The sequence below is a fragment of the Streptomyces sp. NPDC030840 genome, assembly GCF_055572015.1.
On the sequence record NZ_JBVIEE010000037.1, the window covers coordinates 1 to 57,259 of the forward strand.

The 57,259-nt window shown below is 69.9% G+C and carries 49 protein-coding genes and 1 pseudogene (1 of these 50 cut by a window edge); 25 read left to right on the plus strand and 25 right to left on the minus strand.

What is annotated here, in order from left to right; genetic code table 11:
• Positions 1-380: 380 nt before the first annotated feature.
• Entirely contained in the window at positions 381-548 is a 168-nt protein-coding gene (locus tag ACZ49J_RS43180; RefSeq protein WP_467456840.1) for a polymorphic toxin type 17 domain-containing protein, read from the plus strand.
• Positions 545-814 carry a hypothetical protein gene (locus ACZ49J_RS43185; RefSeq protein ID WP_467456835.1) on the plus strand — a complete coding sequence of 90 codons (270 nt, stop codon included), beginning with the start codon at positions 545-547 and terminating at the stop codon, positions 812-814. The genes ACZ49J_RS43180 and ACZ49J_RS43185 overlap by 4 nt, the downstream gene beginning before the upstream one ends.
• Positions 815-1,053: 239 nt before the next feature.
• On the opposite strand, the gene ACZ49J_RS43190 is transcribed toward ACZ49J_RS43185, so the two are convergent.
• Together ACZ49J_RS43190 and ACZ49J_RS43195 are read right to left on the minus strand one after the other, a co-directional pair.
• On the minus strand, positions 1,054-1,248 hold the full coding sequence (locus ACZ49J_RS43190; protein WP_467456834.1) for a DUF397 domain-containing protein: 195 nt from the start codon (positions 1,246-1,248) through the stop codon (positions 1,054-1,056).
• A 15-nt stretch (positions 1,249-1,263) separates the two neighbouring features.
• Positions 1,264-2,115 carry a helix-turn-helix domain-containing protein gene (locus ACZ49J_RS43195; protein ID WP_467456833.1) on the minus strand — a complete coding sequence of 284 codons (852 nt, stop codon included), beginning with the start codon at positions 2,113-2,115 and terminating at the stop codon, positions 1,264-1,266.
• Positions 2,116-2,352: 237 nt separating this feature from the next.
• Between ACZ49J_RS43195 and ACZ49J_RS43200 the strand changes: the two genes are divergently transcribed.
• Together ACZ49J_RS43200 and ACZ49J_RS43205 are read left to right on the plus strand one after the other, a co-directional pair.
• Complete coding sequence (locus ACZ49J_RS43200; protein ID WP_467456831.1) at positions 2,353-2,805, plus strand: ATP-binding protein; 453 nt, start codon at positions 2,353-2,355, stop codon at positions 2,803-2,805.
• Between the two features lie 92 nt (positions 2,806-2,897).
• Positions 2,898-3,281: a hypothetical protein gene (locus tag ACZ49J_RS43205; protein ID WP_467456829.1), complete on the plus strand. Its 384-nt coding sequence runs from the start codon at positions 2,898-2,900 to the stop codon at positions 3,279-3,281.
• 40 nt (positions 3,282-3,321) lie between these two features.
• On the opposite strand, the gene qcrB is transcribed toward ACZ49J_RS43205, so the two are convergent.
• The 8 genes from qcrB to ACZ49J_RS43245 all read right to left on the minus strand — a co-directional run bounded on the left by qcrB (position 3,322) and on the right by ACZ49J_RS43245 (position 11,563).
• Positions 3,322-4,959: a cytochrome bc1 complex cytochrome b subunit gene (gene qcrB / locus ACZ49J_RS43210; protein WP_467456827.1), complete on the minus strand. Its 1,638-nt coding sequence runs from the start codon at positions 4,957-4,959 to the stop codon at positions 3,322-3,324.
• Positions 4,956-6,014, minus strand: a complete 1,059-nt coding sequence (gene qcrA, locus ACZ49J_RS43215; protein ID WP_467456826.1) for a cytochrome bc1 complex Rieske iron-sulfur subunit — start codon at positions 6,012-6,014, stop codon at positions 4,956-4,958. The genes qcrB and qcrA overlap by 4 nt, the downstream gene beginning before the upstream one ends.
• A complete protein-coding gene (gene qcrC, locus ACZ49J_RS43220) occupies positions 6,011-6,820 on the minus strand; it encodes a cytochrome bc1 complex diheme cytochrome c subunit (RefSeq protein ID WP_467456825.1) in 810 nt (269 codons plus the stop codon). Before qcrC ends, qcrA begins: the two co-directional genes overlap by 4 nt.
• A gap of 368 nt (positions 6,821-7,188) precedes the next feature.
• Positions 7,189-7,965 (minus strand): succinate dehydrogenase iron-sulfur subunit, encoded by a 777-nt coding sequence (locus ACZ49J_RS43225; RefSeq protein ID WP_467456823.1) that lies wholly within the window; start codon positions 7,963-7,965, stop codon positions 7,189-7,191.
• Positions 7,965-9,719: a succinate dehydrogenase flavoprotein subunit gene (sdhA, locus tag ACZ49J_RS43230; protein ID WP_467456821.1), complete on the minus strand. Its 1,755-nt coding sequence runs from the start codon at positions 9,717-9,719 to the stop codon at positions 7,965-7,967. The genes ACZ49J_RS43225 and sdhA overlap by 1 nt, the downstream gene beginning before the upstream one ends.
• A 23-nt stretch (positions 9,720-9,742) precedes the next feature.
• Positions 9,743-10,234, minus strand: a complete 492-nt coding sequence (locus tag ACZ49J_RS43235) for a succinate dehydrogenase hydrophobic membrane anchor subunit (protein ID WP_467456819.1) — start codon at positions 10,232-10,234, stop codon at positions 9,743-9,745.
• A 5-nt stretch (positions 10,235-10,239) separates the two neighbouring features.
• Positions 10,240-10,620: a succinate dehydrogenase, cytochrome b556 subunit gene (sdhC, locus tag ACZ49J_RS43240; protein WP_467456818.1), complete on the minus strand. Its 381-nt coding sequence runs from the start codon at positions 10,618-10,620 to the stop codon at positions 10,240-10,242.
• Positions 10,621-10,927: 307 nt separating this feature from the next.
• Entirely contained in the window at positions 10,928-11,563 is a 636-nt protein-coding gene (locus ACZ49J_RS43245) for a 2-oxo-4-hydroxy-4-carboxy-5-ureidoimidazoline decarboxylase (protein WP_467456817.1), read from the minus strand.
• 182 nt (positions 11,564-11,745) lie between these two features.
• Between ACZ49J_RS43245 and ACZ49J_RS43250 the strand changes: the two genes are divergently transcribed.
• The 4 genes from ACZ49J_RS43250 (at position 11,746) to ACZ49J_RS43265 (ending at position 15,412) form a co-directional block, all read left to right on the plus strand.
• Positions 11,746-13,401: a beta-N-acetylhexosaminidase gene (locus tag ACZ49J_RS43250; RefSeq protein ID WP_467456816.1), complete on the plus strand. Its 1,656-nt coding sequence runs from the start codon at positions 11,746-11,748 to the stop codon at positions 13,399-13,401.
• Between the two features lie 110 nt (positions 13,402-13,511).
• Entirely contained in the window at positions 13,512-14,030 is a 519-nt protein-coding gene (locus ACZ49J_RS43255; protein WP_467456814.1) for a hypothetical protein, read from the plus strand.
• A gap of 209 nt (positions 14,031-14,239) precedes the next feature.
• The gene (locus tag ACZ49J_RS43260; RefSeq protein ID WP_467456812.1) at positions 14,240-14,845 is read left to right on the plus strand and encodes a hypothetical protein; all 606 of its coding nucleotides are present in this window, start codon (positions 14,240-14,242) and stop codon (positions 14,843-14,845) included.
• Positions 14,846-14,995: 150 nt separating this feature from the next.
• Complete coding sequence (locus ACZ49J_RS43265; RefSeq protein WP_467456811.1) at positions 14,996-15,412, plus strand: hypothetical protein; 417 nt, start codon at positions 14,996-14,998, stop codon at positions 15,410-15,412.
• A gap of 146 nt (positions 15,413-15,558) precedes the next feature.
• Here ACZ49J_RS43265 and ACZ49J_RS43270 read toward each other — a convergent pair whose 3' ends face one another.
• The gene (locus ACZ49J_RS43270) at positions 15,559-18,210 is read right to left on the minus strand and encodes an FG-GAP-like repeat-containing protein (protein ID WP_467456809.1); all 2,652 of its coding nucleotides are present in this window, start codon (positions 18,208-18,210) and stop codon (positions 15,559-15,561) included.
• A gap of 412 nt (positions 18,211-18,622) precedes the next feature.
• On the opposite strand from ACZ49J_RS43270, the gene ACZ49J_RS43275 reads away from it, so the two are divergent.
• The 4 genes from ACZ49J_RS43275 to ACZ49J_RS43290 all read left to right on the plus strand — a co-directional run bounded on the left by ACZ49J_RS43275 (position 18,623) and on the right by ACZ49J_RS43290 (position 22,296).
• Entirely contained in the window at positions 18,623-19,240 is a 618-nt protein-coding gene (locus tag ACZ49J_RS43275; RefSeq protein ID WP_467456808.1) for an RNA polymerase sigma factor, read from the plus strand.
• Positions 19,237-20,130: a hypothetical protein gene (locus ACZ49J_RS43280; RefSeq protein WP_467456807.1), complete on the plus strand. Its 894-nt coding sequence runs from the start codon at positions 19,237-19,239 to the stop codon at positions 20,128-20,130. Before ACZ49J_RS43275 ends, ACZ49J_RS43280 begins: the two co-directional genes overlap by 4 nt.
• Before the next feature lie 448 nt (positions 20,131-20,578).
• Entirely contained in the window at positions 20,579-21,241 is a 663-nt protein-coding gene (locus tag ACZ49J_RS43285; protein ID WP_467456806.1) for an RNA polymerase sigma factor, read from the plus strand.
• Positions 21,241-22,296 (plus strand): hypothetical protein, encoded by a 1,056-nt coding sequence (locus ACZ49J_RS43290; RefSeq protein WP_467456804.1) that lies wholly within the window; start codon positions 21,241-21,243, stop codon positions 22,294-22,296. Before ACZ49J_RS43285 ends, ACZ49J_RS43290 begins: the two co-directional genes overlap by 1 nt.
• Before the next feature lie 355 nt (positions 22,297-22,651).
• Here ACZ49J_RS43290 and ACZ49J_RS43295 read toward each other — a convergent pair whose 3' ends face one another.
• Positions 22,652-23,548 (minus strand): L,D-transpeptidase family protein, encoded by an 897-nt coding sequence (locus ACZ49J_RS43295; protein ID WP_467456803.1) that lies wholly within the window; start codon positions 23,546-23,548, stop codon positions 22,652-22,654.
• Positions 23,549-23,807: 259 nt separating this feature from the next.
• On the opposite strand from ACZ49J_RS43295, the gene ACZ49J_RS43300 reads away from it, so the two are divergent.
• Complete coding sequence (locus tag ACZ49J_RS43300; protein WP_467456802.1) at positions 23,808-25,388, plus strand: acyl-CoA mutase large subunit family protein; 1,581 nt, start codon at positions 23,808-23,810, stop codon at positions 25,386-25,388.
• Between the two features lie 195 nt (positions 25,389-25,583).
• Here the strand turns inward: ACZ49J_RS43300 and ACZ49J_RS43305 are convergent, their stop codons facing one another.
• The 11 genes from ACZ49J_RS43305 to ACZ49J_RS43355 form a co-directional block, all read right to left on the minus strand.
• The gene (locus ACZ49J_RS43305; protein WP_467456801.1) at positions 25,584-26,510 is read right to left on the minus strand and encodes a class I SAM-dependent methyltransferase; all 927 of its coding nucleotides are present in this window, start codon (positions 26,508-26,510) and stop codon (positions 25,584-25,586) included.
• A 228-nt stretch (positions 26,511-26,738) separates the two neighbouring features.
• Positions 26,739-27,893 carry an acyltransferase family protein gene (locus ACZ49J_RS43310; RefSeq protein WP_467456800.1) on the minus strand — a complete coding sequence of 385 codons (1,155 nt, stop codon included), beginning with the start codon at positions 27,891-27,893 and terminating at the stop codon, positions 26,739-26,741.
• Positions 27,894-28,237: 344 nt separating this feature from the next.
• Positions 28,238-29,977: an alkaline phosphatase family protein gene (locus ACZ49J_RS43315; protein ID WP_467456798.1), complete on the minus strand. Its 1,740-nt coding sequence runs from the start codon at positions 29,975-29,977 to the stop codon at positions 28,238-28,240.
• 320 nt (positions 29,978-30,297) lie between these two features.
• On the minus strand, positions 30,298-31,224 hold the full coding sequence (locus ACZ49J_RS43320) for a class I SAM-dependent methyltransferase (protein WP_467456796.1): 927 nt from the start codon (positions 31,222-31,224) through the stop codon (positions 30,298-30,300).
• A 189-nt stretch (positions 31,225-31,413) separates the two neighbouring features.
• Positions 31,414-32,496 carry an acyltransferase gene (locus ACZ49J_RS43325; protein WP_467456794.1) on the minus strand — a complete coding sequence of 361 codons (1,083 nt, stop codon included), beginning with the start codon at positions 32,494-32,496 and terminating at the stop codon, positions 31,414-31,416.
• A 113-nt stretch (positions 32,497-32,609) separates the two neighbouring features.
• A complete protein-coding gene (locus ACZ49J_RS43330) occupies positions 32,610-33,962 on the minus strand; it encodes a polysialyltransferase family glycosyltransferase (RefSeq protein WP_467456792.1) in 1,353 nt (450 codons plus the stop codon).
• Positions 33,963-33,965: 3 nt separating this feature from the next.
• Positions 33,966-34,931 carry a glycosyltransferase family 2 protein gene (locus ACZ49J_RS43335; protein ID WP_467456791.1) on the minus strand — a complete coding sequence of 322 codons (966 nt, stop codon included), beginning with the start codon at positions 34,929-34,931 and terminating at the stop codon, positions 33,966-33,968.
• Positions 34,932-35,056: 125 nt separating this feature from the next.
• Entirely contained in the window at positions 35,057-37,282 is a 2,226-nt protein-coding gene (locus ACZ49J_RS43340) for a polysaccharide pyruvyl transferase family protein (protein ID WP_467456789.1), read from the minus strand.
• Positions 37,279-38,544 carry a hypothetical protein gene (locus ACZ49J_RS43345; protein WP_467456787.1) on the minus strand — a complete coding sequence of 422 codons (1,266 nt, stop codon included), beginning with the start codon at positions 38,542-38,544 and terminating at the stop codon, positions 37,279-37,281. Before ACZ49J_RS43345 ends, ACZ49J_RS43340 begins: the two co-directional genes overlap by 4 nt.
• A gap of 171 nt (positions 38,545-38,715) precedes the next feature.
• Positions 38,716-40,050, minus strand: a complete 1,335-nt coding sequence (locus tag ACZ49J_RS43350; RefSeq protein WP_467456786.1) for a polysialyltransferase family glycosyltransferase — start codon at positions 40,048-40,050, stop codon at positions 38,716-38,718.
• Complete coding sequence (locus ACZ49J_RS43355; protein ID WP_467456784.1) at positions 40,050-41,036, minus strand: glycosyltransferase family 2 protein; 987 nt, start codon at positions 41,034-41,036, stop codon at positions 40,050-40,052. The genes ACZ49J_RS43350 and ACZ49J_RS43355 overlap by 1 nt, the downstream gene beginning before the upstream one ends.
• A gap of 198 nt (positions 41,037-41,234) precedes the next feature.
• On the opposite strand from ACZ49J_RS43355, the gene ACZ49J_RS43360 reads away from it, so the two are divergent.
• The 4 genes from ACZ49J_RS43360 to ACZ49J_RS43375 are packed head-to-tail and all read left to right on the plus strand — an operon-like array spanning position 41,235 to position 45,978.
• A complete protein-coding gene (locus tag ACZ49J_RS43360) occupies positions 41,235-42,605 on the plus strand; it encodes a DUF6716 putative glycosyltransferase (protein WP_467456782.1) in 1,371 nt (456 codons plus the stop codon).
• Between the two features lie 32 nt (positions 42,606-42,637).
• A complete protein-coding gene (locus ACZ49J_RS43365; RefSeq protein ID WP_467456780.1) occupies positions 42,638-43,897 on the plus strand; it encodes a cytidylyltransferase domain-containing protein in 1,260 nt (419 codons plus the stop codon).
• Positions 43,898-43,910: 13 nt separating this feature from the next.
• Positions 43,911-44,849, plus strand: a complete 939-nt coding sequence (locus tag ACZ49J_RS43370; RefSeq protein WP_467456778.1) for an N-acetylneuraminate synthase family protein — start codon at positions 43,911-43,913, stop codon at positions 44,847-44,849.
• A 43-nt stretch (positions 44,850-44,892) separates the two neighbouring features.
• Positions 44,893-45,978, plus strand: coding sequence for a hypothetical protein (locus ACZ49J_RS43375; RefSeq protein WP_467456777.1), 1,086 nt, complete (start codon positions 44,893-44,895; stop codon positions 45,976-45,978).
• Here ACZ49J_RS43375 and ACZ49J_RS43380 read toward each other — a convergent pair.
• Entirely contained in the window at positions 45,881-46,210 is a 330-nt protein-coding gene (locus tag ACZ49J_RS43380) for a DUF397 domain-containing protein (RefSeq protein WP_467456776.1), read from the minus strand. The two genes, ACZ49J_RS43375 and ACZ49J_RS43380, sit on opposite strands and share 98 nt — an antisense overlap.
• A gap of 8 nt (positions 46,211-46,218) precedes the next feature.
• Positions 46,219-47,070 (minus strand): helix-turn-helix domain-containing protein, encoded by an 852-nt coding sequence (locus tag ACZ49J_RS43385; protein ID WP_467456775.1) that lies wholly within the window; start codon positions 47,068-47,070, stop codon positions 46,219-46,221.
• A gap of 187 nt (positions 47,071-47,257) precedes the next feature.
• Here ACZ49J_RS43385 and ACZ49J_RS43390 point away from each other — a divergent pair, with 187 nt between their 5' ends.
• From ACZ49J_RS43390 to ACZ49J_RS43425, 8 genes and pseudogenes are all read left to right on the plus strand, one after another.
• Positions 47,258-47,770, plus strand: a complete 513-nt coding sequence (locus ACZ49J_RS43390) for an ATP-binding protein (protein ID WP_467456774.1) — start codon at positions 47,258-47,260, stop codon at positions 47,768-47,770.
• Between the two features lie 142 nt (positions 47,771-47,912).
• Positions 47,913-48,539, plus strand: a complete 627-nt coding sequence (locus tag ACZ49J_RS43395; RefSeq protein ID WP_467456839.1) for a Uma2 family endonuclease — start codon at positions 47,913-47,915, stop codon at positions 48,537-48,539.
• Between the two features lie 152 nt (positions 48,540-48,691).
• Positions 48,692-49,912 (plus strand): amidohydrolase, encoded by a 1,221-nt coding sequence (locus tag ACZ49J_RS43400; protein ID WP_467456772.1) that lies wholly within the window; start codon positions 48,692-48,694, stop codon positions 49,910-49,912.
• Between the two features lie 645 nt (positions 49,913-50,557).
• Entirely contained in the window at positions 50,558-51,616 is a 1,059-nt protein-coding gene (locus ACZ49J_RS43405) for a BMP family lipoprotein (protein ID WP_467456771.1), read from the plus strand.
• Positions 51,617-51,932: 316 nt separating this feature from the next.
• A complete protein-coding gene (locus ACZ49J_RS43410) occupies positions 51,933-52,982 on the plus strand; it encodes a BMP family lipoprotein (protein ID WP_467456770.1) in 1,050 nt (349 codons plus the stop codon).
• 209 nt (positions 52,983-53,191) lie between these two features.
• Positions 53,192-54,760: pseudogene (locus ACZ49J_RS43415) on the plus strand (ABC transporter ATP-binding protein); the annotation flags it as partial.
• A 320-nt stretch (positions 54,761-55,080) separates the two neighbouring features.
• Complete coding sequence (locus ACZ49J_RS43420; RefSeq protein WP_467456769.1) at positions 55,081-56,217, plus strand: ABC transporter permease; 1,137 nt, start codon at positions 55,081-55,083, stop codon at positions 56,215-56,217.
• A protein-coding gene (locus ACZ49J_RS43425; protein ID WP_467456768.1) for an ABC transporter permease crosses the window boundary here: on the plus strand, positions 56,214-57,259 show its 5' portion. The gene runs 229 nt beyond the window's last position; only the first 1,046 of its 1,275 coding nucleotides appear in the window; its start codon is at positions 56,214-56,216; its stop codon lies off the right edge, out of view. Before ACZ49J_RS43420 ends, ACZ49J_RS43425 begins: the two co-directional genes overlap by 4 nt.

Consider the following 57,259-nt stretch of genomic DNA (forward strand, 5'->3'; position numbering starts at 1 on the left):
AACACTCGACTGGGAAACCCCAGCCGAGCGCCTGCATAAACTGCTCGCGGCCTGATCAACCAACCACGTGTTGCAACGACCCCTGGAATCCGCCGCGTCCTGGCGGGGCTTCTGCGTGGGGTGACGGCAGTAGTTGACTGGACGCAGCAGGCGGGAGAGAGCGATGCGGCGTACCATGGACCGGCCTGAATTCGCTGACCAACGAAAATGCAGGTGACGACTGCTCGGCGAGCACATGTTCTATGTACTGGCGGGCGAGACGCCGCTTCTCGTTCACAGGGAGTGAATTTGGCCTGCAGAACCGAGGGTGCATTCGGTACATACCTCCGAAGCGCTGCAATCCTGCGAACCCTCTGCCTCGGGGCCGTAATGGTGGATAGATCGATCGCTTCGGTAACGAATGGACGGTGGACCCATCGCGCACCGAGGGGCATCCTCTCGAGTGGGATGTCCAATTGTTGCGTCAAGGGCGAGAAAAGATCAGTTGGCTCTTTCACGGTAATCGCCATGTCAACATAGATCTCTTTGGTGAGGTGACCCACGGATGAGGGAGTTTGATTTCGATGAAATTGTCACAGTGCTAGAAGCCGCCCATGCCATAGAGCTCGGAGTTGGTGGCGCCAGCGGGGTGATTCTGGGCAAGAGTCAGGGTGCGGACGGAAAGGGCTATGCTGTTCTCGTCGGCAATGAAACCTTCATGCTTCCAGAGAGTGACCTTGTGTCGACCGGGCGTCTCATTGATCGCAAAGATGTTTATAGCGGCGAATCCGTCAAGGTTCAGGCGGAACGGTATTCAGAAGAAGAGGTGGAGTAGGTCAAATCTCTCGGTTGCCTCATCGTCCGTCACGCGACCAGGTGCGTCGACATGAGGATTCGGTGTCCGGCCAGTGTTGATCGGTAGGGCTCCAGTGCTGTCTGCCGGCAGTAGTTGACGGGAACGTCAGTGGTCGCCTGCTGTGTCCGGTGGGTCGTCTCAGCCTTCTCTCGCGCTGAAGTGGCACATCCTCGCCGGCCGCGCGCCCACATGAGGGCATCGACAACGGACCGCACCGCTCAACCTTGAAAACCCCGTATTTCTCGGCGAGCTGCGCGCAGCAGGGAGTCGAGGCCTGGCGCTTGCAAGGTGAGGCTGATCGTTGGTTCGTCGGACTCGCGAAGGCGGATCGTTCCGTCGGGGGCGGCGGCCAGTTCGAGGCAGTTGTTTCCCTCGCTGCTGTAGGACGACTTCTGCCAGTGGAGGGTGGACACTTCGGGCGGGCCCTTTCACAGGTCGTTGACGATCTCGCGGATCAGGTCTCGTGAGGCGGACTCCTTGAGTGCGACCGCCTCGAAGCGCGTCATGAACGTGCGGTACTTCTCCAGTTGGAGGTCCGCGTGGAGGAATACGGACCCATGTTCGGCGTCGAGTTGGACCGTGTCCAGTGGGGGGACGGGGCCCTCGGCGTACAGCACGGTCTGTCCGGCGCCGGGGAAGATGCCGGCGTCGTACGGGATCGCCAGGACGGTCACGTGGTCGAGCTTGCTCATCTCGATGACGTGCTCCAACTGTTCGCGCGTCACGTCTCGCCCGCCGAACCGCATGCGCAGGGCGGCCTCATGAATGATCGCCGTGTACGGGGTCGGATTGGCCGCGAAGAGGATGCCCTGACGCTTGATGCGGTGGGTGACGCGGTGCTCGATCTCCGGGGGTGACAGCTTCGGAATGGACTGGCGGAAGATCAGGCGCGCGTAGTCCACCGTCTGGAACAGGCCGGGAATGTGAGCGATCTGCGCCGTACGGATCGCGGTCGCGTGGTGCTCCAGCTCGGCCAGGTCGAGGAGGCCTGAGGGTAGGTTCTCTCGATACTCGTCCCACCAGTTGCGGCCGCGTCCCACGGTCATTGCCGCCAAGGCCTCGATGTACGGCTCGTCCGAGCAGCCGTAGCTGTGGGCGAAGACGCGGACCCGGTCGGCGCTGACGCCGAAGCGGCCGGCCTCGATGGAGCTGATGCGCGCCGCGTTGACGTTCAGTAGCTCCCCCGCCTCACGGGCGGTCAGACCTGCTCGTTCCCTCAGTTTGCGCAGCTCAGCGCCGAGGCGTTGCTGTCGTACGGTCGCTGATGCCCTTGGCGGCATGCTGCCGTTCCTCTCACTCTTAGGGGTAGTGGTTTGACGTAGTGGGTAGTAACCCTACTCCGAATGCTCTACTTTCAGTGTCACGCCAACTACTCAACGTGGTGTCGGGATTCCCGGAAGCGCACCGCCCTGCCCCAGCGCAGCACCCGGCAGCGGCGGCGGAGCCACCGCCCTCCTGTCACCCCGACTGACTGGTTCGCCAAACCAACCCCCCTGACCCGAAGAGGAGTTACGGCCGTGACCGAACTCGCCCAGACGCAGACCGCGACCCCCTCCCTGCTCGACACGGACTGGGAGTACGCCCTCCGCATCCCTCACTCACCCCTCGGACCCGGCATCGTTCGCGCCCATGTCCGGACCGTGCTCACCCGGTACCAGACCGCGCCCGCCGTCCTCGACAACGCCCAGCTCGTCGCCTCGGAGCTCGTCACCAACTCCCTGGCCTGTACGAGGGACCCCGTCGCCGTGCGGCTCGGGCGAGTGGACGGGCGGCTGCGGCTCAGTGTGTGGGACAGCAGCTCCTGCCCTCCGCGTGAGAGTCCGCAGCCGGGGCTCGATGACGAGAGCGGGCGCGGGCTGTGGCTGACGCGGGCGTGTGCCGATGAGTGGGGGCACTTCCTTGTCGTCAACGGGCGTCGCGGCTCAGGTGGGAAGGAGGTGTGGGCCGAGTGGCGGGCTCCCCGCCTCTGATCGGAAGGTTTGGGCCCGCTCCGACGGTCGCGACCAAGGGGTGAAGTGCTCGGCGCACTGGCGCACGGCGTCCAGGGCGGCAGGATGGACTCATGACCAAGCTGCCTGAAACACCGCTCCCGCCGGCGCGCCCCACCTGCTCCGGTTCCGCGCTCTCCCTGTGGTCCCAGGACTCCGTGCTCTCGATCGGCTCTGTCGGGTCGGTGCTGTCCATCGGGTCCGTCGGGTCGGCCCTGTCCGTCGGGTCCGTCGGGAGTGTGCTGTCGGCCGGGTCCATCGGGTCCGCCCTGTCGCTGGTCTCCGCCGGGTCGTGGCTGAGTACGGGGTCGGTCCTGTCCGCGCAGTCGACGTGGTCGGTGCTGTCGTGGCGTTCCTCCCGGGGCTTCCTCTCGTTCGGGGCCGCGGGGGTCGTGGCCGGGGCCGCCGGGTTGCTGTTGGCCCGGACGTCGAAGTCGGCGCAGGCCGGGCGGACCTAGGGAAAGCCAGGAGGTCCCGCAGCGCCCACCCGTTGGGTGGTCAGTGGTGCTCCGGACCGCTCGTGACCTCCTTGAACTCCTCGACCGTCGGCTTCGGGACCTGGTTCTCCTCGCCGAAGTACGCCTTGCTCAGTTTGGCGCGGAGCTTCTCCGAGCTCTTCACCTTGCGCCGGACGCCCTGCTCGTCGACGGCCGGGCCGACCCCGACCGGGCGGTACTGCTCGTGCGCGGTGAGCGTGTGCAACTGCTCCTGGCTGAGCGGCTCGTGGACCTCGATGAACTCGCCGTGCGGGAGGCGCTTGATGATGCCCGTCTCACGGCCGTGCAGCACCTTGTCCTTGTCCCGGTGCTGGAGGCCTAGGCAGATGCGCTTGGTGATGACGAACGCGATGAGGGGACCGGCGAAGAACGCGATGCGGACGAACCAGGTGACCGCGTTGATCGACAGATTGAAGCGGAGGGCGATGATGTCGTTGCCGCCGCCGATGAGCATGATCATGTATCCGGTGACCCAGGCGACACCGAGGGCCGTTCGGGTGGGGGTGTTGCGCGACCGGTCCAGGATGTGGTGCTCGCGTCTGTCCCCGGTGATCCAGGCCTCGATGAACGGGTAGAGCGCCATCAGGCTGAGGAAGAGGCCGAAGAGCACCAGCGGGACGAACACGCCCAGGACGAGCGTGTGGCCCCAGAAATTGACCTCCCAGCCGGGCATGGCCCGGACCATGCCTTCGGCGAAGCCCATGTACCAGTCGGGCTGGGCGCCCGTGGTCACCTGGTCCGGGCGGTACGGGCCCAGGAGCCAGATCGGGTTGATGGACGCGATGCCGGCCAGCAGGGCCGTGAAACCGAAGACCAGGAAGAAGAACCCTCCCGCCTTGGCCATGTAGACGGGCAGCAGCGGCATGCCGACGACGTTCTTGTTGGTCCGTCCGGGGCCCGGGAACTGGGTGTGCTTGTGGTAGAAGACCAGGATCAGGTGCGCCGCCACGAGACCCAGCATGATGCCCGGCAGCAGCAGGATGTGGACCGAGTAGAACCGGGCGACGAAGTCGTCGCCGGGGAACTCGCCGCCGAAGATGAAGAACGACAGGTACGTGCCGACGATCGGGGTCGACAGGATCGCGCCCTGGGTGAAGCGGACACCGGTGCCGGAGAGCAGGTCGTCCGGGAGCGAGTAGCCGGTGAAGCCGGTGAACATGCCCAGGACGAACAGCAGGAAGCCGAACACCCAGTTGATCTCGCGCGGCTTGCGGAACGCGCCGGTGAAGAAGATCCGCATCATGTGCACGAACATGGCGGCGAGGAAGATGACCGCCGCCCAGTGGTGGATCTGCCGGATGAGCAGACCGCCGCGCACGTCGAAGCTGATGTCCAGCGTCGACTTGAAGGCCTCGCTCATCAGCCGGCCCTGCAGCGGGACGTAACTGCCGTGGTACTCCACCTCGTTCATCGACGGGTGGAAGAACAGCGTGAGATACACGCCCGTGAGGATGATGACGAGGAAGCTGTAGAGCGCGACCTCGCCCAGCATGAAGGACCAGTGGTCCGGGAAGATCTTGCGCATGTTCGCCTTGGCCAGGGCGTAGATCCCCAGGCGGCCGTCGGCCCAGTCGGCAAGCCGCTCGCCGGCCGGTGCCTGTCCGCGAGAGCGGGACCCGGAGTTGTTCGGAGTGCTCATCCGCGCTCCCAGAAGGAAGGACCGACCGGTTCGTCGAAGTCGCCGAGCGCTTCGAGGTAGCCCTCGTCGTTCACGCCGATGCGCAGCTGCGGCAGGGCGTGACCCGCGGGGCCGAAGATCACCCGGCCCCCGTCCGCGAGGTCGAAGGTGGACTGGTGGCAGGGGCAGAGGACGTGGTGCGTCTGCTGCTCGTACAGGGAAACCGGGCAGCCCACGTGGGTGCAGATCTTCGAGTACGCCACGATGCCCTCGTGGGACCACTCCAGCTCGCGCTTGTCCTTGATGTCACCCGGCTGGATCCGGACGACCATCAGCGCGGCCTTGGCGATCTGGGTCTGGAAGTCCTCGTCCGTTTCCTCCAGCCCCTCGGGCTTGGCGAACGTCAGCGACCCGACCGTGAGGTCGGACGGCCGCAAGGGCTCGTCCGTGTTCATGTTGACGAGCAGCTTGCCCTTGGACCACAGCGTGTGGCGCAGCTTCTCCTCGGGCAGCGGACCGAGGTCGCGCAGCAGGACGATGCCGGAGAGCGGGACCAGTGTGAGCGCGCCGAGCATCGAGTTGCGGATCAGCCTGCGGCGGCCCAGCTGCGACTCCGCGGCACCCTGCCTGAAGTCGGCGTGGACCCTCTCACGCACCGAGGTGGGGGCCTCGATGGGGTGACGGTCGTCGGCGAGTTCCACGTCGGACATCAGGGTGCGGGCCCAGTGGACCGCGCCCGCGCCGATGCAGAACAGCGCGGTGCCGAGTGTGAGGCCCAGCGCGAAGTTCAGCGCGCTGACGTGTCCGATCGGCCAGACGTAGATGGCCTTCTCGATGGGGATCGCCACGTACGAGGCGATGAAACCGATGGTGGCCAGGACGGACACCGTGAAGAGCAGGGCGACCGTGCGCTCGGAGCGCTTGGCCGCCCGCGCGTCGGCGTCCTGGATCCGCTTCTCGTGGGGCGGCAGTCCCGGGTCGGCGAACGGGTTCATCGTGTCCGCGACGGCTGCCGCGCGATCCGCGGCGTCCCGCTGAGCCGGCAGATTCTCCTCGGGGAGGTCCTCGCTGCTCATGACTTCCTGGCCTTCGCGGTCCGAGCGGCGACCCACACCGCGACGGCGATCAGCCCACCGAGACCGAAGATCCAGCCGAACAGACCTTCGGTGACCGGGCCGAGTCCACCCAGCTCCAGGCCGCCGGGGCTCACGGTGTCCTCGCTGTTGACCGCGTGCAGGTACGCGATGATGTCCTTCTTGTTCTGCTCGGTCAGCGTGGTGTCGGGGAAGTTGGGCATGTTCTGCGGGCCGGTCTGCATGGCCTCGTAGACGTACTTCGGGTCGACGTCCTTGAGGCTGGGCGCCCACTTGCCCCTGGACAGCGCACCGCCCGCGCCGATGAAGTTGTGGCACTGCGCACAGTTGGTACGGAAGAGCTCACCGCCCTTGGCGATGTCCGCTCCCTCGGGGCTGTACTGGTCCCGCGTCGGAATGGTGGGGCCGGCGCCGAGCGAGGCGACGTACGCAGCCAGCTGGTCGATCTCCGCCTGCGAGTAGATCCTCCTCTTGTCCGGGACCTGCACGCCCGGCTGCTGGGCCGGCATACGGCCGGTGCCGACCTGGAAGTCGACGGCAGCGGCGCCCACGCCGACCAGGCTCGGCCCGTCGGTGGTGCCCTGTCCGCCGGTGCCGTGGCAGCTGGCGCAGCCCACGTCGTAGAGCTTCTTGCCCTCCTCGACGGCGAGGGACTGGGCGGGTACCCCGGCCCGCGCCTTGACCACGGGTGAGAACGCGGCGTACAGCGCCCCGCTGCACACCAGCGCGAGGAGGAGGACGACGGACGCCGCTGACGGGTGACGTCGTCGCCTGGAGAGCTTTTCCACGGATTACCCCGATATCAATGCATTGGCGTCGATATCTACAGGATGTCGATGGAAGCGTCCGCGGCTACTTGAATTCGTAGCGGCCGCCGCGCCCGCCGGGACGCCGGGGCCCGCGTCCGGGGGCGTGTCCCCCGTCTCTCATGCGCCATGACCGCTCACGGGCAGGCGAAGGGGCGCCCATTCGTGTGAGCTTGCATGCCTGGCCCTCGGATAGCCCGGGACGGTGACGGAGTCGTCCGAACGGGAAGATGACGGAGCCGTCAGAACGGGAAAAGGCCCCGCTTCCGTGTTCCGCGACACGGAAGCGGGGCCCTTTTTTCAGCTGCTGTCGAAGAAAGCGGCTGTGGCGAAAGGCGCCGGAGAGGGGATCAGAAGCGGCGCGTGATGAGCGCGCGCTTCACCTCCTGGATGGCCTTGGTGACCTCGATACCGCGCGGGCAGGCGTCCGTGCAGTTGAAGGTCGTGCGGCAGCGCCACACGCCGTCCTTGTCGTTGAGGATCTCCAGACGCTGCTCGCCGGCCTCGTCACGCGAGTCGAAGATGAAGCGGTGCGCGTTGACGATCGCGGCCGGACCGAAGTACTGGCCGTCGTTCCAGAAGACCGGGCACGAGGACGTGCAGGCGGCGCAGAGGATGCACTTCGTCGTGTCGTCGAAGCGCTCGCGGTCCTCGGCGGACTGCAGGCGCTCGCGCGTCGGCTCGTTGGTGTCCTTCGTGATCAGGAAGGGCATCACGTCCCGGTACGCCTGGAAGAACGGCTCCATGTCCACGACCAGGTCCTTCAGGACCGTGAGGCCCTTTATGGGCTCGATCGTGATCGGCTTCTCGGGGTTGATGTCCTTGATCAGCGTCTTGCACGCGAGGCGGTTCTTGCCGTTGATCCGCATGGCGTCGGAGCCGCAGATGCCGTGGGCGCAGGAACGGCGGAAGGTGAGGGTGCCGTCGACGTCCCACTTGATCTTGTGCAGGCCGTCGAGGACGCGCTCCTTCGGGTCGATCTCCAGCTGGAAGTCTTCCCAGGTCGCCTCCGCCGAGACCTCCGGGTTGAACCGGCGCACGCGGAACGTGACGGTGATGTACGGGGAGTCGGCGAAACCGGGCTCCGGCTGCGCGGCGTCCGCCTTGTCCAGGGTCGGGGTTGCCATCAGTACTTACGCTCCATCGGCTGGTAGCGGGTCTGGACGACCGGCTTGTAGTCGAGGCGGACGGTCTCGGTGCCGTCGTCGCCGACCTCGCGGTACGCCATGGTGTGGCGCATGAAGTTGACGTCGTCGCGGTTCGGGTAGTCCTCGCGGTAGTGACCGCCGCGGGACTCCTTGCGGGCGAGGGCGGAGACCGCCATGACCTCGGCCAGGTCGAGCAGGTTGCCCAGCTCGATGGCCTCCAGCAGGTCGGTGTTGAACCGCTTGCCCTTGTCCTGGATCGCCACGTTCCGGTAGCGCTCGCGCAGCTCGCCGATCTTCTCGACGGCCGTCTTGATGGTCTGCTCGGTGCGGAACACCATGACGTTCGCGTCCATGGTCTCCTGCAGCTCGCGCCGCAGCTCCGCCACGCGCTCGGTCCCGGTCGAGTCCCGCAGCCGCTCGACCTGGTCGATCACGAGCTGGGCCGGGTTCTCCGGGAGCTCCACGAAGTCGGCCTTCTGAGAGTACTCCGCCGCCGCGATACCGGCCCGCTTGCCGAACACGTTGATGTCCAGCAGCGAGTTCGTGCCCAGGCGGTTGGCACCGTGCACGGACACGCAGGCGACCTCACCGGCCGCGTACAGGCCGGGGACGACCGTGGTGTTGTCCGCCAGGACCTCACCCTCGACGTTCGTCGGGATGCCGCCCATCGCGTAGTGCGCGGTCGGCTGGATCGGGATCGGGTCCGTGTAGGGCTCGATGCCGAGGTAGGTCCGCGCGAACTCCGTGATGTCGGGCAGCTTGGCGTCCAGCTGCTCCGGCGGGAGGTGGGTCAGGTCGAGGTACACGTGGTCGCCCTCGGGGCCGCAGCCACGGCCCTCGCGGATCTCCGTGTAGATGGAGCGCGAGACCACGTCGCGGGAGGCGAGGTCCTTCATGACCGGCGCGTACTTCTCCATGAAGCGCTCGCCGTCCTTGTTGCGGAGGATGCCGCCCTCACCACGGGCGCCCTCCGTCAGCAGGATGCCCATGCGCCAGATGCCGGTCGGGTGGAACTGGAAGAACTCCATGTCCTCCAGCGGCAGACCCCGGCGGTAGACGGCGGCCTGGCCGTCACCGGTCAGCGTGTGCGCGTTGGACGACACCTTGAAGAACTTGCCGCAGCCGCCGGACGCGTAGATCACGGCCTTCGCCTGGAAGACGTGGATCTCGCCGGTCGCCAGCTCGTACGCCACGACACCGGCCGACTTCTTGACGCCGTCGACCTCGGTGATCAGCTGGTCCAGGACGTAGAACTCGTTGTAGAACTCCACGCCCTCTTTCACGCAGTTCTGGTACAGCGTCTGGAGGATCATGTGGCCGGTGCGGTCGGCCGCGTAGCAGGAGCGGCGGACCGGGGCCTCGCCGTGGTTGCGGCTGTGACCGCCGAAGCGGCGCTGGTCGATCGTGCCGTTCGGGGTGCGGTTGAACGGCAGGCCCATCTTCTCCAGGTCGAGGACGGAGTCGATGGCCTCCTTCGCCAGGATCTCGGCGGCGTCCTGGTCGACCAGGTAGTCACCGCCCTTGACCGTGTCGAAGGTGTGCCACTCCCAGTTGTCCTCCTCCACGTTGGCCAGCGCGGCGGCCATGCCGCCCTGCGCGGCGCCCGTGTGGGAGCGGGTGGGGTACAGCTTGGTCAGCACGGCGGTGCGGCTGCGCTTCGTCGACTCGATGGCGGCGCGCATGCCGGCGCCGCCGGCGCCGACGATGACGGTGTCGTACTTGTGGATCTTCATGAGTGGATACCTCAGCCCCGTGCCTAGCGGATGTTCGGGTCGAAGGTGAAGATCACCAGCGTGCCCAGCAGGATGGTGAACACCGTGGCGGTGTACAGCAGGCCCTTCAGCCACAGGCGCGTGTTCGGGCGCTCGGCGTAGTCATTGATAACGGTACGCAGACCGTTCGCGCCGTGCAGCATGGCCAGCCACAGCATCAGCAGGTCCCAGGTCTGCCACCAGGGCGAGGCCCAGCGGCCCGCGACGAAGGCGAAGCCGATCTTGGAGACGCCGCCGTCGAGGACGAGCTGGATGAGCAGGTGGCCGATGACCAGGACGACCAGCACGATGCCGGACAGGCGCATGAACAGCCAGCCGTACATCTCGAAGTTGCCGCGGGTCGACTTCGGGGTCTTCTTGGTGCGCTTGCGGGGCGGCTCGATGACGGGAGCCGGGTTCTCGGGGCTGTAGCCCGACAGCTCGCCATTGCCCTCTACCGGGCCGATTCCGGATGCGGTGGTCTCAGTGGTGGACATGTGCCTCAGCTCCCGAAGACTTCACGAGCGGCGTGGCCGAGCACGGGGTAGATCGCCCCGAGCATCAGCACGAGCCAGACGCCAACGACGGTCCAGAGCATGTGCTTCTGGTAGCGCGTGCCCTTCGACCAGAAGTCGACGGCGATGACGCGCAGGCCGTTGAGCGCGTGGAAGAGGATGGCGGCGACGAGGCCGTACTCCAGCACAGCGACGAGGGGCGTCTTGTACGTGGCCACGACCTTGTCGTAGGCCTCGGGGGAGACACGGACGAGAGCGGTGTCCAGCACGTGTACGAACAGGAAGAAGAAGATGAGGACGCCGGTGACTCGGTGAGCCACCCAGGACCACATTCCTTCCCGGCCGCGGTACAGCGTTCCAGCCGGCACGGAAGTTCCTCCGGGAGCGGGGATTGGGGCCGCGCCGGCTTGTGCTGTCGGTCGGGCCCGGCCGGGTACGGTCCACCGGCCCTGGCCATCGTAGCGAGCGGTGCCTGCGGCGCTTACGGGGGGCCTGCCGGTGTGATCAAACTGGCACTCAAACGTGCACGGACGGGGTGCTGGCCCTGCGGCTACGGGGGTGGCTGGCTGATCTGTTCGGCCGGGTTCGGGGTGGTATATGGCTTGTCGCGCCCACGCGGCGGAGCCGCATATCAGATACAGCCCCGCGCCCCTTCGGGGCGCTCCGCGCCCTCCGCTATTGCACAGCCTGGGTGGAGAAGTTCCCTACCACCCTCGTCAGCCTTCCCCGTGCCAGGCGGCGGAGTTCCTCCGCTGCCAGGAGGCGTTCCTCTTCCGGGTCGTTGGTCAGGCGGGAACGGATGCCGGTGAGGACCCGGTCGAGGGCCTCGTCGGCGGGGGCGTCGTCCAGGCAGATCACGAAGACATGGCCGAAGCGGCTCTCGTACGCGGCGTGGGCGGCGCTCAGCGCGGTGTGGGCGACGGGGTACGAGCCGTCCGGGAGCACGGTGAGTGTCTCGCCGGCCAGGGCTTCGGCGACGTCGGTGGGCGACAGGTCGTAGGCCGCCTCGTCGGCCGCGGCGAGGAGTGCGGGCAGGTCCGGGTAGGGCCGGTGCTCGGCGACGCGGCGGGCCCAGCGCAGGCTTCGGCAGCAGGTGAGCAGGGCGCGCTCGGCGTCGCCGTCGGGCGCGGTGTTGAACCCCTCCAGGGCCGCGGGGCCGGGTGCGGTGCGCGACTGCTCCGGGAAGGCGACCTCGCCGGGGAGGTGGGGAAGACGGTGCGAAGGCAGCGTGGGTCCTCGGCGGTGAGTGGCGATGTCTTGTGAACGTCGCGTGCGGGTCGGCAGGAGATGGTGTGCGAGATGTGCCGTCACGTTATCGAGGGCGGTCAACGACTGTCCGAACGGAGCCCGAAATTCACCCGGACGGAAGAGTTTCGGAACCGCTGGTGGACGGTCGGGGCGGATGGACGTCGTAGGTTCGAAGATGGAGGTGTGTGCGTGGAGGTACGTGAGATGCGGCGGAAGCGGACTGAGGGAGCTATCGGAGGCGCGTTATGAACCGTGGTCGGCGCCGGGCACCCCACAAGAAGACGTTCGTGGTGCCGAAGGGGTTGCTTCTCGGAGCGGGAATCGCCGTGGCGAGTGGTGCCGTCGCGCTGGGGGTGACGGTCTGGCCGGAAGGTGACACGGAGGAGTCGCCCGCGGCCCGGTCGACGGAGGCCGGCGCGGCCAACGCTCCCGGCGACTGCCCGACCGCCTCCCCGTCCCCCTCGCCCACGCGCTCGTACCCGCTCTCCCAGGCGCCCCGGACCATCCCGGCGGTACGGCAGCACACACCCGCCCGCGGCCCCGGCTGGAGCCCCTCCGACGGCGCCCGGCTCGTGATCGACGACAAGAAGCTGGCGGACGAGGGCAAGCTCACCGCGAGTGAGCTGGGCCTCACGTACGCCGGACAGGCCGAGCCCTGCGACGGGGACGTGGAGCTGACCCTCAACGGCGAGAACCAGCCGGAGTCCGAGTCCTACACGCTGACCGTGAAGAACCGGCGCGTGACGATCTCCGCACCCACCGACACGGGCGTCTTCTACGGCACCCGCACCCTCAAGCAGGAGGTGCGCCGCGGCGGTACGGCACCCGAGGGCGTCGTGAACGACGAGCCGGCCAAGCCCCAGCGCGGGTTCATGCTGGACATCGCGCGCAAGCACTTCACGGCGGGCTGGATCGAGGACCGCATCCGCGAGCTGGGCGACCTGAAGTACAACCAGCTCGGACTGCACTTCTCCGACGACCAGGGTTTCCGCATCGAGTCGGACTCGCACCCCGAGGTGGTGTCGGAGCAGCACCTCACCAAGGCGCAGGTGCGGCGCATCGTGGACCTCGCGGCGAGCCGTCACATCGAGGTCGTCCCCGAGATCGACTCGCCGGGCCACCTGGGCGCGGTGATCGCCGCCCACCCGGACCTGCAGCTGCGCAACGCCAGTGGCGTGGCCGCGTCCGGCGCGGTGGACATCTCCAAGCCCGCGGCGGCGGACATCGTCGACGACCTGCTGAACGAGTACGCGGACCTGTTCCCCGGCCCCTACTGGCACCTCGGCGCCGACGAGTACCGGGCCCTGATGGTCTCGAACCCCGAGGCGTCCTACCCGCAGCTGGCGAGCGCGGCGCAGGAGAAGTACGGGGCGGGGGCGACCGTGGCGGACCTGACGACCGGCTGGATGAACGACCGGAACGCCACCGTACGGGGGCATGACCGGACGGCGCGGGCCTGGAACGACGGGTTCTTCAGCGGCGGCACGGTGCAGCCGGCGCGCGACATCCAGGTGGCCTACTGGACCGGCAAGGAGATCGGGGCCCGGCAGCCGGTCGAGTACCTGAGCGCCGGACGCGAGGTGATCAACTACAACGACGAGTTCCTGTACTACGTCCTCGGCGAGCCCAACCAGTTCTTCTACCCGACCGGGCAGCGGATCTACGAGCAGTGGACCCCGCGGGTGCTGCGCGGCACGACCGCGGTGCCCCAGCGGTACGACGACCAGATCCTGGGCGGCTCCTTCGCGGTCTGGTGCGACCTGGCGAACTCCCAGACCGAGGCGCAGGTGGCGGCGGGCGTACGGATGCCGCTGCGGGCACTGACCCAGAAGCTGTGGGATCCGGGGAAGCCGGCGCTGTCGTGGGCGGAGTTCAGGCAGCTGGCTGACCAGGTCGGCTGACGCGCCGGGGAGGTGCTCCGCCCGGGGCGGATTGCCCGATTCCGGGGGCGAACCGTCGTACCGCTGTGGTGGAGTCGGCCCAGTCGTACCGAGATGCCGGGGGAGACGGGATGGGCTACTGGGGGTACTACGTCGTGGGCCGAAGCGAGCGGCCGCTCGCCGAGCTCGACGCGCTGGCCGGGGCGGAGGGCATGTCGCTGCTCTCGCGCGCGGATGACGGCTGGCAGGTCTGGGAGTATCCGAACCAGGACGGCTCCGGTGACGTCGGCAGCATGCACGCCCTCGCCCGGGAGACCGGGGCGCCCGCCCTCTTCGGCTACGTCATGGACAGCGACTGCGTGGTGATCGAGGCCGCGGCCCCCGAGAGCGGGGGCTGGACCACGTGCCTGGCGCGCGGCGCGATGGCCGGACACCTCGGCGGATCCGGGGACGGGCTCACCGTCGAGGACTACTTCCTGGAGCCGCGCGACGCCGCCGAGCGGGCCGTCGCCTGGGCCGCGGAGGCCGGGCACACGGTGAACGCCGAGCGACTCGCCGAGGTCCTGGCCATGGAGCCGGACCCGGCGGCTCCGTTGGCCGAAAACCTGCTGTTCCAGCTGCTCGACCGGCTCGGGGTCGTGCCTCTGTGACACTCCCGGGCCGTCGCACGCAGTAAGGGGAAGTGCGGGCTCCGTATCGGCGGGTGCGCCCGAGGGCGAGTGAGCCGAAGGGGCGTGCCTGTACCGAGAGCCCGAGCGCGCGCAGGCCCCGACGAAGGAGGGGCTGAGCACGGTCGGGCTCTCGGCACAGGCTCCGGCGCCCCGGAGGCGAACCGAGCCACAGAAAAAGGGGAGGCGTGATGAGCCTGGTGGAACTGATCGCACAGGCCGACGAACGAGGGCTGGCCGCCAGCGCGGTGGCCTGTTTGGATCGCTGCGTTCCGCTGCTCGGGGGCGATGACGAGGTACTGCGCCCGCTGTGGGCGAGCCTCGCGGACGGGGACGTCTGGGGTGACTGGGCGGAGCGGGTCACCAAGGTGCGCGGCGAGTTGGGTACGGGGGACGTCGAGGGCGGGGACGGGGGGTCTGCCGGCGGTTCCGTCGAGGACGAGGCCGCCCTGCTGGCCCGCAGGATGCTGGCCGCCGTACCCGGTGAGCGGTCGCCGGCGGCGTTGCGGGAGTGGGCCGACGCCTGTTCCGTGGCCGCGCTGCGGATACACCGGCTGCTCGATCCCATGGGCAGCAGGGCGGAGGGGGAGGGCGGCCCGTCCGTGACGGCCCGCCGTGAGGGGCGTACGGAGGGCATGTCCCCGCTCGTCGCCGCCGAGCTGCGCCGCCAGGTCACCGTGCTGGAGCTGCTCGCCGGGCACGGGGCGAACGGGGTACGGCAGGCGCTCGACGTGTCGACGGAGGGGCGGCGGGTGTTGCGGGCGGTGGTGTCGCGGCGGGCGCGGGGCAAGGTGTGACGCTCGGCCGGAGCCGTGTCCGGAACCTCAAACCCCGGTTCCTGCAAGGGTCCTGTGACTGTCCTGCTGCCGCTGTGGCGGTCCTGGGTCGGTCTCGCGCAACCCATGTTTTCGCGTGACACGGCGCGTGCGAGGAGCGCTTTCCCCAGTGTGAACGACGTACAGCAGACGGCACGGACGGCGACGACAGCCACGCAGGACGGGACACGGAACCATTGCGCGGGCAAGCCCATTCGGTGGGCGGCGGACGTGGTGGGGATGATGCGCGAAGGGGCGCGGGTGCGTCTCGACTACTCGGCGCGGAGTCTGTGGCGGGTGGACCGGATGATCGAGGAGATACGGCGGGAGGGGACGCCGTGGGCCGCCGTCGAGAGTGTGGTGCGTGGGTTCGGCGCGTACGCGGGTGAGGTGGTCGTCCGCGCGAGTGGTGGGGAGTGGGTGTCGGCGGACGGCGCGTTGTGGGTGCGGACGCCGGACGGCCGGTTCTGGGATCCGATCGATGAGGCGCGGCGGTGTTACGCGGGCGACGGGTCGCTGAGGCTGCTGTGCCTGGACGCGCTGGGCTGACCCCTGGCCTGTGGCCGCGGACGGGCTGGAAGTCGAACGCCGGACGCCGGACGCGAAGCCGAACGCCGAACGCCGGGCGCGAAACCGAAGCCGAACGCCGGACGCGCTGACTGCTCAGCCCGTCCGGCGTCCTTGCGACGTGTGTGCTACGGCGTCAGCACCTGGCCCAGCCTGCCCCCCGTCGACGTGCCCAACTGCGTCAAGCCGTAGTACGCCGACCTGGTGGTCGTGACCGTGCCGTTCGCGACCGGGACCCACAGGAGGGTGCCGTTTCCGGTGTCCTCGCCCTCGGCGCCGATGGTGAGGTCGGCGTAGCCGTCGCCCGTGAGGTCGGTCAGGGAGACGGCCGAGCCGAACTTGTCGTCGGTCTCCGTGGAACCGGGGACGTCCGGCGCGTCCTGGGAGAGGGCGAGGGAGCCGGTGCCCGTCAGGCCGGACGACGTGCCCTTGAGGAGCCAGACCGACCCCGCGTTGGAGCGGTTCTTGTCGGCGCGGGTGATGTCCTCGTTCGGGGCGCCCGTCAGGACGTCCGCGTAACCGTCGGCGTTGAAGTCGCCGACCGAGACAGAGGCGCCGAAGGCGTCGCTGTCCTCCGAGGCGCCCTCCACGCCGCTGGTGCCCTGGTGGACGGTGGTCATGCCGGTGGTCGTGAAGCCCGTGGACGTGCCGGGGACCATGGTGACCTGGCCTCCCGCGGCGCCCGCGGACTCGCCCTTGTACGGCTGGCCGATGACGATGTCGTCGTAGCCGTTGCCGTTCACGTCGCCCGCGGCGATCGATCGGCCGCCCTTGACGGTGAGCGTGGAGACCTTGGTCAGCCCGAGGGACCGGGAGCCCTTGAACCAGGCGACCTTGCCGGCGCCGGAGGCGTCACGGTAGTTGAGCGCCACGTCCGCGTAGCCGTCCCGGTTGAAGTCACCGCTCGCCGCGTCGGCGTAGGCGAGGGAGCCGGTCACCGTCGTGATGTCGCCCGCCACCTCGTGGCCGTCGCCCAGGCGGGCGGCCCAGTTGCCGCCGGTGCCGGTGGCCGCGGTGAAGACGTCCGCCCTGCCGTCGGCGTTGAAGTCGCCCACGGCCACGGTCGAGCCGAACCTCGCGCTGTTCGGGTTGTAGTCGTCGCCGAGCGCCATGGTGTCGGCGTCAGCCTCGCTGTCGAACTTCGGGCCGTACAGGATCGTCACCGCACCGCGGTCCTTGTGCCCGGAGGAGTCGTCCTCGCCGGGCGCGCCGATCGCGAGGTCCGCGTAGCCGTCGCCGTTGATGTCGCCCCACGCGGTGGCGGCGCCCCACTGGTCACCGGATTCGGCGGCACCCGGGACACCCGTGCTCGCCTGGTTCATGCGGAGCTTCGAGGCGGAGACCGGGGCGCTGACGCCGCCGGGGACGAGGGTGAGCCAGCCGCTGCCCGTCTTCGGGGTGGCGGCCACGAGGTCGCTGATCCCGTCACCCGTGTAGTCGGCCGTCGGGATCGCGGAGTTCTTGCCGGGGGAGGCCGCGTAGCGGCGGATCTCGGCGAGCTTGGCGTAGAGGTTCCTGCCCGGGGACGTGGTGGTGGCCGCGTCCTTGCCGCCGGAGATCACGTCCAGCGTCGCCTGCTCGTCCTTGGCGTACACACCGGTGTCCTCGGACGCGGTCAGCGTGACCTCGCCGGCCGGGTCGCCGCCGTACTGGCCGAGCTTCCACGCGGCCAGCCGCGCCACGGACTCCACGGCGGCCCGCGTCGGTTTGCCGCCCTCGAAGTCGCCGAGGACCGCGATGCCCAGGGAGTCGCCGTTGAAGCCGTGCGTGTGGTCGCCGCGCACCGGCAGGTCGGCACCGCCCGCGCGGCCCTCGAAGATGCGGCCGCACTTGTCGACGAGGAAGTTGTAGCCGATGTCGCCGCGCCCGGCCGTCTCGACGTCGTACGCCATGATCGCGCGGATCAGCGCCGGGGACTGGGCGCAGCTGTAGGCGTTCGTGCCGGCCGTGTGGTGCACGAAGACCGCGCTGATCTCGTCGATGTACTGGGGCGAGCCCGTCACCGTGGACTCGGCCGCGCCCCAGCGGGCACGCGAGACGATCGGGGGCCGCTTGACGGTGGAGGCCAGCGGGGCCGGGGTGACCGCCGGGGTGGGGGAGTCGGTCTCGGACCCGGTCGTGTCCTCGGGGGACGCGGAGTCCGAGGGAGAGGCGCTGTCCGAGGGCGTGGCCGAGGGGCCGTCGGCGACGAACGCGGCGTTGCTCATGCCGGTGGCCGCGCCCGTGGTGGCGTCGAGCCCCTTGTTCCGCAGCTCGGACGCCGTCACGCCGGGGTCGACGAGGTTGACCTCGAGCCCCTTGGGCAGCCCGGCGGTCGACGATCCGTCCGCGGCGAGGACCCGTGCCTCGACGCCGTCACTGGGGCCGACCCACAGCGGCTCGGATGCCCCGCGCGCCTTCCTGGCGCCGCGCTCGCCCTGTTCACCCGGCTCGCTCGGGTCGACGGGCAGCGGGGTCACGTCCAGGGCCCGCCAGCCGGTCCACTCGCCGGTCGCGAGGCTCCGGGTACGGACCTGGGCGGTGCCGTCGAGTGCGGCGGTGGCGCCGGACCAGGAGACGCCGAGGAGCGAGAACTCCTCGGTGTCCGTCCGCGCCAGCCGCGCCGCCTCGCGCGCGCCGCTGCCCGCGGCGGACAGCGCGACATCGTGCACGTCGACGGGCCGCTTGGCGCGTGGCCCGTCGGTAACCGGCTCACCGCTCGGACTGGCGACGGCGTACGTCACGACGCCCGCCCCACCCATCACGACGGCCCCCAGCGTCAGCCATGCCCTCCGCTTCACGCTGAGCGGCCGGTACGCATGGCTCTTAGCGCGCCTCAAAATGCCCCACCCCTAGAAAACCAACACAAGCAAACACCCGGCACACGGGCAGCCCTCTATTGAGCACACAAGGAGGGCGGAACATCATCATCGCGAAGGGAAGGTGTGGGGTACATCACCCCAACGGGTCGTGCTGTCGGCCTTCCCCGTGCCGAGCCGTGACCGTCGTCCCTCCCCGTCGCCAACTCCTGTGAGCGCACCCGGTGTTGGTCCGGCGGGAGAGCCCTGGGGCCGCAGCGGCTCAGGGTGAGCAGTGACAGTTCTGTGTCCCTCGGCGCTGTTGACCTTGGAGGACGTGGACACGGCCGGAAGTGACCAGCGTCCGGCCGGACCGGAGGACTCGAACTCGATCTCGGTGCGAACGAGGACAGTAGTGAGCCAGCGAGGGGAACCCCGCCGCGTGCAGTCGTACGACGGGGAGCTGGGTGCTGCCGTCGCGCGGGCCCAGGAGGGGGACGAGGCCGCGTTCGCCGTGGCGTACCGGATCGTGCAGCCGGGCCTGCTCGGCTATCTGCGGGGTCTGGTGGGCAACGACGCGGAGGACGTCGCGTCCGACGCGTGGCTGGAGATCGCGCGGGACCTCGGACGGTTCAAGGGGGACGGCGCCGGCTTCCGCGGCTGGACCGCGACCATCGCCCGGCACCGGGCCCTGGACCATCTGCGCCGGCAGAAGGTACGGCCCCGGGCGACCGGACTGGAGAACGACGTCCTCGACCTGCCCGGCGTCCACAGCACCTACGACCAGGCGATGGAGTCCCTCTCCACCGAGTACGCCCTGGAGCTGGTGGCCCAGCTGCCGCGGGACCAGGCGGAGGCCGTGCTGCTGCGGGTGGTGGTCGGTCTGGACGGGCCCGCCGCCGCACGTGTCCTCGGCAAACGCCCGGGCGCCGTCCGCACCGCCGCGCACCGCGGGCTCAAGCGCCTGGCGCGGCTGATCGGTGCGGAGGGTGTGACGGATGAGGACCCCCGGACGCTGGGGGAGTCGAGATGAACGGCGAAAGGAAGCCCTCGGGCGGAGGTGAAGTCGAGATGGGCGGACAACTGGGCGACAGCACGCCGTCCCGCCGTCACTTCGCGCGCCCCGGGGCGGACGCCCCGCAGGATTTCCTGGCCGAGGCCTCTCCCGTCGCGGTCGACGTACTCCTCATCGCCGTGCGGGTCCATGAGGTGGACAGTGAGCGTGAGGCGCGGGCCGTCGCGGCGTTCCTGGAGGCACGTGAGCAGAGGGCCCACACGGTCCGCACCCGGCGGCGCGACGACTGGCGTCCGCGGGGCGAGCGGCGGGCCGGTCGCTCGCTGCGGGCCACGCTCGCGGCGCTGCTGGCCAGCCTGACCCTGGGTGGGGTCGCCGTGGCCGCCATCGGCGTCTCGTCGGGCGGCGACAGCGAGGGGCGCGGGCGCGGCGGATCGTCGAGCAACTCCCCCGAGCGGCCCGGGGCGGCGACCTCGGGTTCGGCCGGTTCGCCGGCCGCCCCCGGTCCGGGGGCCTCCCCGTCGGGTCCGTCGGACCTTCCCTCGCAGGCCCAGGACGCCGAGGCCCAGTGCCGCGCCTACGTGAAGGTCAAGGACAGTGGCCAGGCGCTGGACGCCCGTGCCTGGCAGCGTCTGACCGACGCGGCCGGAGGCGAGGCGCGGGTGGACGCGTACTGCGCCAGGCAACTCGGCGAGAGCGGCGACGAAGGCGGCGGCGAGGGCCAGGGCCAGGAGCAGGGTCAGAGCCAGGAGCAGGAGCAAGGGCAGGAGCGGGGGCAGGAGCAGGGCGCCGACCCGTCCGCCGTATCGGGTTCCGCGGGCGACACCGGCGGCTCCGGCGGCGCGGGCGACACCCCCGCCACCGCGCGCGCCACGGCTTCCGAAGCGGGAAAGCCCAGGAAGAAGTAGGGGCGGCGGGAGGCGGTCCCAGAAGAAGTAGGGGCGGCCGGAGGCGGTCCCGAAAGAAGTAGGGCCGGCGTGCTCGCAAGACCCCCGTACTCGCAAGGCACCCGGCCAACTCCGCCGATGGCAACGGCCGGGGCCGCCACCCCCCACAGGAGAGGCCCCGACCGTCGCGCGGCACGGGCCGCGCGGCGACCCGTACTCTCTACAGCGCCACCGGTGCGCTTTCTGTCACACCTCACGGCATCACGAGTCAGTTGCATGTTCTACGGACATGGACGAGGGGCGGATTCAGGCCGTAACGTGCGTTTCGCGCCGGAGCACGGAAGGCGGACGACCACCCGCAACCACCGACGGCCGGCCAGATGACCGCAACCATCAATTGAGCAACCACGACGGTGAGAAGCGGGTCCGCGAAAGCGGCGCCGGCTTAGGCGCAAAGAGGGGCGCGCAGGTGCTGGGGGACGACGCGGAACTGACCGCCGCCGTACTTGCGGCACAGGACGGGGACGAGACCGCGTTCCGGACTGTGTACCGCGCGGTGCACCCGCGCCTGCTCGGATACGTGCGGACGCTGGTCGGCGACCCGGACGCGGAGGACGTGACCTCCGAGGCGTGGTTGCAGATCGCCAGGGACCTGGAGCGGTTCAGCGGGGACGCGGACCGGTTCCGGGGCTGGGCCGCCCGTATCGCCCGCAACCGCGCCCTCGACCACATACGCATGCGCGGGCGGCGCCCGGCGATCGGCGGTGACGAGACCGAGCTGACCGGAAAGGCGGCCGAGTCGGACACCGCGGGCGAGGCCATGGAGGCGCTCGCCACCGGCCGCACGCTCTCACTGATCGCCCAGCTTCCGCAGGACCAGGCGGAGGCGGTCGTCCTCCGCGTCGTCGTGGGCCTCGACGCCAAGACGGCCGCCGACACCCTGGGCAAGCGGCCCGGAGCCGTACGCACCGCCGCGCACCGAGGACTCAAGCGGCTGGCGGAGCTGCTCGGGGCGGACCCGGAGTCAACCGGCGCACTCGACGCCGTACCCCCTCAGAGAGAAGCGCCGACACGCGCGGTGACGTCCGCCGGTGTGACGCATATGCGTTCGCGGACGCAGAAGGACATGTGATGGCCGACGAGCAGTACAAGTGGCTGGGCCGCGAAGCGGCGGAGCGCCTACTGCGTGGTGAGCCGCTGGAAGCCGTCGACGCCGACGTCCGTGCCGCCGCCGACCGGCTCACCGGAGCCCTGGACGCGCTGATCCCCGCCATGCCTCCCGCGGAGGCCGAACTGCCCGGAGAAGAGGCCGCGTTGGCGGCCTTTCGCAAGGCACGCGCGGAGCGGGACAGCGAGGACATGGCGCTGTCCGCCGGTGCCCGTACGCACGCCACCGCCCCCTCCGCCGACGCCGGGCTCGTGCGGCTCGGGCGGCCGGGGCCGGAGGTCCGGCGGGTGCGCCGGGGCCGTCCGGCGCGGTTCACGTTGGCCGCGACGCTGGCCGCCGGGATGCTCGGCGGCGTCGCCGTGGCCGCCGCCGCCGGAGTCCTGCCGACTCCGTTCCGTGACGACCGGCCGGAGCCCGGTGCGACGGTGCCCGCCCCGGTGACGCCCGGCCCGCCGGACGCGTCGCCGTCGCCGGAGGGCAGGGAGAACCGGCCGGCCGGTGAGCCCTCGTCCGGCGCGACCGCGGGCGGAGCGGACGACGGGGACGCGGGGGACGACATGGCCCGGGGCGGTGGCGCCACCGGGAAGCCAGGCTCCGAGGACGAGAGCTCCGGGGACAAGTGGCGGGGTTCCGGCACCGGATGGCGCGCCGGGGTGCTCTCGGCCTGCCGCGACGTCCGCGCAGGCAAGAAGCTGGACCTTGACCGCAGGCGCGGCCTGGAGGGCGCGGCCGGCGGCAAGGGCAAGGTGAACAAGTACTGCAAGGGCATCCTGGGCAACCAGGGTGACCGCAATGCCACGGGCACCTCGGACCGCCGGGGGCCCGGCACCCCCGGCAATGGCGACCCGGGCTCCGGCCGGGACAAGGGCGGTGGCGGCGAGGGCAAGGGCGGCGAGGACGGCGGCGGCCGGGGCAGAGGCGGCGGCGACCGCTCCGGCACCCTGCCCGGCGGCAACGGGCACCCGGGCAACGGCCTCCGCGGCCACGGCGGCTTCGGCTCGGAGCCGGGCCTCATGTGAGTTTCCCGGCCGCCGCACGTCTCAGTGGTGCGGCGTTGTGATGTGCGCCACAGCAGGCATAGAGAACCGGCGCCGGACGCGTCCTGATGGATGCGGGGGAGTTGAGGGCGCGGGCGGGGCCGGGGGAACGTGCCCCGCCCGCGCCGAGGTGCACTGAGCCGTGGGTACGGGGGGAACCCCGGCTCTGTGCGACGGCCGATGACCAGTCGGCTCACTGAGTACTGCGCTCGGCAGCCCGAAAACGTCACACCCCACCGGGAAAAAAATCTGCCGAGTCGCAAAGTCGCAGGTCAACGGGGGTCGGCAGGAACCAGGGGGCGGCAGGAACGGCGCGCACGGTGTGACGTGCGCCGGCTCACCAGTACACGACGACCTTGTCCCCGTTCCGCACCTGTGCGAACAACTGGGCGATCTTCGCCTCGTCGTGCACGTTGACGCAGCCGTGGGACGCCCCGTAGTAGCCGCGGGCCGCGAAGTCCGACGAGTAGTGGACCGCCTGACCGCCGCTGAAGAACATCGCGTACGGCATGGGAGTGTCGTAGAGCGTCGACCAGTGGTGGCGGGACTTGAAGTAGACGTTGAAGACCCCCTCGCGGGTCGGCGTGTACTGCGAGCCGAACCGCACGTCGACCGTAGACAGGGTCCGGCCGTCGACCATCCAGCGCAGCGTCCGGCTGGTCTTGCTGATGCACAGCACCCGTCCCGTCATGCACCGCGGGTCCGGCGCCGCGGCCCGCTGCCCGCCGAAGGCGTACAGCTCCCACTTGGTGGGCTCCCGCGTCATCCGCAGCAGCCGCGCCCAGGTCACGCTGTCGGTCTCACCCGTCCGCGGCAGTCCTCGCTTGCCCTGGAAGCCCTTGACGGCCTGGACGGTCAGGTCGTCGTACTCGCCGGTGGGCCCGTCGAAGAGCCAGGCGACCTGCCGCAGCCGGGCCTGCACCTCGCGGACGTCCCGGCCTTTGTCGCCCCGGGACCACAGGGTCCGGGGCGGGGTCGCGGAAGCGGTCGAGGGGGTGGAGGCGGCGGGCAGGTCCCCGCCGTCTCCGTTCTTCCCGTCCGAGCCGGACTTCTGGTCCGTGCCGGCCTTGCCGCTGTTCCCGCCGCCGGACACGCTCCGGTCCTGCTCGCCGTACGGCGTGGCCGTGACGTCGATGCGTATCGGCCGGCGCTGCCCGCCGTTCACATCCACCGCCTGGGCCGTGCATCCGCCGACCGTGACGAGCGCCACGAGCGCGGCAACCGATCTCCGCATGCCCCTGATACGCATAACGGCCCCCCGTTGTCTCACCGTGCCCCGAGATCCGGCTCATGTCCGGATGTGTCACCTGAGATGTTCCCCGGGCGCGAGCGGTTGCGAACCGGGCCGCGTTGTGGGGAACGGAGTAGGGGGCGGACCCTTGTGAGCAAGGTCCCAGCGTGGGCCCCTCCACCGGTCGCACGGCCGCCGCTACAGTCCGTCAGCGAGGGTCGTTCGTACCAGCGAGTAACCAAGTAACGCGGAGGCACACACCATGGCGCGTGAGTCGGAGTCCGGACTGCCCATCGAGCCCGTGTACGGTCCGGAGGCGCTGGAGGGCTGGGACGCGGCCGAGAAGCTGGGTGAGCCGGGGAAGTACCCGTTCACGCGGGGCGTCTACCCGTCGATGTACACGGGCCGTCCGTGGACGATGCGCCAGTACGCCGGTTTCGGTACGGCGACGGAGTCGAACGCCCGCTACAAGCAGCTCATCGCCAACGGCACGATGGGTCTGTCGGTCGCCTTCGACCTGCCCACCCAGATGGGCCACGACTCCGACGCGCCGATCGCGCACGGCGAGGTCGGCAAGGTGGGCGTGGCGATCGACTCGATCGACGACATGCGGGTGCTGTTCGGCGGGATCCCGCTGGACAAGGTGTCCACGTCGATGACCATCAACGCCCCCGCGGCCCTCCTGCTGCTCCTGTACCAGCTGGTCGCCGAGGAGCAGGGCGTCAGCCCCGAGCAGCTGACGGGCACGATCCAGAACGACGTGCTGAAGGAGTACATCGCGCGCGGCACGTACATCTTCCCGCCCAAGCCGTCGTTGCGGCTGATCGCGGACATCTTCAAGTACTGCAGGGCCGAGATCCCGAAGTGGAACACGATCTCGATCTCCGGATACCACATGGCGGAGGCGGGCGCCTCGCCCGCGCAGGAGATCGCGTTCACGCTGGCGGACGGCATCGAGTACGTGCGCACGGCGGTCGCGGCCGGGATGGACGTGGACGACTTCGCGCCCCGGCTCTCCTTCTTCTTCGTGGCGCGCACGACGATCCTGGAGGAGGTGGCCAAGTTCCGTGCCGCCCGCCGGATCTGGGCGCGGGTGATGAGGGAGGAGTTCGGCGCGAAGAACCCCAAGTCGCTGATGCTGCGCTTCCACACCCAGACGGCCGGCGTGCAGCTGACGGCCCAGCAGCCGGAGGTGAACCTGGTCCGCGTCGCCGTCCAGGGCCTGGCGGCGGTGCTCGGCGGCACGCAGTCGCTGCACACCAACTCCTTCGACGAGGCCATCGCTCTGCCGACGGACAAAAGTGCACGGCTGGCCCTGCGGACGCAGCAGGTGCTGGCGTACGAGACGGATGTGACGGCGACGGTGGACCCGTTCGCGGGCTCCTACGTCATCGAGAAGATGACCGACGACGTCGAGGCCGCGGCCGTGGAGCTGATGACGAAGGTCGAGGAGCTCGGTGGCGCGGTCAACGCGATCGAGCGCGGCTTCCAGAAGAACGAGATCGAGCGCAGCGCCTACCGCATCGCCCAGGAGACCGACTCCGGCGAGCGGGTCGTGGTCGGTGTCAACCGCTTCCAGCTCGACGAGGAGGAGCCGTACGAGCCGCTGCGTGTCGACCCCGCCATCGAGGCCCAGCAGGCCGAGCGCCTGGCCAAGCTCCGCGCCGAGCGGGACCAGCAGGCGGTGGACGTCGCCCTGGCCGACCTGAAGAAGGCCGCCGAGGGCACGGACAACGTCCTGTACCCGATGAAGGACGCGCTGCGGGCGCGGGCCACGGTGGGTGAGGTGTGCAACGCGTTGCGGGAGGTGTGGGGGACCTACGTGCCGACGGACGCGTTCTGAACCGGGCGGTTACGACTGTCCTCAACCGCGGACCGCGCGCGGCGCTGCTGGGCTGCCGCGACGGCGCCAGGTCTTCAGCGGCTCCCGCTACGCCGGAGTCGACATGGAGCGACGCGCCCGCCTATTGGCCGCCATTCCCCGGTCGGCTCAGGCGGGCGCGGAGATCTTCGCTGACTGTCGACGGCAGGGGGTGGCTCAGGCGCGGACCGTGCGCGCCCTGCGTATGGCCCGGGTGACGATAGGTGGCAGCAGGTCGGCGGCGAGGCGGCGGGCACGGGAGCGGGACCGGGCGGGGCCGGGGCGCCGGGCGGCAGCCTGCGTCTGGGGCGCCGGGGGAGCCTGCGACGCGGGTGCCGGTGGCACATGGTGCCGGGAGCGCGGGAACGGTGGCGGCTGCATGCCCTTCGACCGGGTGCGGATCAGGCGGTGACCGGCGGCCTCCTGCACGCTCAGGCCGCAGTCCGTGCGCTCCCGGAGCATCGCGAGCAGCTCCTCCCGCAACGGTTCGGGATCGCCCCAGGTGCCGTACAGCTTCTGCGTACTGAGGCAGATCGGGCGCAGCCCCCGGTTGAGCACGGCCTCCCAGGCGGCGACGGAGACGCCAGGGGTGTGCTCGGAGCGGAAGTCGTCGAGGACCACGACGCCCTCGGGCAGCAGGATCTCCCGGGCCGCGCCGATGTCGCCGTACACGTGCTCGTACAGGTGCGAGGCGTCGATGTGGACGAAGCGGCAGGTGCCGGGGTCGACCTCCTTGGAGATCACGGAGCTGGGCGCCTGGATCACCGTCGGCAGGGCGTCGTGGAAGGAGAGGTAGTTCCGCTCGAAGGCCTGCCGGGTGAGGGAGGCGTACGATTTCGTGGTCTCGGCCCGATTGGACTCGTCCGGGGCGTCGCTCTCGAACAGGTCGCACACGGTGAACGTCTCGCCGTCCCGCAGGTGATGGCCGAGGAGAGTCGCGCTCTTGCCCATGTAGGCGCCGAGTTCCAGCAGATCGCCCCTCAGCCCCGTCTTCTCCTGCCGGTCGAGGAACCAGGTGAACAGGACCTGGTCCAGGGGCGGGAACCAACCCGGAATGTCCGCGAGCTCGCCGGGGTACGTGTCAGTTGTTTGTGCGTTGGCCATGACACGAGCCTGCTCCCTGAGCGCTGCGCAAACCGACGTCCGGTTGAACGTCCCGTGAAGAGCCGAGGGTGGCCCCGGCGAAGTCGGTCGCGGTTCGACGACGCTCCAAGGGGGCGGGGGGTCTGTGCCGATATGCGGCTCCGCCGGGCGTGGCGCGACCAGCCACGACCGCCCACAGACGATCGACGGCCTGTCGCGGCAGCCCCGGCGAAGCCTCCCGGCGGAGCGCTAACGGGCCTTCGCCAGCACCGCCCGTAGCCACGGCGTCAGCGGCTTCTCCACGTACCGGTGCAGGAGCCAGGCCACCAGCAGCATCGAGGTCACCGTCAGGGCCAAGGTCTCCGCCGACGCCAGGCCCAGGCCGCGGTGCAGGGCGTGGATCACCACCCAGCCGAGGTGCTCGTGTATCAGGTAGAACGGATAGGTAAGCGCCCCCGCCACCGTCAGCCAACGCCAGTTCGCCCAGTTCAGCCAGCCCAGCGCGATCGCCGCGACTGCGATGAAGCCGAAGGCGACGACGAGGACGATGCCGTAGGACGTGCGGTGGGCGAAGGCGTTGGGGTCGGCCGCGTTCCACAGGTTGCGCACCGCGTAGTGCTGCCCGATCAGGAAGCTCACGGCCACGATGCCCCACGCGTACGCGTCCCGCCGGTCGCGGTGGACGAGGTAGAGGCCGACGCCGCCGACGAAGAACGGGGCGTACTCGGGCATCACGACGATGTCGAGCAGCGGCATCTTCGCGTTCTGCGTGATCACCGCCGCAAGCGTCCAGACCGCGCAGAACATGATCACCCGGCGGCGGCTCGCTCCGGGGAGCACGACGCACAGCGCGAACAGCGCGTAGAAGCGGATCTCCGCCCACAGCGTCCAGCACACCCCGAGCACCCGGTCGACGCCGAGCGGCATCTGCAGCATGGTCAGATTCACCAGCGCGTCGCTCGGCGAGACCGCTTTGTAGGTCACCATCGGCAGCGCGAACACCGCCGCGACGAGCACCACCGCCACCCAGTAGGCGGGAAGCAGCCGGGAGGCACGGGAGGCGAAGAACGACTTCAGGGGTCTGCCCCAGCCGCTCATGCAGATCACGAACCCACTGATCACGAAGAAGACCTGGACTCCGAGGCACCCGTACGCAGCCCACGAGTGCAACGTGGGGAACTGGTCGTTCGGCGACGATCCCCACGCACGGGCCACATCACCGTCTCGTCCGGCGTAGTGGTATAACGCGACCATCAGCGCGGCCAGCAGCCTCAGCCCGTCCAGCGCGCGCAGCCGACCGCCGGCCGCCTTCGGGCGCGGCCGGGCTGTCGTGGCGTCCCCCGGTCCGGTGAACGCCGTGGCGGCGGGCTGCGGCTTTGATCTGCTGACGACCGTCTCGGTCACGCTCGTATACCTCGTGTACCTCGGATACCTGGAACCGTCCGCGGGTCTGCTCGTGCGCCGGTGCGCCCGAAGCGCCCGTCCTGCCCAAAGCCCGCAATCGTTGTGACCCCCGCGGGCGCCGTCAACACCCCGTGACGCCGCCCGCCATCCTAGGACGCCGATTGACGCCAGAATGTTCGATGAGCCGGGGGTTCGCCGGCCTGTGTCCAGCAGTTCACCTCGATGTCGGCGAAGCCCGTGCGGCGCCCCGGAACGCTCACGAAACTCTTGAAGAACCCGTACGACTCGCGCGGGGACCAGCGAGCAGGCGGAGCTGGGCAGGTGCAGCGGCTGATCAGCCGGCCTCAGCCCTTCGACGGGTGCGGTACCGAGCCGTATGCCTTCAGGAAGCGGTCGCGGAACGCGCTCATCTTCCACACCGGGGAGGTGCTGCCCGGCCTGAGCCCGTCCGTCCAGCCCCAGTTGGCGATCTTGTCCAGGACCTTCGGGTCCTTGGCGACGATCGACACCGGAACGTCTCGGCTGGCCTTGGGGCCGGTCACCTTCGCCAGCGGCTGGTGGTCGCCGAGGAAGACCAGGACGGTGTCGTCGGTGCCGTAGCGCTCCAGCCACTCGGTGAGGCTGGTCACCGAATACTCGACGGCTTTGCCGTACTCCTCCTTGGAGCGGGCCGCGTCGGGCGCGATCTCCGACGGCTTGAAACCTGCCTTCGCCATGCCCTCGAAGAGCGAGCCGTCGCCGAGTTCCTCCCAGTCGACCATCTTGGGGAGCGGCGCCCACGGCTGATGGCTGGAGGTCAGGATGATCTCCGCCATCAGCGGCTTGTCACGCTTCCTTCCGTGCTCCAGCCGCTGGAACGCCTCCATCGTGTACTGGTCCGGCATGGTCGACCAGCTGAACTTCGGCCCCCGGTAGTCCAGTTCGAAGGCGTTGTACACATCGTCCAGGCCGAAGAACCTCTGCTCCGGCCAGCCCTTCTGCACGCCCGGCATCACCCCGACCGTGTCCCAGGCGCCGGTCTTCTGGAACACCTTGGTGAGGGTGAGATGGTCGCCGGCGGTCACGGTCCGGTAGCGCTGCTGGTTGTCGATCCACAGGCCGGACAGGAACGTGGAGTGGCCGAGCCAGCTGCTGCCGCCGAACGTCGCCGAGGTCAGCCATCCGCTCTTCGCGTGGAAGCCGGCCGCGGTCAGGGCGTCGGTACGGGTATCCAGGGTGCGGCTCACGCCGGGCGCCGTCACCGGGTCCTCGATCGCGGTGCGGCCGTAGCTCTCGATGAAGGTGAAGATGACGTCCTTGCCACGCAGGTCCGGCACCAGCTGGTCGCCGGGCGTGCTGCCGAAGGTGTCCTCCTTCGCCTCCCGCGCGAACGCCGTCTCGTCCCGCAGCGTGGCCTGCACCCGCCGCGCCCGGGTCTCCAGCAGATCCGTCGCGTGGTCGGAGGCGATCGGCAGCCCGGCGAACTGCACGCCCAGCAGGTACGCCAGCATCCATACGACGGCGCCGGCGAGCGTCGAGCGGACGGCGACCATGCGATGCCGGACGAGCAGATTGCTCAGCCGGACCGTCGCCAGCGTCATGACCGTGAACAGCAGCAGCACGAGCACGACCGCGCCGACGGCCAGCCAGGTCGCGCCCGCCCCGCCCATGATGTCCTTCATGTAGGACTGGGCGTCGTCGAGCAGACCCCAGTCGAGGACGAGGTTGAAGCCGCGGCCGAGGTATTCGTTGAAGCCCATGTCGAGCAGGTTGAGCACGGTCAGCGCACCGAGACCGATCCCGGCGGCGACGGCCGCCACCAGCCGTGGGCGGCGGGGCAGCAGAAGCAGCACCGCGGCACCGATGACCGCCTCCACCGGGATCCGCACGAACGTGCCCCACGTCAGGGCCTCGGCGGTGTTGGGCACCAGCAGCGCGAAGAGGACCAGGGCCACCGAGACGGCGGTCACGGTCCGGCGCAGGGCGCGGACCGCGGTGGGGTGCAGGGCGCGCCAGCGCGCCAGGCGGCCTTCGTCAGCGGGAAGTTCCGGGGCCTGAGGGGCGTCATTGGTCGTGTGCCGCGGGTGCCGTGTGAAGACAGCCACCTGGGGGTTCCTCCGTACGAAGCGGTGTGGAACGGCGGGCCGGTGGTGGTGGTGGGGGGGAAAGCAGGTCCGCCGTACGTCCGTACGGCCCACTGCCTGGCCTTGTTCACCCGTCACACCGAGAATCTGTCCCCCCGTCCCCAGTTGCCGCCGGCCGAGCAGTTCGCCGTACTCCTTGTCCAGCAGCCTCGGCCAGAGCAGATGCCGCGTCCGAGGCCGGCGCGTTCAGCGGACCTCGCAGGCAGCCGCACCACCCGGCTGCATGCTGGGGCAGGCGGCCGGTGAGCCGCGCGACCGTTTCCCTGGGCCGGCGGAAGGCGTCAAGAGGCCCGCAGAAACGCGGACAGGGCCGCCTTGCCGAGGTAGGTGAAACGCGTCTCGCCCGCCAGGTGCTTGTCCAGCGCGTCCTTGACACCGGGCCACTTGGGGTCGCCGAAGTCGTCGAGGACGACGATCGCGCCGGGTGCGGCGATCTCCTCGGCCCACTCGAGGTCCTTCGCGACGCCCTCGGCCGAGTGGTCGCCGTCGACGACGATCACGCCGTAGCCGCGGTCGGAGACGGCCGCACGGGTGTCGGGGTCCGCGGAGAAGCCCTGCTGGATCCGGGCGGCGACGCCCGCCGGCCCGGCCAGGGCGAGGTTGGTGCGGACGGCGTGCTCGTCGACCGGGGCGCCGGTGGGGTCGGAGCGCTGCGGGGTGCCTGGCTGGAGCTGCACGCCGGCGAACGGGTCGACGATCGTCAGGCTCGGGCTGCGGCCGTCCCGCTCCAGCATCCGGACCAGCCCGGCGGAGAACATGCCGTACAGCGTGCCGATCTCCAGTATCTCGTCGTTCGGCGGGTCGAGCAGCGGGATCGTGCCGAGCTTGCCGCAGATGTTCATGGTGCCGCCGGCGATCCGCCCGACCCCGAGTGACTCCAGGGCGACCAGCAGCCGGAACGCGGTGGCGACGTTGCGCAGGGCGGCGTCCCGATCCCCGGCCAGCGCCTCCACCTCGGCGTGCAGGCGGTCCAGGGGGCCCTGGTGCAGGATCCGGGAGAGACCGCGAGCACGAGGGCCGAGCAGCAGTTCGACGGTGAGTTGCTGCTGCTTCATCTGGTCGACAGCGTCACGGAGTCGATCCCGCTCGGCGGCGCCCTCCGCCGCCGCCGAGCGGATCCGCCGGTCGATGCGCTGGTCGATGAGGTCGGCCACCGGGCGCAGCAAGCGCCGAGAAGCCGAACTGGTGAGCAGGGAGCGTCTTTTCATGGAACCGAAGACCTCAATCCGTCGGCAGTCGAGTCGGACTGTTGCGGCTGGCGGGTTGGGGACAGGCTAGGTCCGCGTCTTCTGTGGTGAAGGGGGCCGGAGTTGAGCGGTCAATAAACGGGTGGCGAACTCCGCACGTCGGAATCGCGTGTTCCGGGCGTATGGGGGGCTGCCGACAGGCCCGGATGGTCAGCCGAGCCAGCGCCGCAGGTTCAGCTTGCCCCACAGCAGGCTGGTCGCGAACGACAGCGCCATCACCGTGAGCACCAGACCGATCAGGAGCAGCCCCGCCACCGGTCCGCTCAGGTCCGGCGACACCAGAGGGCCGACGAGTTCCTCGACGAACAGCACATGCACCATGTAGGCGCCGAGCGCGGCGCCGGCCAGCTTCTTCAGCAGCGGCCGCCGCTTCTCGGGGATCCGGATCCTGCTGATCAGGAGCAGCACGCAGACGCTCATGGCGGCGACGAACAGGTGCGCGTTGGGCAGCACGTAATGGATCTGCGTGTTGTACCAGAGGGCCCCGGCCATCGTGACCGGCAGCAGAGCGACCAGCGGCCAGCGCCACCGCACGGCCCCGGCCGGGAGGGCGAACAGCAATGCGCCCCCGACCGCGTACACCAGCGAATAGGTACCGAATCCCCAGGCAACGGACGGCATCTCCCGACCCGTGACCTCGGAGACGGTGGTCAGCACGCTCGGCAGGACCGCGATGCCGAGCAGCGCGGCTCCCAGCCTCCAGGGTCTCTGCCCGGCCTTGATGAGCATCGCGAAGGCGAGCAACGCGATGATCGGGATGTAGTTGTACATGAACCACAGGTGGTAGGCGGGCTGCACGGAACCGAAGAGGGAGTCCGCCGCCAGCTCGGTCATGGGCCGGTCGTTGCGGTTCCGCAGCCAGGCCCAGACCAGGTAGATCGCCGTCCACGCGAAGAGCGGGACGGTGTTGCGGACAATCCGCTTCCACATTTTGCCGCTGTCCCGCGGGGGTGCGCCGACCAGCACCGCCCAGCCGGCGATGGCGAAGTAGAGGGGAACGGCGAACGGGTTGATCGCCTCGGCGATGTGGCCGGCCCAGTACGCCCCGGCGCCGTTCGCCGAGTCGTTCTCCGTCGCGCGGATGAACTGGGCGCCCACGTGCCCCAGCATGATGGTGGCGGAGCAGATCAGTCGCATCAGGTCGACGTCGAAGCGGTGTTCCCGCGGTTCGGCGGCCTGTCCGGAAGTTGTGCTGCTCTGCTGCGGCAGGATGACGGCTGTCTTGTTCGGCACCGCGCACCTTTCATGGGATGTGATGTGCAGGAGGTGAGGAGTGGATCGACACGTGAGCCGGTGAGCCGGTGATCCGACGGCCGCCGCCGGTCAGCTCCGGTCTCCGGGACGGGTCACTTCTGGGCGCCGCGGCGTACCGCTCGGCGCACGATTCGCTTCGCGCGCCTGGCCTGGAGCTTCGCGCGCACCCGCGGGCTGCTGCCGGGAAGGCCGAGCTCGGCCAGCCGCAGCTCGGGGAAGTAGTACTCGGGGACGTCGGCCAGGTGTCCGTTCAACCAGGTGACCGTGGACTCCCGCAGGCCCTCGTACGTGTTCGGCTGCATGCAGAAACCCATCGCCCGCACCAGCGGTGACAAGGACTCGGGGGCCGCGCCGACGACGGCCGGGGCCTCACCGCGCCCCAGATCGGGCACCAGGTGGTCGACGACGGCCAGCGGCACGCGGTTGCTGTTCGCGTAGGGCTTGAGACGCTCCATCACCAGGGCGGTCCCCACTCGGCCGACAGGCACACCGTAGTAGGCGGAGGCGGTCACCATCGCCGTCGAGAAACAACCGACGACGAGTTCGGGACGGCCGTGGTGGTACAGCGTCTCGGCCAGCAGCGGCGCGTCCAGCACGGTGAGCCGGACGCCCGCCTCCTCCGCCGCCTTGCTCAGCGCCGTCGAGTAGCCGGCGGGGGCCGTCGGGTGGGGCTTGAACACCACCGACCGGTGCCCGGCTCGCGCCGCCCCGGTGAGCATGCGGACGTGGAGGTCCTGCTCCTCCTCCGCACTGAGGATGTCGATCGCCGCCAGGTACTGGCCCAGCAGCACGGCCGTTGGCTTCTCCTTCAGGACGGGCGCCAACTCCGGGTCGTCCGCGGCGTCCTGGGAGATCTCGTCGAGCACGCCGCGGAACGCCTCGTCCGGGACGACCTCGGGCCCCACGCCGAACTCCGACAGCAGCAGCGGCCGCAGGCCGGGGATCAGGTCGAGGTGGAGCAGCCGCTGGATGCGGCACCCGATGGTCAGAGGAAGCTTTTCCCTGGTCGGGCCGTAGCTCATCAGGCCGTCGGCGTAGACGTGAACGGCGCTCTCGGAGAAGATCGCTGCCAGCGCGCGGGCAGGGTTGACCTGAATCGACTCGACGGCGAGCTCGATCAGCTCTCGTTCGTCGATGCCCCAGGCGAGACGGAACGCCTTCTGCCAGATCGCCGTGTCGTTCCCCCGCGGGCCCCAGACGCTGGGGTGGAACGGGCGGATGGCCTCGTTCCAGCTGACCACCGAGTCGAATCGGCCGGCTATTCGCTCGTACCCGTGCATCTCGTCGAGGTGCAGCGCGGTCTCCGGCGTGGTGGCGTTGTTGGAGACCAGCAGGATGCGGCGGGCGCCGTCGCGCGGTCCGAACAGGCCCGCGTCGAGTGCCGCGGCGAGAGTGGCCGATCCGTAGAGGGTCGAAACCTGGAAGATCTGGGTCTTGTGGGGCATGGATCAGGCAGCCTTCCGCCCGTCACGCAGGCGTCTGAGCAACCTGCTCCGAGTTCTGTCGATGGTTCTGAGGGTTTCCTCGAGCGTTTGCTCGGGCATGCGGTGGAGCGCGGCCCTCGCCTCCCTCCGCAGCCGCTGGGCCGCCGAGGCCTCGTACTCGTCCGCCTTGCCGATGTGGAAGGCGATCATGGCGCAGTAGGTTCGCACGGCCTTGGGGAGGAAACGGTCGGCCTCCGGGTCGTTCAGCACGTCCTGCAGCAGCGCGTCGTACGCCGGGATGAAGTCCAGTTGACGGGAGTCCTTGACCTGGGTGAGCGAGGTCGCGACTCCCCGCCGGTAGAACACCCCGTGCAGGCCGACGGACGCGTACGTCTTGGCCTTCAGGTGCAGGCGCCAGATCCACAGCCGGTCCTCGGCCGTGCGCAGCTCGGTCGCGAACCGCATTCCGCCGTCGTCGAAAAGGTGCCGGCGGTATATCCCCGCCCAGACGAAGGGGTAATCGACCATCGTCTCCATGTTGGCCGGCGCTATTCCGTCGCGCGGGTCCATGACGGCATTGCGCACCGGGGCCGGGGGCCGCCGGATCACCCGCTCCTTACCGTTGGCCTGGACGTGATCGGTGCGGGCGAAGTCGCAGTCCAACTCCTCGACTGCGCACACCAGTTCGGCAAGGTGGCCCGGCCCGTACCAGTCGTCGCCGTCGAGGAAGGTGATGAACTCGCCGCTCGCCGCGTCGATGCCGCTGTTGCGTGCCTGGGCTATGCCCATGTTCCTCTCGTGCCGGATCACCGTGGCGTGGGGAAGCCTCCCTGCCCAGCGGTCGAGTACGAGTGAAGTGGAATCCGTGGAACAGTCGTCCACGAGCAGGAACTCGAACTCGTCATCCGTGTTGTTGGCGAGACTCCTCAGAGTGCTCTCAGCGAAGGCGCCCACATTATGCATAGGCACGACGACGGACAGCTTCGGCACAAGGGGCCTCTCATGTATAGAAGGTCAGAGATTGGAAAAGATTAACTACTGACCCGAAGGGAGCGGTGTCACTCGAGGTGCGGAGAGGTTAATTCCACTCTTGCCGGAAGTGAACTCTTGGTGTCTCAGGCCTGACCGAAGATCTCCCGGAGTTCTTCGATGTTCGACCGAGTGGTCTTCCACAGGAAGTCCTGGGCACTGTGCACGTCCGCCACGGCGGCCGCGTGGGCGTCGAGGATCGCGGCCGCCCGCTCGGCGAGCCGGGAGCCCAGCAGCCGGTCGTGCACGGACAGCCCCCACTCCTCGCGGCCGATGTCGGACAGGAAGTAGGCGAGCTTCGGATGGGAGACGAGGCTGAGGATCGGGGTCCCACAGCCGAAGGGGATCATCCCCGCGTGCCCGCGCATCCCGATCACCAGCCGTGATCGGCGGTACAGGTCGCGGATCCCGTCGTTCGACATGTCGTACAGCTGCTCCACGGGCAGACTCAGGCCGTGCTCCCGGCGAAGGTCGTGCACGAACCGCTCATCGGCGGGCATGTGCGCCGCGTACCGTACGTCGGCCCTCGCCCCCAGATCCCGCAGCGCGATGGCCATCTGGGCGAGGAAGTGGCCGTAGTCGTGGCCGAACCGCAGCCCGGCGCGGTCGTACGCGCAGTTCACCAGGACGGCGTCGGACCGCTCCGCCGGGTCGGTCCAGCCCGGGACGAGGTGCCGCGCCACCGTCGTCGGGCAGGGCTGGTAGCGCACCCGGTCGCGCAGCTCGGCAGGGAGCAGCTCGCGGACCCGTTCGATCGAGCCGTGGTTGCGCAGCCCGAAGAACACCGACCGTTCCACGAGCACCCGCAGGCTCTCGGCGAACCGGCCCCGGCGGTAGAGCTGTCCGTCGAACACGTTGTAGCCGACCGCGAACACCGCCAGGGGCGTGGTGATCCGGGCCAGGACGTCGTCCGGGACGTTCCACTGCCAGTGGCTGTTGCCGTTGGGGGAGGTGTCCGGGAGGAAGAGCCCACCGCCGCCCACGATCACGCCGCGCCGCGCGTTCAGCTGCTCCAGCGCCGCCTCGTCGACCAGCCGGTGCACCGGCTGCTGGTACCAGCGCCGCGGGCCGGTGTCCGTGTCGAAGCACATCCGCACGGCCTCGGGCAGCACCTTGTCCCCGGCGTTCTCCTGGCCCTCGGCGAACAGCGCCACATGCGTCAACTGCTGCGCGGCGGGGGCCGGCTCCTGCGGCTCCGGGCGGTCCGGCCGGGTGCGCACGTACCAGCTGTGGCAGCCGGCGTCGGTGGGGTCGGCCTCCAGGCCGTCCCGGGCGTAGGCGTGCGCGTCCTCCTCCCGTCCCGACAGCCACGCCAGACGGGCGAGCTGGGCGAAGGAACGCGCGGCGATGTCGGGTGAGGCCGACGCCAGCAGCAGATGTCCCTCGGCCTCGTCGTAGCGCGACAGCGCCATCAGGCAGACGCCGAGCGTCTCGTGGCAGCGCGGCGCGTCCAGCCGGTCGCCCAGGACCGGGGCGAGGACGTCGACGGCCTCGTCGTAGCGGCCCTGTTGGCGGTAGATGTCGGCGACCGTCCGGGCCAGGTCGAGGGAGGGACGCGTCTGAAGAAGGGGCGGCGCGACGTGCGCGAGAAGGTCGGGGTGCTTGCCACCGGGCAGGCCGCGGTAGGCGGCCCGGAAGTCCTCGTCGCTCATCTCGAAGCGGCGCCGCGCCTCGGCGGCCGGACCGTAGCCGGGCTCGTCGAACGCGCCGGTGAAGTGAAGGACGGCGACGTTCGGGGGCACCGGCGTGTCGTCGTGGAGCCGGCGGGTGAGGAAGTCGTACCGCGCGTCGAGCGGGGTCAGGACGCCCCCGAGCACCGGGCCCGGGTCGTCGTCGCCGGTGATGTCCGTGAGCCGGGCCGCCACGGCGTCGTCCACGTCGACGCGCTGGATGACCAGGAGGCCGTCCGGCAGGACGGTGCGCCGCTCCCCGGCCTCCCCGTCGCACAGCAACTGGGGGACGGCGCCCACACCGTGGCGCATCCGCAGCAGCTCACCGATGTCCCCCAGCACGACCATGGCCGGGCTGAGGGCGATGACGGTGTCGTAGCCCTCCAGCCGGAAGACGTCCATGCGGCTGTCCGCCCGGCGCGTGACGACCCGCGGGTGCAGCCGGCGCAGCGCGTCGAACGAGGAGTCGGTCAGCCCGGGGTGCAGGATCACGAAGTCCTCGCACACGGCCGGGTTGGTCAGCGCCAGGCTGCGTATCAGCGCCGGGACGTCGGACAGACGGTCCTCGTCGGTGTGCACGGCGAAGGCGATCCGGCGCTTGCCGGTGACGATTCTGCGGTCGTCGGCGGAGGAGTGGGTCATCGCAGGGCAATCCTCATCTTGCTGTCGTCGACGTGCGTCGCGCGATCCATGACCCACTCGGCTTCCCTCGGCTTCAGCCGGTCGGGCCGGTTGAAGCCGATGAGGTCCAGGCGGGGGCTGACGTCCAGGAAGTCCAGAAGCCTCAGGACGGTGAAGGCGGTGGTGGTCCCCGCTTCCCAGCGGTCCTCGCCCAGCAGCGCCGGGTCGCCGAGGGGCCGGCGCAGGGAGGCGTCACCGACGTACTCCTGCGCTCCGGGCGCGAGGCGCCGCCGGACGGCGCGGCGCCAGCCGGCGGCCGGGTCACCGAACACGAGCCGCATGCGGGTCGACTGCGTCCAGGCGGGCCCGTCCCACGGGGTGTCGCCCCGCAACGAGACGGCGTGCAGGTCGGTGCGCTCACCGGTGCCCTCCGCGCGGATGCGGAACGAGTCACAGCGGACCACCAGGTCGTAGCGGTCGATCTCAGCGCCCAGCGTGCTCCTGGCGATCTCCTTGGCATCCGAGACCAGACACACCGTCCGCCCCGCGACCAGGCCCCGCAGGCCGCTGACGCCGATCGGAGTGCTGCCACCGAGCAACGGATCGGCCATCCCGTCCCGCTCGACGAGCCGTCGGTACGCGCCGTACAGCCGCACCAGACGCCGTACCTCGGGGTCGGCCATGCCGTGCTGGGCGGCCCTCGCCCGCACGTGGGACGCGAACTCCCGGTCGATGTCCGCGGTGGTCGCGGTGGACTGTGCGAGCAGGTCGCGCAGCGGGGAGTCGGCCTCCGGGAAGAGGGCGAGGGCCTCTTCGACGTACGCCCGCCGACGCCGCAGTGTGTCCATCCTGCGGACGACCTCCGCCGCGGCGTTGTTGTGCTGCAGCAGCGTGAGGTAGCGCTCGTAGCACTCCAGCGCCTCGTCGCCGCGGCCGAGCCCGTCCAGTGCCAGGCCGCGCAGTCGCCATGCTCCCTTGGAGCGCTGCCGGATCCGGGTCGACGTCTCGGCGACGCCCAGGGCGAGGCCGAGTCCGTCGTCCCCACCGGCCTTCAGCGCGCGCTCGCCCACCTGGAGCAGGGCCTCGAAGGCGTCGGCCGACGGGGTGTCCAGGGAGGTCGCGAGGACGCCGATCGCCTGGGTGAGCCGGGCTTGCCGGGGAGTGGACCTGTCTCCCTGTGCCGCGAGGTACTCACCGCACAGGCGCATGCCCTGGGCCAACAGGTCCAGCCTGGCGGCATCCTTCTGTCGTGCCTTGAACAATCCCGCCAGGGGGTTCATCATGCGTCCACCGTTCTCCGATCGGACGCCGAATGTGCCCCAACGTGACCGATCACGAGTGTCCTGCCGGTGTACGGTGAGTGAACATTCTCCCCGGGGTGGCCGACCGGCAGCGGCACGGACGACCGGTACTCGGTGGCCGCAGGACCCGGCGGGCCGACCGCGCACAGGCCCTCAGCGTCGCACGGCTCTCAAGATCACCCGCCCTCGCCGTGCCACCCGACGGGCGGTGGAGTTGTGCGGCAGGAACGCCAGCCGTTGCGGCAGTCCGCCGGGCAGCCCCAGCGCGGTCAGCCGGCGACGCTTGAAGTAGTGCTGGGTGCGCGAACCGAAGTGCTGGGAGAGGAACCGTTCGGCCGCCGTACGCAGCTCGGGGTAGATCTGGGGCTGCATGGCGAAACCCATGGCGGTGACGAGCCCTTCGAGCAGCTCGGGCGGCAGTCCCTGAGTGTCCTGGGTGGGGGACTCCAGGCTCGGCAGCAGCGCGTCGGCGAGGGCGACGGGGACGCGGTTGCTGTTCTGGAACGGCGCCAGCCGGTCCAGCAGCGTCTCGGTACCGATGCGGGCGACCGGCAGGTCATAGAACGCGGACGCGGTGAACAGGGCGGTGGAGAAGCAGCCGACCACGAGCGCGGGCCGCATCTTCGCGTAGAGCACCTCGGCGAGCACGGGGGTGTCGACCACGGTGAGATCGACGCCGAGCTTCTCGGCCTCCTGCTCCAGAGTGCGGGTGAAACGCGCCGGGGCCGTGGGGTGCGGCTTGAACACGACCCGGGTGTGGCCGAGGTCGGCGGCGCCCTTCAGCATCCGCACATGCAGGTCCTCCTCCTCGGCGGCGGACAGGATGTTCAGCGCGGACAGGTACTGGCCGAGCAGCAGCGCCGCGTCGTCGGGCAGGGCGGGCTGTCCCGGGACGGCGTCCGAGAGGCCGCTGATCACCTTACGGAACGCCTGCGTCGGCACGACGTGCGCGGGCACGCCGAACTCGGTCAGCAGCATCGGTGTCAGCCCCGGCACCAGATCCAGGTGGAGCAGCCGCCGTACGCGCGTGCCGACCAGCGGATCCAGCTTGTTGCGCGTGGGGCCGTAGCTCATCAGCCCGTCGGCGTAGACGTCGATCGGGGCGCCGGTGAACAGCTGGGCCACGGCGAGGGCCGGGGCGACCTGGATGGACTCAAGGACCAGCTCCACCCGGTCGTCGCCCAGGCCCCACAGCTGCCGCAGATAGCGTTCGAAGAGCGGGACGTCGTCGGAGCGCGGCGACCAGGCACCCGGGTGGAAGGGGCGGATGACCTCGTTCCACGACAGGACGGCGTGGAAGTGGTCGCGCAGCGTCGCGAAGCCCGGCATCTCGTCGACGGCTGGAGTGGTCTCCGGGGTCGCCGAGTTGTTGAAGACCAGCAGCAGGCGGCGGTCCGCCTCGGCGAAGCAGCCGGACTCGATCGCCGCCGCCAGGGTGGCAGCGCCGTACAGCGTCGAGGCGCAGAAGATCTGGGTGGTACGGGACATCAGGCGGCCGCCTTAGCCGTGGTGATCCGGCGTCGCAGACGCCGCAGTTTGGAGGAGCGGTGCATGTCCATGGTCTCCAGTACGTCGCTGAGCGCTCCCTGCGGCATACGCTTCATCGCCGCCGCGCTCATCGCGCGCAGCTGCTTGGCCACGGACGGTTCCCACTTGGACTCGTCGGACAGATGGTGGGCGATGATCGCGCAGTACGTGCGCACCGCCTTGGGCAGCAGCCGGTCGGCGTCGCGGTCCGCCGCCGTCTCCTCGATGACCTGGTCGAAGGCGCGGATGAAGTCGAGTTGGCGGGTGTCGCCGATCTGTGTGAGGGAGGAGGCGACGCCGCGCCGGTAGAACACACCCAGCAGGCTCACCACGGCGAACGACTCCGCCTCGCGGTGCAGCTTCCAGATCCACGGCCGGTCCTCGGCCGTACGCAGTCCGTCCGTGAAGTGCAGCAGACCGCGGTCGAGGAGCCGACGGTGAAACGCGCCGGCCCAGGCGTAGGCGTAGTCCACCGAGGTCGTCCGTTCGGCGGGCAGGATCGCCTCGCGCGGGTTCAGCACCTCGTACCGCCGCCCGACCGGGGACCGGTGCACGGACCGGGCGCGGGCGGTGGCCTGCACGTGGTCGGTGCGGACGAAGTCGCAGCCCAGCCCCTCGATGGCGGCCACGAGTTCGGCCAGATAGCCCGGAGCGAGCCAGTCGTCGCCGTCCAGGAAGGTGAGGTACTCGCCCCGCGCTGCGTCCAGACCGGTGTTCCGCGCGGTGGCGAGCCCACCGTTCTTCTCGTGGCGGATGTACCGCACCTGGGCGACGTCCGAGAGTCTCTCGGCGGCCCGTTCGAGAATGGCCGGAGTCTCGTCCTTCGAATGGTCGTCGACCAGCACGAACTCGAAATCACTTCGAGCGTTTCTGCGAAGGCTTCTGATGGTGTCCGGAGCGAATTGCTGCACGTTGTAGAAGGGCACGATGACGGAGAGCTTTGGCACCTGCAAAAGGCTAGGAGGCCGTCCGGCTCGGGAACTTTCCGGTGAGGGTACGGGGGGTGAACTCAATGTGTCGGAACGGTGCATCCCCTGTACTTCCAGGTGATTGGCGGGCCAGTTCGGCTCCCGGTGGGGTGTTGTTAACTTTTCGTTGATTCTGGGTTGGGCCGAACCTAGAAATTGCTTTCTAGCGTCGTCGTCGTGCCAGCAAGTACAACGAAACCCTTGCGCATTGCCGTCCTCGCGGACTCCGACACCCGCTGGAAGTGGGGTGCGCTGACCGCGGAGCGCGTCGCGCCGGGTCCGTCCATGGAAGCCGGACCGCGCGGCGAGACGCAAGTGAGCCCCGCCCTGGACGGGTTCCTGCTGCGCGGCCGTGCCACACCCACGGCCCGCCAGCTGGCAGAGGTGGGCGTTCGCGCCGACTCCCTGACGGAGGTCACCGCCGTCGAGTTCCTGCGCTCCATGGCGCGGGAGGACTACGACATCGTCGTCCTCGCCCTCGTCGGGGGAGGCGTCCAGGCGATGCTGCACGGCCTCAAGCGGGTCTGGGAAGGCAGGTCGCGGCGCCCCGTCGTCGTCACCGGCTATGTCGGCGTCGTGTACGAGAAGCTCGCCGACGGCCTGCTGCTGCGGCACGGCGCGGACCTCGTCCTCGCCAACTCCCGCCAGGACGCCGAGCGTTTCCGCGCGGTGTACGAGGGAGTCGGTACCGACGCCTCCTCCGTGACCGAGGTGGCGCTGCCGTTCCTCGGCGGGGAGCCCTACACCGGCGAGCACGACCCGTCCGCGAAGCAGGGACACAGCCCCTACACGGTCGTCTTCGCGGCCCAGCCCTCCGTACCGGACAACCGCAGGGACCGTACGTACCTGCTGAACCGCCTGATTCAGCACGCCCGCAAGCACCCCGAGCGCGAGGTGCTGCTCAAGCTGCGCTCCAGGCCGGGCGAACACACCACGCACATCGAGGAGCTGCCGTACCAGAAGCTGGTCCAGCGGCTCGATCCGCCGGCCAACTTCCGGCTGGTGTACGGGAACATGGGCGAGGTCCTCGACCGCACCGACCTGCTGGTCACGATCAGCTCCACGGCGGCGCTGGAGTCGCTGCACCGCCGCATCCCCACCGTCGTCCTCACCGACCTCGGTGTGCGGGAGGCGCTCGGCAACCACCACTTCGTCGGCTCCGGCTGCCTCGCCTCCTGGGACCAGCTGGACGAGGGACACCGGCCGGCGCCCGACGCGGAGTGGGTGTCCCGGCAGGGCGTCTGCGCCGACGGCTCGTACGCCACCGCCTTCGACGCGGCCCGCGAGCGCATCGCCAAGCTGTTTCAGCGGCCCGGGGGGCTGCCCGCCCTCACCCCGTACTACACGCCGGCCACCGCGCCCGGCTATCTGCCCGGCATCCTCGCCCGCCACCACCTCGGCCCGGACGGCAGCCCGCTGCCCGGCGCCCCCGCCCACGACAAGGACCCCGGCCCGGTCCGCCAGATAGTGCGGCGGGCGGCACGCGGCGCCTACCGGCACGGCGTGCAGCGGGTGGCACCGGTCATCCGGCGGATGGGGGAGCTGTGAGCCGCCAGATCCCACGTCAAGGAGCAGAAACCATGTCCCACTCGGAAGCGGCCCAAGGCACTTCGGTGCCCCGGGTGCTTGCGGTCATCCCCGCGCGCGGCGGCTCCAAGGGCGTGCCCGCGAAGAACCTCGCCCCCGTCGGCGGCATACCGCTGGTGTCGCGGGCGGTGCGCGAGTGCCGGGCCGGCCGCCTGGTGACGGACGTCGTCGTCTCCACCGACGACCACGGCATCGCGGCCGCCGCCCGCCAGGCCGGCGCCGAGGTCGTGCTGCGCCCCGCCGCCATCGCCGGCGACACCGCCACCTCCGAGGCGGCCGTGCTGCACGCGATGGACGCCCACGAGGCGCTGCACGGCGCGCCGGTGGACGTGGTCCTGCTCGTGCAGTGCACCAGCCCCTTCATCGTCCGCGAGGACATCGACGCCGTCGTCAAGGCGATCGTCGCCAACAACGCCGACACCTCCCTCACCGTCGCCCCCTTCCACGGCTTCGTGTGGCGCCACGGCGACGACGACGCGGCCGGCGCGGAGACCGAGCGGGCGACCGCCGGCGGCGGCTACGGCGTCAACCACGACAAGTCGTTCCGCCCCCGCCGCCAGGACCGCCCCCAGGACTTCCTGGAGACCGGCGCCGCCTACGCGATGGACGCCAAAGGCTTCCGCGAGCACAAGCACCGCTTCTTCGGCCGCACGGAACTCGTGCGCACCGACCCCGCCCGGGTGCTGGAGATCGACGATCCGCACGACCTGGCCCGCGCCCGCGCGCTGGCGCCACTGTTCGACGCGGACCGGCCCGGCGCCCTCCCGACCACGGACGACATCGATGCGGTCGTACTGGACTTCGACGGCACCCAGACCGATGACCGGGTGCTGATCGATGCCGATGGAAAGGAGTTCGTCTCCGTGCACCGCGGAGACGGCCTCGGTATCGCCGCCCTGCGCAAGAGCGGGCTGAAGATGCTGATCCTGTCCACGGAGCAGAACCCGGTCGTCGCCGCCCGCGCACGGAAGCTGCAGATTCCCGTGCTGCACGGCGTCGACCGGAAGGACCTCGCGCTGAAGCAGTGGTGCGAGGAGCAGGGCATCGCGCCTGAGCGCGTGCTCTACGTCGGCAACGACGTCAACGACCTCCCGTGCTTCGCCCTCGTGGGCTGGCCCGTGGCGGTCGCGAGCGCCCACGACGTCGTGCGCGGCGCCGCACGCGCGGTCACCGCCACCCCCGGTGGCGACGGCGCGATCCGAGAGATCGCCAGCTGGATCCTCGGCCCCTCTCTCGATTCCCTCACCAAGTAAGGACATCTCTGCCATGAGCACCTACTCCCGCATCCGCAACTTCGGTTCGCGCGAAGTCGGCCCGGGCCGGCCCGTCTACATCTGCGGTGAGATCGGCATCAACCACAACGGTGAGCTGGAGAACGCCTTCAAGCTCATCGAGGTGGCCGCCGAGGCCGGCTGCGACGCCGTGAAGTTCCAGAAGCGCACGCCGGAGATCTGCACCCCGCGCGACCAGTGGGACATCGAGCGCGACACCCCCTGGGGCCGGATGACCTACATCGACTACCGCCACCGCGTGGAGTTCGGCGAGGACGAGTACCGCCAGATCGACGACTACTGCAAGGAGAAGGGGATCGACTGGTTCGCCTCCCCGTGGGACACCGAGGCCGTCGCCTTCCTGGAGAAGTTCGACGTCCCGGCCCACAAGGTGGCCTCGGCCTCCCTGACCGACGACGAGTTGCTGCGCGCCCTGCGCTCCACCGGCCGCGCGGTCATCCTCTCCACGGGTATGTCGACCCCGAAGCAGATCCGCCACGCGGTCGAGGTCCTGGGCTCGGACAACATCCTGATGTGCCACGCCACGTCGACGTATCCCGCGAAGGCCGAGGAGCTGAACCTCCGCGTGATCAACACGCTGGAGAAGGAATTCCCGAACGTCCCGATCGGCTACTCCGGCCACGAGACGGGCCTGCAGACCACCCTCGCCGCGGTCGCCCTCGGGGCGACCTTCGTCGAGCGTCACATCACCCTGGACCGCGCGATGTGGGGTTCGGACCAGGCCGCCTCGGTCGAGCCGCAGGGCCTGCAGCGCCTCGTCCGCGACATCCGCACCATCGAGGCCTCCCTCGGTGACGGCGTCAAGAAGGTGTACGACTCCGAGCTCGGCCCGATGAAGAAGCTGCGCCGCGTCCAGGGCGTCGTCGCCGCGGCGGAGATCGCCGCGGCGGCGGGCGAGCCGGTCGCGGTCTGATCCCCTCCACACCCACATCAAGGGAAGCGACGGTAGGACGTCGATGAGCCCCCGCGCCGGAACTGCCGGCCCCCACACCCTCGCCTTCGTCGAGAGTCCGGTACAGCTTCTGAACGTGCTGGAGTGGGCGCACGCCCACGTGCTCCAGGACGCCGGTGGAGGAACCGGCGCGGGGCTCACCCTTGTCGTCCTCTCACCCAACGACCCCATGACCCGGGGCCAGTTGCGCCGTATGGCGGAGCTGGCGCGGGACGAGGGGTACGAGGTGCGGTGGGAGGAGGCGCGGGGCGGCACGACGGCCCCGTTCCACACCATCGCGGGCCTCGCCCCGCTGCTGCGCAGGGCGAGCCGGGTCGTCATGGGCGACCCGTTCTCCCGCTACGTACAACTGCTCCTGACCATCACCCGGGCCCGGGACCTGGTGGTCGTGGACGACGGCACGGCGACCATGGAGTTCGTCGCCCAACTCGCCCGCGGCGAACGCCTGGTCCGCTGGCACCGCAAGGGCGGCCGCCCCGGCCCGCGCGACCTGCTCTTCGCCCCGGTGTCGTCCAAGGCCCGCCACCGCCTCACCCCCGGCGGGAACCGGCACGTCGAGGTCTTCTCCTCCATGCCGATCGACGAGACCCCCGACGGCGTCACGGTCACGGCCAACGACTTCGCCTGGACCCGTGCCCGCTTCGGCCCCCCGCGCCTGACCAAGGGCTCCGACCTGGTCGGCACCTCCCTGGTCGAGACGGGCGTCGTGGACGGCGACCGCTACCTGGGGGCGGTCCTGAACCTCGCCCGCGCCCACGGCGCGACCCGCTACTTCGCCCACCGCCGCGAGAGCTCCGAGAAGCTCCACCGGCTGGTCCAGGAGACGGGCCTGGAGGTGGTCCGCCCCGACCTCCCCCTGGAACTGATCGCCCGCCGCGGCCCCATCGGCCGCACGATCCTGAGCTTCCCCTCGACCGTGGTCCACACCCTGCCGCTGGCCCTGGCGGGCACGGAGGTCAAGGTCGCGGTCTGCGACATCGACCCGACCTGGCTCACCGAGAACGCCTCACCGCGCGCGCAGGGCTTCCTGTCGGGGGTGACGGGGACGGCGCGGGATGTGCATCGGTTGTCGGCGGTGACATCGGTGTAGTCGCTCCGCCGGGAGGGGCCTGGGCCGGGTGGGCCGGTGTTTCGCCCAGCCGGTTCTTGACGGCCGCTATGAGGTCCGCCAGCGCCGCACGGCCCATGTGGAGGACTACGTCCGGTTCGTCGCTCTCGCGGAGGCGGAGGGTGGTGTCGGGGGTGGTGGCGACGTGGACGCAGGAGGAGGCCTCCGAACTGTACGACGACTTCTGCCACGTGAGGGCCGGCTTGGTGGACATGGGGCCTCCTAGAGTCGGTGGGCGATCCCGTGGATGAGATCGCGGGATGCCTCCGCCGGGAGCGCGAGCTTTTCCAGGCGGTCCAGCACGGTCGTGTAGCGCTCCAACTGGGCTGCGGCGTCGAGGAATTCGCTTCCGTGCTCGGTGTCCAACTGCACGGTGTCGAGTTGGGGGACAGGCCCGTATGCGTAGTCGATTCCCTGTCCGGAGCCAGGGAAGGCGCCCCGGCCGAAGGGGATGACCAGGACCGTGATGGTGTCGCGCTCGCTCAACTCGACGAGATGGGTGAGCTGTTCGCGCGCGACATCTGTGCCGCCCACCTGCATGTGGAGTGCCGCCTCGTGGATGAGCGCCGTGTAGGGGAGTGAGCGCTCGCGGTACAGCACGGCCTGGCGCTTGATGCGGTACGACATCCTGTGCTCGATCTCGTGGGGGAGCAGCGGCGGCACCGCGTCGCCGAACAGCGCCCGCGCGTGCTGCGGCGTTTGCAACAGTCCGGGGATGTGCAGGGCTTGGGCCACGCGCAGGGCAGTGGCGTGGTGTTCGAGTTCGGCCAGGTCGAGTGCGGCGTGCGGCAACCGCCCTCGGTAGTCCTCCCACCAGCCACGCACCCTGCGGCCCGTCATTCCGGTCAGCGCCTTGATGAGGGCCTCGTCCGAGCACGCGTAGTTGCGGGTAATGGCTCGCACGCGGTCGGCGCTGACGGCATAGCGCCCCGCTTCGATGTTGCTGATGCGTGACTGGTTGACGCCCAGGAGGGCCGCGGCCTCGACCGTGGAAAGGCCCGCTCGGTCGCGGAGTTTGCGCAGCTCGGAGCCGAGGCGCTGCTGGCGCAGAGTGGGGGTCTTGCTGGGCGACATCAGCGTCCCTTCGTGCCGGGAGGGAGAGGCCAGGTCACCCACACGAGTGCTAATGGCCTCTCTTCCCCTTCTTTTGTGGAATGTAGGCCAATTTCGGACCTACGGTGAGACTCATCCCGCTCAACGACCAACCTGTGCGAACCGAAGCCGTCGAGCGGTCCAAGTCCCTTCCCCGAAGGAGTCGTTCATGGCCACCGTATCGCCGTCACCCGCCCCCGCCTGGTCCTACGCCCTGCACCTGCCCCACGACCCCCGTGCCCCGCGCATCGCCCGTATGACCTTGCGGGCCGTGCTCCCGGCGTACGGGATGAGGGAGTTGCTCGACACCGCCGAACTCTTGGCCTCCGAGCTCGTCACCAACGCCTACCGGCACACGAAGGGACCCGCCGCACTGCGACTGCGCGGGCTCGACGAGCTGGACGGCGCGTCCCGGAGCGGGGTGCGGATCACCGTGTGGGACACCGACTCCTACGTGCCCTCACCGTTCGACGAGCCGGCCGTCCGGACCGGTTCACCGGGGGTCACGGTGGCGCAGCCGGACCGGCGATCCCTCGGCGGACGCGGGCTGCTCCTCGTGCGCGAGTGGGCCGACCGCTGGGGCGGGTGCCTGCTCGGTGACGATCTGTCCGGGCGGAGCGGGAAGCTGCTCTGGTTCGAGCTGGACGCGCGGTCGGTGGCTGACGTGAAGATCGCGGCGTGAACGGCCGGGCTCATGATGCGTCCGTCACGGTGAGGTACCTCGTACGGGTGCAGCAGAGCGCACGCCGGGCCACGCGTCTCTCCCGGCGCTACCGTGGAGCCGTTACACGCCCTGTACTCAGCAGAGGACCGCGGTGACCACCATGATCGAGCGCCCGGCGGCCATAGAGGCATCCGGGTCCGGAGCCTTCGAGGACATGCTCCGGACCATCGAGGAGCTGGACACACCTGACGGCTACAAGGCCGAGCTCATCCGGGGGAAGATCGTCGTGTCGCCGTGGTCGAAGCTGCGTTACAAGCGGGTCATGAAGTCCCTGCGGCGGCAGTTGGAGCCTTACGCGCCAGAAGGGCATGACGTCGACGTCGCGCCGTTCCTCTTCTCCATCCCAGGGACCGAGCGCGCCTTCGGCCCCGACCTGCACGTCGCCGACGAATCCGCCTTCGACGCCGACGGCCGCCACGCCGACGGCGCTGCCCTCTCCCTCGTCGCCGAGCTGACCTCGGACTCCACGAAGGACGTCGACTGGCTCGACAAGCTGGACGCCTACGGGCGAGTGGTCCCCGTGTATCTCCTGCTCGACATGAAGGTGCAGGAGATCAGTGCCTTCTGGGACCCGTCGCCGAGGGGCTACCGCTCCCGGACGAACGTGCCCTTCGGACGCCCCCTCCACGTACCCGCACCCTTCGACTTCGAGCTGGACACCTCCGGGTTTGCTGTTCCCGAGGAGAACGCGGAGAACGGGCAGGACAGGAGCGGGGAGCGGGAGTGACGTCAATCACTCGAAAAGCGGCAGGTATACCCATCTCCCTTGGCCCCCATGCGCCATGCGGTCATATTTTCTTCCCTGACGGGCTGAATTTTTGTTGATCGTGGGTTAGGCGCCCGCCCGATCGCCCTACTCTTCTTAGGGTGAACCAACTGATGTCCCGAGAGTCCGAGGCCGATCTGCCCGGGGAAGCAGCGCTGCCCGGCACCCTGCCGGATGCCCTGCGCGAGGAACTCGTGGCCTTCCGCCGCGACCTGCACATGCACCCCGAGCTCGGTAACCAGGAGTTCCGCACGACCGCCGCGATCAAGGCCCGCCTGGAGAAGGCAGGGCTCGCGCCACGCGTACTCGCGGCCGGGACCGGGCTCATCTGTGACATCGGTGACTGGGACGGGGGGCGGCCCATGCTCGCCCTGCGGGCCGACATCGACGCCCTGCCGATCCCCGACACGAAGGTCGGCTGCGCCTACCGGTCCACCGTGCCCGACCGGGCCCACGCCTGCGGCCACGACGTGCACACCACCGTCGTCCTCGGCGCCGGCCTGGTCCTCGCCGAGCTGCACCGGCAGGGGCACCTGCCCCGGCCCGTACGGCTGCTCTTCCAGCCGGCCGAGGAGGTGCTGCCCGGCGGCGCGGCCGACGCCATCGCGTCCGGTGTGCTGGAGGGCGTGGGGCGGATGATCGCCGTCCACTGCGACCCCAGGGTGGACGCCGGGCGGATCGGGCTGCGCAACGGACCGATCACGTCCGCGTGCGACCGGCTGGAGGTCGCGCTCGACGGGCCGGGTGGCCACACCGCGCGCCCCCACCTCACCACCGACCTCGTCACCGCCGCCGCCCGCGTCGCGACCGACGTGCCCGCCCTGATCGCCCGCCGCGTCGACGCCCGCAGCGGCCTCGTCGTCACCTGGGGCCGCATCGAGTCCGGCCACGCCTGCAACGTGATCCCGCAGCACGCCGAGCTCTCCGGCACCGTGCGCTGCCTCGACATCGACGCCTGGCGGCAGGCGCCCGACCTGGTGCACGCCGCCATCGACGAGATCGCCACCGTCCACCGCGCGAAGTCCGAGATCAACTACGTCCGGGGCGTTCCGCCGGTCGTCAACGACCCGGTCGTGACCGAGCTGCTGCGTGACGCCATGACCACGCGGTGCGGCGCGCAGTCCATCGAGAGCACGGACCAGAGCCTGGGCGGCGAGGACTTCTCCTGGTACCTGGAGCACGTCCCGGGCGCCATGGCCCGCCTCGGCGTCCGCCGGCCCGGGGACCGTCAGGTCCGCGACCTCCACCAGGGTGACTTCGACGCGGACGAGCACGCCATCACGGTCGGCGTGGAGCTCTTCACCGCGGCCGCCCTCCTCGAAGCCGGACGCTAGCCGCGTCGGCGTGGGCGCCCGCGCCCACGCCCGATCCCCGGAGGCGTGAGCGGCCACCGGCTGACGGCGGACCGGCTGCCCGCCACCGCCTGCCGGCCACCGGTCAAGGCCACCACCTGACGGCTGACCGGCTGCCGGCACCCGGTCGGCCAGGCATCCGGCCTGCCGGCACCCGGTCGGCCAGGCGCCCAGTCGACCGTCAGCCGGTCGGCCAGGCGCCCAGTCGACCGTCAGCCGGTCGGCCAGGCACCCGGTCGGCCAGGCACCCGGTCGGCCGGCAGCCGCCGGCCGATCCGTCGTCACCCGATCTGCCGTCCCCCGGGTCGGCCGTCCCCGGGTCCGCCGTCCCCGGGTCCGCCGTCCCCGGGTCCGCCGTCCCCGGGTCCGCCGTCCCGCGGCCCGCCGTCGGGAGTGACCGCGCTCACCCTTCCCGGCTCCGGGCCTCCGGGACGTTACGCCCGAAACGCACCTTTCGTGGCCGTGGTTCACGCGGACTTAACCGGCCATCGGCACGAATGGATAACAGCCGCGCGGTACCCCGTTCCCTCCCGGGTCTACGCGCGTTAATGTGCGCCGAACTCGGCACCCACGGTGGGGCCTGAACGAGCACCCACTGCGGGGCTTTGGAGAATGGGGAACTTCACGATGCGTCGGATATCCAAACTGACCCGCGTCGCGGTGGGGGTCGCGTCGCTGGCCCTCGCGGCCACTGCCTGTGGCGGTACGAGCAGCGAAGCCGGAAGCAGCGGCGGCGACGAGAGCGGCGGGGCCAAGAAGGGTCTCGCCATCGCCTACGACATCGGCGGCAAGGGCGACCAGTCCTTCAACGACGCCGCGTTCTCCGGCCTGGAGAAGGCCAAGAAGGAGTTCGGCTACGAGACCGCCGACATCGAGCCCACCGAGGGCGAGACCGACGCGGACAAGGTGCAGCGCCTCACCTCCCTGGCCAAGCAGGGCTACAACCCCATCGTCGGTGTCGGGTTCGCCTACGGCCCCGCGATGGAGGAGGTCGCCAAGAAGTACCCGAAGGTCAACTTCGGCATCGTCGACTCCGTCGTCGAGGGCGAGAACGTGGCCTCCCTGGTCTTCGCCGAGAACGAGGCCTCGTACCTCGCCGGTGTCGCCGCCGCGAAGGCGACCAAGACCAACACCGTCGGTTTCGTCGGTGGCGTGGACATCCCGCTGATCCACAAGTTCGAGGCCGGCTACAAGCAGGGCGTCCAGGACACCAACCCCAAGGTGAAGGTGCTGTCGCAGTACCTGACCCAGACCGCCGAGGAGGGCGGCTTCTCCAGCCCGGACAAGGGCAAGGCCGCCGCCGAGGCCCAGCTGGAGAAGAACGCCGACGTCGTCTACCAGGCCGCCGGCCTCTCCGGCCAGGGTGTGATCGAGGCCGCCGCCACCCAGAAGAAGTGGGCGATCGGCGTCGACTCCGACCAGTACGAGCAGCAGGCCCTCGCCAAGTACAAGAAGTACATCCTCACCTCGGCCCTCAAGGACGTCGGCGGCGCGGTGTACACCCTCGCCAAGTCCGTCGAGGACGGCAAGCCGCTGACCGGCGTCCAGACCTTCGACCTGAAGGTGGACGGCGTCGGCCTCGCCGAGAGCAACCCCGAGTTCGCGAAGATCTCCGGCCTCACGGACGCCGTGGCCAAGGCCAAGAAGGCCATCATCGACGGCACCATCAAGGTCAAGACCGAGTAGTCGACGGTTCGTGGTGGCGGGCGGGCACCCCGGTGCCCGCCCGCGCCCTTTGGGGGCGCGGGTCTGTGACATTGTGCGGCTCCGCCGCGGGGGCGCGACCAGCCACCAACAGCCCGCAGCCCTGAACGGCCCTGATCAGAAACGGCGCTCCCAGAACCGGCCCCCAGCGGAGCGCACGCGTATCGGCCCCATAACAAGCCGCCCCGCGGGGTTTCACCCCGAGGTCTACGCGCGTTACTCTGCGGCGGAACCACCACGCGCGCGCCGACACAGTAGAGCACCACCTCCGGCGCTTGCACGACAGGAGCACTGACACATGCGCCGGGTTTCCCGCCTCACGGTCGCAGGCGCAGCGACCGCGTCCCTCGCCCTCGCCCTCACCGCCTGCGGAGGAACCTCCACCGAGGCCTCCTCCCAGGACACGAAGGGCAACAAGGGCCTTGCCATCGCGTACGACGTCGGCGGCAAGGGCGACCAGTCCTTCAACGACGCGGCGTACGAGGGTCTGCGGAAGGCGGAGGAGGAGTTCGGCTACGAGACCACCGACGTCGAGCCCACCGAGGGCGAGACGGACGCAGACAAGACCCAGCGCCTGGTCTCGCTGGCCAAGCAGGGCTACAACCCGGTGATCGGCGTCGGCTACGCCTACGCGGCGGCCGTGAAGGAGGCCGCGGCGAAGTACCCGGACATCACGTTCGGCATCGTCGACGACTCCACCATCAAGGCGGAGAACGTCGCGGACCTGGTCTTCTCCGAGGAGCAGGCCTCGTACCTCGCCGGTGTCGCCGCCGCGAAGACCACCAGGACCAACACGGTCGGTTTCGTCGGTGGCGTGGACATCCCGCTGATCCACAAGTTCGAGGCGGGCTTCGAGCAGGGCGTCGAGGACACCAACCCCAAGGTGAAGGTCCTGTCGCAGTACCTCACGCAGACCGCGGAGGAAGGCGGCTTCTCCAGCCCCGACAAGGGCAGGACGGCCGCCGAGAGCCAGATCGAGAAGAAGGCCGACGTCGTCTACCAGGCGGCCGGTCTGTCGGGCCAGGGTGTGATCGAGGCCGCCGCCGCCAACAAGGTGTGGGCGATCGGCGTCGACTCCGATCAGTACGAGCAGCAGGCCCTCGCGAAGTACAAGGACCACATCCTCACCTCGGCGACGAAGGACGTGGCCAAGGCGGTGTACAACCTTGCGAAGTCGGTCGAGGAGGGCAAGCCGGAGAGCGGTATCGTACGGGGCGATCTGAAGACCGGTGAGGTCGGCCTCGCGGACTCCAATCCCCGGTTCAAGGCCGACACCGAGCTCCAGGAAGCCATCGAAACGGCCAAGGAGAAGATCATCAGCGGCGAGATCAAGGTCAGGACCAGCTGACTCGGCAAGGCCTCGAGCAGCCAGTAACCGCGGGGTTACATCCGCTCAACGGGGTACGGGGAGTCTTCGCCCTGTACCCCGTTGTCGACGGTGCGTCACCCCTATTGTTGCCATAGGGGTGCTACACGCGTAGACGACCCCCTTCCACAGGAGAGTGCGCCATCAACGCGTCCAGCAGCCCTCCGGCCGGGGCGGCGGTCAACGGTCAGGTGACCGCCGTCGAACTCGCCGGGATCACCAAGCGATTCCCCGGAGTCGTGGCCAACCACGACATCCACCTCAGCGTCCGCAAGGGCACCGTGCACGCCCTCGTCGGCGAGAACGGCGCCGGCAAGTCGACGCTGATGAAGATCCTCTACGGCATGCAGAAGCCGGACGAGGGCACGATCGCGATCGATGGCGAGCAGGTTTCCTTCTCGTCGCCGGCCGACGCCATCGCGCGCGGTATCGGCATGGTCCACCAGCACTTCATGCTGGCCGACAACCTCACGGTGCTCGAGAACGTGGTGCTCGGCAGCGAGAAGCTGTACGGCATCGGCGGCAAGGCGCGCCGCAAGATCAAGGAGATCTCCGAACGGTACGGCCTCGGGGTGCGCCCCGACGTCCTGGTCGAGGAGCTCGGTGTCGCCGCCCGCCAGCGCGTGGAGATCCTCAAGGTCCTCTACCGCGGCGCCCGCACCCTGATCCTGGACGAGCCGACCGCGGTCCTCGTACCGCAGGAGGTCGACGCGCTCTTCGCGAACCTGCGGGAGCTGAAGTCCGAGGGACTGTCGGTCATCTTCATCTCCCACAAGCTGGGCGAGGTGCTGTCGGTCGCCGACGAGATCACCGTCATACGCCGCGGCACGACCGTGGGCACGGCCGTCCCCGCCGAGACGACGTCGCGTCAGCTCGCCGAGATGATGGTGGGCAGCGAGCTGCCGACCCCGGAGACCGCCGAGTCCACGGTCACCGACCGCCCCGTCCTCACGGTCAAGGACCTCCGTCTGGAGGCCGCCGGCGGGAAGGCCCTGCTCGACGACATCACCTTCACCATCCACGCGGGCGAGGTCCTGGGCCTGGCCGGTGTCGAGGGCAACGGCCAGACCGAGCTGGTCGACGCGCTCATCGGTCTCAAGCCGGCCGACTCGGGCACGATCACGCTGGCCGAGGAGGAGATCACCACCTGGGCAACGCGCAAGCGCCGCGAACAGGGCATCGGGTACATCCCCGAGGATCGCCACCGCCACGGCCTGCTCCTGGAGGCCCCTCTCTGGGAGAACCGCATCCTCGGCCACGTCACCGAGAAGCCCAACGCCAAGGGCTTCTGGCTGGACCCGAAGGCCGCCCAGGAGGACACGCGGCGGATCGTCAAGGCGTACGACGTCCGCACGCCCGGTATCGACGTCACGGCTGCCTCGCTCTCCGGCGGCAACCAGCAGAAGCTGATCGTCGGCCGCGAGATGAGCCACAAGCCGCGTTTCCTGATCGCCGCCCACCCCACGCGTGGTGTGGACGTCGGCGCGCAGGCCCAGATCTGGGACCAGATCCGCGAGGCCCGCCGCGAGGGCCTGGCCGTGCTGCTGATCTCCGCCGACCTGGACGAGCTGATCGGCCTCTCCGACACCCTCCGCGTGATCTACAACGGCAAGCTGGTCGCCGACGCCGACCCCGCCACGATCACCCCCGAGGAACTCGGCTCCGCCATGACGGGCGCCGCCACGGGCCACCTCGAACACGAGGAGCCTCCGGCGGACGGCCCGGCGGAGACGTCGGTGGGAGTTTCTGCTGAGGGTGAGTCGGACGGCCCGGCGGAGTCTCAGGCCGATGGTTCGGCGGAGTCTTCGGCCGAGACCTCGGCGGACGGTCCTGCTGAGCCACGGGCCGGCGGCGCGGCGGAGTCTCAGGCCGATGGTTCGGCGGAGTCCCCGGCCGAGACCTCGGCGGACGGTCCTGCGGAGCCACGGGCCGGCGGCTCGGTGGAGCCACAGGCCGAGGCCCCGGCCGAAACCCCCGGCGACGACCCCGCCGACCCCCCGGCCGAAGGCCCCGCCAAGATCCCCTCCCAAGGTCAGGCGAAGACGCAGGCAGACGCCCCGGAAGACGACGAGGCCCGCTGATGAAGAAGTTCGACAAGGAGCGCGTGCTCCTCGCGGTGGCCGGACCGGTCATCGCGCTCGCCGTGGCGTTCGCCCTGTCCTCGGTGGTGCTGATCGCCTCGGGCAAGAGCCCGGTCGAGCCGTACAGCCTGATGTTCGAGCAGGCCACGTTCTCCGACATCCAGGTTCTGATCATCAACCAGGCCTCGATGTACTACATCGCGGCCCTCGCGGTGGCCATCGGCTTCCGCATGAACCTGTTCAACATCGGTGTCGACGGCCAGTACCAGCTCGCCGCCATGATCGCCGCGGTCGTCGGCGCCCATGTGAACCTGCCGGCGTTCCTGCAGATCCCGCTGCTGATCCTGACCGCGGTGTTCACCGGCGCGTTCTGGTCCGGCATCGCCGGTGTCCTCAAGGTCACCCGAGGCGTCAGCGAGGTCGTCGCGACGATCATGCTCAACGCGATCGCGACCTCCGTGATCGCCTACCTGTGGCTGCCGAGCGTCTTCGGCGTCAAGGTCGGCAACAACAACACCACCGGCGAGATGCACAAGTCCGGCTGGGTCCCCGGCATCGACCTCGGCGCGGCCGGCGAGATCTACGGCATGGTGTTCCTCGCCGTCCTGCTCGGCGTCGTCTACTGGGTCGTCCTCAACCGCACCCGCTTCGGCTTCGACCTGCGCGCCTCGGGCGCCTCGGAGAGCGCCGCCGCGGCCAGCGGCGTCGACCCCAAGCGCATGGTGCTCACCGCCATGCTGATCTCCGGCGGCATGGCCGGTCTCGCGGGCCTGCCGATCCTGCTCGGCGACACCCACACCTACAGCCTGAACTTCCCCACCGGCATCGGCTTCCTCGGCATCGGCATCGCCCTGCTCGGCCGCAACAACCCGACCGGCATCGCCTTCGCGGCCCTGCTGTGGGCCTGGCTCGACAAGGCCTCGCCCGAGCTGGACTTCCACAACTACGACAAGGAGATCGCGGTCATCATGCAGGGCCTGATCGTGCTCGCGGTCGTCGTCAGTTACGAGGCCGTGCGCGAGTGGGGCCTGCGCCGCCAGCAGCGCCGCGTCGGCGCGGAGCTCGCCGCCGGTCTCGTCCTCGGCGCCACCGACAACACCGCCCAGAAGGCCCAGAAGGAGGTGGCTGGCCGATGACCACCGTGACCACCGCGCAAGACGTCAACCAGCCCACGCTGCAGCCCGCCGCCCCGGCCGGCCGCAAGCTGTCGCTGCCCGTCCTGCTGCTCGTCATCGCCGGCGGCCTCGCGCTGACCTCGATCGTCCGCATCATCACCGGCGCCGACGGCATCACCAACGTCAGCCAGATGTCCACCGCCCTGGAGCTGGCCGTCCCGATCGGTCTGGCCGGTCTTGGCGGCCTGTGGGCCGAGCGCGCGGGCGTCGTCAACATCGGCCTCGAGGGCATGATGATCCTCGGCACCTGGTTCGGCGCCTGGGCCGGCTACCAGTGGGGCCCGTGGACCGGCGTCCTCGTCGGCATCATCGGCGGCGCGATCGGCGGCCTCGTGCACGCGTTCGTCACCGTCAGCTTCAACGTCAACCACATCGTCTCCGGTGTGGCCATCAACATCCTCGCCCTCGGCGCCACCCGCTACCTCGCCCCGCTCGCCTTCGAGGGCACGGAGGGCGGCTCGGCCAAGCAGTCCCCGCAGGTGGAGTCCCTCGGCGACTTCACCGTGCCCGGGCTCTCGGACGCGCTCAGCGAGCTCAACCACAAGGGCTGGTTCCTGGTCTCCGACGTCGCCGGCCTGCTCGGCGGCCTGGTCACCAACGTCTCCTGGCTGACGCTCATCGCCGTCGCGCTGATCCCCGGCAGCTGGTGGATCCTGTGGCGCACCGCCTTCGGCCTGCGTCTGCGCTCCTGCGGTGAGAACCCGGTGGCCGCCGAGTCGCTCGGCGTCAACGTCTACAAGTACAAGTACCTGGCCGTGATCATCTCCGGCGGCCTGGCCGGTCTCGGCGGTGTCTTCCTGTCCATCGTGGCCAACCCCTTCTACCTGGAGGGCCAGGTCAGCGGCCGCGGCTACATCGGTCTCGCCGCGATGATCTTCGGCAACTGGATGCCGGGCGGCCTCGCCCTCGGCGCCGGCCTGTTCGGCTACACCGACAGCCTCAACCTGCGCGGCGGCTCCGAGAACGTCCACGCGCTGCTGCTGCTCGGCGCGCTCCTGCTGGT

Excerpts from the sequence above, each read along its gene's own strand:
- ACZ49J_RS43305 (WP_467456801.1), bottom strand. The coding sequence starts at position 26,510 with ATGGCCAACGCACAAACAACTGACACGTACCCCGGCGAGCTCGCGGAC.
- ACZ49J_RS43410 (WP_467456770.1), top strand. The coding sequence starts at position 51,933 with ATGCGCCGGGTTTCCCGCCTCACGGTCGCAGGCGCAGCGACCGCGTCC.
- ACZ49J_RS43350 (WP_467456786.1), bottom strand. The coding sequence starts at position 40,050 with ATGTCCCGTACCACCCAGATCTTCTGCGCCTCGACGCTGTACGGCGCT.
- sdhA (WP_467456821.1), bottom strand. The coding sequence starts at position 9,719 with ATGAAGATCCACAAGTACGACACCGTCATCGTCGGCGCCGGCGGCGCC.
- ACZ49J_RS43250 (WP_467456816.1), top strand. The coding sequence starts at position 11,746 with ATGAACCGTGGTCGGCGCCGGGCACCCCACAAGAAGACGTTCGTGGTG.
- ACZ49J_RS43365 (WP_467456780.1), top strand. The coding sequence starts at position 42,638 with ATGTCCCACTCGGAAGCGGCCCAAGGCACTTCGGTGCCCCGGGTGCTT.
- ACZ49J_RS43260 (WP_467456812.1), top strand. The coding sequence starts at position 14,240 with ATGAGCCTGGTGGAACTGATCGCACAGGCCGACGAACGAGGGCTGGCC.
- ACZ49J_RS43280 (WP_467456807.1), top strand. The coding sequence starts at position 19,237 with ATGAACGGCGAAAGGAAGCCCTCGGGCGGAGGTGAAGTCGAGATGGGC.
- ACZ49J_RS43375 (WP_467456777.1), top strand. The coding sequence starts at position 44,893 with ATGAGCCCCCGCGCCGGAACTGCCGGCCCCCACACCCTCGCCTTCGTC.
- ACZ49J_RS43185 (WP_467456835.1), top strand. The coding sequence starts at position 545 with ATGAGGGAGTTTGATTTCGATGAAATTGTCACAGTGCTAGAAGCCGCC.
- ACZ49J_RS43345 (WP_467456787.1), bottom strand. The coding sequence starts at position 38,544 with ATGATGAACCCCCTGGCGGGATTGTTCAAGGCACGACAGAAGGATGCC.
- ACZ49J_RS43370 (WP_467456778.1), top strand. The coding sequence starts at position 43,911 with ATGAGCACCTACTCCCGCATCCGCAACTTCGGTTCGCGCGAAGTCGGC.
- ACZ49J_RS43255 (WP_467456814.1), top strand. The coding sequence starts at position 13,512 with ATGGGCTACTGGGGGTACTACGTCGTGGGCCGAAGCGAGCGGCCGCTC.
- ACZ49J_RS43405 (WP_467456771.1), top strand. The coding sequence starts at position 50,558 with ATGCGTCGGATATCCAAACTGACCCGCGTCGCGGTGGGGGTCGCGTCG.
- qcrB (WP_467456827.1), bottom strand. The coding sequence starts at position 4,959 with ATGAGCACTCCGAACAACTCCGGGTCCCGCTCTCGCGGACAGGCACCG.
- qcrA (WP_467456826.1), bottom strand. The coding sequence starts at position 6,014 with ATGAGCAGCGAGGACCTCCCCGAGGAGAATCTGCCGGCTCAGCGGGAC.
- ACZ49J_RS43385 (WP_467456775.1), bottom strand. The coding sequence starts at position 47,070 with ATGTCGCCCAGCAAGACCCCCACTCTGCGCCAGCAGCGCCTCGGCTCC.
- ACZ49J_RS43390 (WP_467456774.1), top strand. The coding sequence starts at position 47,258 with ATGGCCACCGTATCGCCGTCACCCGCCCCCGCCTGGTCCTACGCCCTG.
- ACZ49J_RS43330 (WP_467456792.1), bottom strand. The coding sequence starts at position 33,962 with ATGCCCCACAAGACCCAGATCTTCCAGGTTTCGACCCTCTACGGATCG.
- ACZ49J_RS43195 (WP_467456833.1), bottom strand. The coding sequence starts at position 2,115 with ATGCCGCCAAGGGCATCAGCGACCGTACGACAGCAACGCCTCGGCGCT.
- ACZ49J_RS43205 (WP_467456829.1), top strand. The coding sequence starts at position 2,898 with ATGACCAAGCTGCCTGAAACACCGCTCCCGCCGGCGCGCCCCACCTGC.
- ACZ49J_RS43225 (WP_467456823.1), bottom strand. The coding sequence starts at position 7,965 with ATGGCAACCCCGACCCTGGACAAGGCGGACGCCGCGCAGCCGGAGCCC.
- ACZ49J_RS43395 (WP_467456839.1), top strand. The coding sequence starts at position 47,913 with ATGATCGAGCGCCCGGCGGCCATAGAGGCATCCGGGTCCGGAGCCTTC.
- ACZ49J_RS43320 (WP_467456796.1), bottom strand. The coding sequence starts at position 31,224 with ATGAAAAGACGCTCCCTGCTCACCAGTTCGGCTTCTCGGCGCTTGCTG.
- ACZ49J_RS43300 (WP_467456802.1), top strand. The coding sequence starts at position 23,808 with ATGGCGCGTGAGTCGGAGTCCGGACTGCCCATCGAGCCCGTGTACGGT.
- ACZ49J_RS43235 (WP_467456819.1), bottom strand. The coding sequence starts at position 10,234 with ATGTCCACCACTGAGACCACCGCATCCGGAATCGGCCCGGTAGAGGGC.
- ACZ49J_RS43290 (WP_467456804.1), top strand. The coding sequence starts at position 21,241 with ATGGCCGACGAGCAGTACAAGTGGCTGGGCCGCGAAGCGGCGGAGCGC.
- ACZ49J_RS43380 (WP_467456776.1), bottom strand. The coding sequence starts at position 46,210 with ATGTCCACCAAGCCGGCCCTCACGTGGCAGAAGTCGTCGTACAGTTCG.
- ACZ49J_RS43295 (WP_467456803.1), bottom strand. The coding sequence starts at position 23,548 with ATGCGGAGATCGGTTGCCGCGCTCGTGGCGCTCGTCACGGTCGGCGGA.
- ACZ49J_RS43420 (WP_467456769.1), top strand. The coding sequence starts at position 55,081 with ATGAAGAAGTTCGACAAGGAGCGCGTGCTCCTCGCGGTGGCCGGACCG.
- ACZ49J_RS43340 (WP_467456789.1), bottom strand. The coding sequence starts at position 37,282 with ATGACCCACTCCTCCGCCGACGACCGCAGAATCGTCACCGGCAAGCGC.
- ACZ49J_RS43400 (WP_467456772.1), top strand. The coding sequence starts at position 48,692 with ATGTCCCGAGAGTCCGAGGCCGATCTGCCCGGGGAAGCAGCGCTGCCC.